We start from the raw sequence: 49,030 nt of genomic DNA, 5'->3' as shown, positions 1-49,030 counted from the left end.
GGCCGCGGCGACCGTCACGGCGGTCGCCTGCGCGACACCCGCGGTGCGGGCCGCGGTCGCGCACCGGGTCGTCCGCGTACACGGCGGCCGGGCGGACGTGGCGTCGGTACGGCCGTCCCGGCGCCGTACGGTCGCGGAGCTGACGCTGGCCGCCGTCGCCCTGGGCGCGGTGGAGACGCTGCGCCGGCAGGGCGCGCAGGACAACCAACTGACGTCCCTCGCACCGGTGCTGACCGGAGTCGTGGCGGCCCTGCTGCTGGTCCGGCTGCACCCGCTGCCGCTGCGCGCCCTGGCCCGCCCGGCCGCCCGGCTGCGCGGCACGGTCGCCCACCTGTCCCTGGCCCGGGCGGCCCGCACCTCCGCGTCGGCCGTCCTGCCGCTGCTCGCCCTCCTCACCGCCCTCACCACCGCGGCCTTCGGCGGCTCCGTCCTGGCGGGCGTGCGCGAGGCCCGCGACCAGGCGGCCCTCCTCGCGGTCGGGGCAGACGCCCGCGTCGAGACGTCGGCGCCGCTGCCGGCGGGACTGCCCGAGCGGGTCCGCGGGATGCCGGGCGTGCGCGGGGTGGCCGCGGTGAGCATCGCCTACCAGGCCCAGCCGGGCGACGGCACGCGGTCGGTGCCGCTGGCGGGCGTGGACCCGTGGGAGTACGCGCGGCTGGCGGACCGGACGGGCCTCGGCCCGTTCACCGAGGGCGACCTGACGGCCCGCAAGTCCTCGGGTACGGTCCCCGCCCTCGCCTCCCCGGCCGTCACCGAGCGCTACGGCTCCCGCCCCTTCCCCGTCCGCCTGGAGGACGGCAGCACCATCACCGTCCGCGTCACCGTCGTCCGCCCCCGCACCCCCGCCGTCACCGGCGACGACTTCCTGGTCGTCGACCGCGCCGCCCTGAGCCGCACGGCCGCCCGCCCGAACGCCCTGCTCCTGACCGGCGCCCACCTCGACGGCCCCGCCCTGCGCCGCGCCGCGGGCGACACGGCGAGCGTCCGGCTCCGCGCGACGGAACGAGCCCGGTACGTCGACTCGCCCCTCCAGTCCGGCGCGGAGGACGTCTACACGGCCGCCGTCGCCGCGGGCGCCGGTTACGCCGTCCTCGCCCTGCTCCTGTCCCTGCTCCGCGCCTCCCCCGAACGCGCGGCCCTGCTGGCGAGACTGCGCACGATGGGCCTCACCCGCGCCCAGGGGCGCCGCCTGCTGGTCCTGGAGTCCCTGCCGCAGGCGGCCCTGGCGGCGGCGGGCGGCGCCCTGACGGGCTGGGCGACGATCCGCCTCCTCTCCCCCGCCGTCGACCTGACGACCATCGCCCTGGCCGCCCACGACGCCCCCACCGCCCCGGCGGCCCTGCGCACGGACACGACCTCACTGCTGCTCCCGGCACTCGCGGTGGTGGCGGTGACGGTGGGAGTCGCCGGCCTCCAGGCCTGGTGGACGGGCAGACGGGGGTCAGTGGCGGAACTCAGGGCGGGAGACACCCGATGACCCACCTGGCCCCGGCTGCGGGCAGTCGTGCCCACCCAGCTGCGGGCAGTCGTGCCCACCCAGCTGCGGGCAGTCGTGCCCACCCAGCTGCGGGCAGTCGTGCCGCTGGGGCGGCACGGGTGGGCGCAGCGGCACCCCGCCCGCGCGGGCGAGCGAAACCCCGTGACGGCGCCCCCGCCCCCGGGCCCCTCACCGACGCGACGCCCAGGAGATGACCCCGATGACCGCGACCAACCCCACGCTCGCCGACCTGACGACCCGCGCCAAATCCACCCGCACCCGCCCGGCCTACGGCCACGACGCCCTCATCACCTGCGACCGCCTCGTCCGCATCTTCACCACGGACGGCATCGAGGTCCAGGCCCTCCAGGGCCTCGACCTCCTGGTCCGCGAAGGCGAACTCATGGCCCTGGTGGGCGCGTCGGGCAGCGGCAAGTCCACCCTCATGAACATCCTCGCCGGCCTCGACACCCCCACCGCCGGCGCGGCCCGCGTCGCGGGCCAGGACCTGCTCACGATGACCGCGAAGGACCGCCTCGCCTACCGCCGCTCCACCGTCGGCTTCATCTGGCAGCAGACGTCCCGCAACCTCCTGCCCTACCTCACCGCCGCCCAGAACATCGCCCTGCCGATGCAGCTGGCCGGCACCCGCTCCCGCGCCTCCCGCACATCCCGCCGCGCGCACGCCGAACGCGCCCTGGAACTGCTGGAGTTGCTGGAGATCCCGGACTGCCGCGACCGCCGCCCGCACCAGATGTCCGGCGGTCAGCAACAGCGCGTGGCCATCGCCGTCGCCCTCGCCAACGACCCCGCGGTCCTGCTCGCCGACGAACCCACCGGCGAACTCGACTCGCACACCGCGGAACACGTCTTCGCCGCCTTCCGCACCGCCAACGAACGCCTGGGCACCACCATCGTGATCGTCACCCACGACCAGGCGGTCGCCGGCGAGGTCCGCCGCACGGTCGCCATCCGCGACGGCCGCACCTCCACGGAGGTCCTGCGCCGCAGCGAGGTCGACAAGACCACCGGCCACGAGACGGTCGTCGCCCGCGAGTACGCCATGCTCGACCGCGCCGGCCGTCTGCAGCTCCCCGCCGAGTACACCGAGGCGCTGGGCATGCGCGACCGCGTCGCGCTGGAACTGGAGCCCGACCACATCGCCGTACGCCCGGACGACAGCGAGGACCGGACGTGATCAGCGGCGGACGCTGACGCCCAGGGCCGCGGCCCCGACCCCCGCCCGCCGTACGGCGACGGACCCGTAGGGCGTACGCAGCCGCAGCCACGCTCCCGAGGAGAACAGGTCGACCGGCGCCCCGGGCCGCAGGAACCCCAGGGACTGGGCGGCGTGCACGGCCCGGACCGGCAGGGCCGTGTCCCCGACCGTGCGCGACCAGATGTCCCGCCCGATCGCGTCGAGTTCGGCCCTGGTACGCCGCTCGGGCGTCAACTCCTGGGTACGGGACCGGAATTCGCCCACCGCCGCGCCGACCGTCGCGCGCAGTTCGTCGGGCGCGGACAGCCCGGACTCCGGCCGCCAGCCGCCGCGCGGCGGCAGCACGCCGGCCCACGGCGGCCCGGTCACGGCGCCAGGAACAGCGGCCGTGGCGCCCGACTCGTCGACCGTCTCCAGGAGTTCACCGGCGGAGACGGTCACGTCGAGCGTGACGTCGAGACCGTTCTCGTAGGGCTTGGCGAGCCGCACCGCGCGGATCGCCAGCACCTCGAAGGAGGCGGGCCGCCCGAAGACGGCGAGCGCGGTACCGGCGGCCTGCAGCCGCACGGCCGCCGAACGGTCGTAGTGGATCAGCCGGGAGAGGAAGGCCGCGAGGTCCGCCGCCTCCCCCTCGTCGGCGAGGTGGAGCACCGTCATGCGGCGACGGCCTCCTCCTCGGCCTCGTCCCGGTACTCCTCCAGGAACTCCCGCTCCTCGGCGGTGATCCGGCGCGGCCGCTGCGCCTCGAAGTCGAACGGCACGACGACCGTCGAGGCGCGCACGTAGACCACGTCGTCGTCCTTCACCTCGTAGGTGATGGTGAAGGACGCCGCGCGTATCTGACTGACCCACAGCTCGATGTCCACCGGGTGGTGCCGGTGGACGAGCTGCCGCTTGTAGTCGATCTCATGCCGGGCCACCACGGACCCCTGCTTGAAGTCCTTCTCCGGACGGAAGAGGAAGTCGATGCGGGCCTCCTCCAGGTAGCGGACGAAGACCGCGTTGTTGACATGGCCGTAGGCGTCCATGTCCGACCAGCGCAGGGGACAGCGGTAGAGATGGCGCAAGATCAGCCCCGGGTCAGCTTCTTGTAGGTGGCACGGTGCGGACGCGCGGCGTCGGCGCCGAGCCGCTCGATCTTGTTCTTCTCGTACGACTCGAAGTTGCCCTCGAACCAGAACCACTTGGAGTCACCCTCGTAGGCGAGGATGTGCGTGGCGACCCGGTCGAGGAACCACCGGTCGTGGGAGACGACCACGGCGCAGCCGGGGAACTCCAGCAGCGCGTTCTCCAGGCTGGAGAGCGTCTCGACGTCGAGGTCGTTGGTCGGCTCGTCGAGGAGCAGCAGGTTGCCGCCCTGCTTGAGGGTGAGCGCGAGGTTCAGCCGGTTGCGCTCACCGCCGGACAGCACGCCGGCCGGCTTCTGCTGGTCCGGGCCCTTGAAGCCGAAGGCGGACACGTACGCCCGCGACGGCATCTCGACCTGTCCGACGTTGATGTAGTCGAGCTCGTCGCTGACGACCGCCCACAGCGTCTTCTTCGGGTCGATGTTCTCGCGGCTCTGGTCGACGTAGGAGATCTTGACGGTCTCGCCGACCTTGATGGAGCCGGAGTCCGGGGTCTCCAGACCCTGGATCATCTTGAACAGGGTGGTCTTGCCGGCGCCGTTCGGGCCGATGACGCCGACGATGCCGTTGCGCGGCAGCGTGAAGCTCAGGTCGTCGATGAGGACCTTGTCACCGAAGGCCTTGTTGAGGTTGTTGACCTCGACGACGATGCTGCCGAGCCGCGGGCCCGGCGGGATCTGGATCTCCTCGAAGTCCAGCTTCCGCATCTTCTCGGCCTCGGCGGCCATCTCCTCGTAGCGGGCCAGACGCGCCTTGGACTTGGCCTGCCGTCCCTTGGCGTTCGACCGCACCCACTCGAGCTCTTCCTTCAGGCGCTTCGCCCGCTTGGCGTCCTTCTGCCCCTCGACCTTCAGACGGGTCTGCTTGGTCTCCAGGTAGGTGGAGTAGTTGCCCTCGTACGGGTACGCGCGGCCGCGGTCGAGCTCGAGGATCCACTCGGCGACGTTGTCGAGGAAGTACCGGTCGTGGGTGATGGCCACGACGGTGCCCGCGTACTTGGCGAGGTGCTGCTCCAGCCAGTTCACGGACTCGGCGTCGAGGTGGTTGGTGGGCTCGTCGAGGAGCAGCAGGTCGGGCGCCTCCAGCAGCAGCTTGCACAGCGCCACGCGTCGCCGCTCACCACCGGAGAGGGTGGTGACGGGCCAGTCGCCGGGCGGGCAGCCGAGCGCGTCCATGGCCTGCTCGAGCTGGGCGTCGAGGTCCCAGGCGTTGGCGTGGTCGAGCTCCTCCTGCAGCTTGCCCATCTCGTCGAGCAGCGCGTCGGAGTAGTCGGTCGCCATGAGCTCGGCGATCTCGTTGAACCGGTCGAGCTTGCCCTTGATCTCGGCGACACCCTCCTGGACGTTCTCCAGGACGGTCTTCTCCTCGTTCAGCGGGGGCTCCTGCAGCAGGATGCCGACGCTGTAGCCGGGCGACAGGAAGGCGTCGCCGTTCGACGGCTGCTCCAGCCCCGCCATGATCTTCAGCACGGTCGACTTACCGGCACCGTTCGGACCGACGACGCCGATCTTCGCCCCCGGCAGGAAGTTCAGGGTGACGTCGTCGAGGATCACCTTGTCGCCGTGCGCTTTGCGCGCCTTGCGCATGGTGTAAATGAACTCAGCCAAGAGAAACCGTCCGGCAGCTTGAAATCTGGCAGTGGGCAGATACACCCCATCTTGCCGTACGTCCATCCCCGGACGGAAACGCGTATGGCGGTGCCGCTCTGACCTGCGGCTTCACCGAGGGCAGGCGTCCCGGCCCGTAACTCACGGTCACTGTCGGTCGACCCGGGGCAACCCCGCGCCCGCCGGTGGCCTCGCACGGCCCGCGGACGCCCGCCAGGCGCCGGGTGACTTCCCGGCCGGCCCCGGCGCACTATCGTCGCGCGTATGAAGGTCCGTCACACGGTTCGCGCGGTCCTGCTGGATGAAGGTCACCTGGTGTTCCTGCGCCGGGGATGGCCGGGTGGCTCGCCCTACTACGCGACGGTCGGCGGAGGCGTCGAACCCTATGACGCCGACCTCGAAGCGGCCCTGCGCCGCGAGGTCATGGAAGAGATCGGCGCCACGATCGGCGCTGCCACCGAGTTCCTGACCCTGACCGAGCCGGGCGAAAAGGTCACCGTCGTACAGCACTACTTCCGCGCCGAGGTGCTGGACATCGATCCGACCCGTCGTGGCGGTCCCGAGCTGAACGATCCCGACACCGGAGACTTCTCTCCGGTCCGGATCGCGCTGGACGCGTCCGCCCTGGCGGCACTCGAACTCCAACCTCCCGAACTCGCCGACTACCTGCGCGAGCATGCCGAAGCGTGGGGCGGGGTCGGGCCGCCACCGCGATGACCGCCCGGACAGCCGTCAGGTGCCCTCTTTCGAGCGTCCGGCGCCCGTCCTGATCCATCGCCAGGCGGCGGCGCAGACCACGAAGGGCGCCACGAGCATCGCCAGCATCCACAGGCCGACGCTGGCCGGTGAGTAGATGTAGTACTGCCAGCGTTCCGGCAGGAGTGAGGGGGCGAGGAGGAGCACGATCAGGGTGACCCATGTGGCCAGCACCGCCCCCGCCATGCGTACCGCCGTCATCCCCGTCGCCCCGGCGAGAGGGCGGTGAGGGCCGCCGCGGCCACGGCCACGGCGCCCACGGCTCCGGCCGCGCGGAAGGCTCGGGTGGAGCGGAAGGAGAGGACGGACCACCTGGACTGTGCGGACAGCAGCGATCCCGTGCTCAGCCACGACCCGGCCGAGATCAGCGACAGTGCCGACCCGATGGAGCCCACGGACAGCGTGCTGCCGACCGAGGCGACGGAGAGGGCCGAGCCGATAGAGCCGATCGACAGGACCGATCCCACGGAGCCGATCGACAGGACGGAGTCCTGCGACCACAGGGACAGCACGGAGCCCGAGGAAGGGCGGTGTTCCGGTGACGCCGACGGCTTGGTCATGGGGTCATCCTGCCCGCCGACCCGACCGCTTCGCACGGAAAACCCCGCGCAGCCGCCACGTCAGCCCCGCGACCGCGCCTCCTCCTTCTTACGGATCACGATCAGCGCCGCCCCGCCGATCACCACGAAGCCGATCGCGACGCCCGCGATGAGCGGGGTCGTACTGCTGCCACCGGTCGCGGCGAGGTTGGTGTCGTCGGCGATGCCGCCCACCGTCGCCGGGCTCGGCTCGCTGAGCGTCTGGACGGCGTCGCCGCTCTCGCTGCCCTGCGTCTTGCAGTCGAGGATCCCGCTGAAACGCTGTTCGAGACCGCCCGCCCCCTTGATGGCGAAGTCGTACGGCTGGTCCTCCTGCAGCGGGATCGTCATCGTGCGCGACGCGCCCGCCGGAATGCTGTACTCGGTCCCCATCAGGGAGAACGTGAAGGCCTCGTCGCCCTTGTTGGCCGCGGTGAGGTCGACACCGCCCTTGGCGCAGTCCCGCGCCGCCGACAGTGCCGGCACGGCCCCCTTCTTCGCCCAGTTCGCGCTCGCGGTCGCGGAGACCGTGGACTCGCTGGAACCGGCCAGGATCTGCGTCTGGCTGCGGCTCTCGGAGGTGAAGGCACGGCCCACCGGCACGGTGGTCGAGCCCTGCACGGTCAGCTCGGCCGAGCCGTCCGCCGCGTCCTCGGGCACGTCGAAGAAGATCTGGCTGCCGTCGGCCGCGGTGGTGAGCGGCTTGCCGTCCTTGTCGACGATCTCCACGCCCGTGATGGCCGCGTCGGCGGGTGGGGTCACCGTCACCCCGGCCGCGTCGGTGTGCACGGTCACCGGGCCGAGGAGCTCGCCGGGGTGCCCGGAGACCGCGGGCGGGTCGAGCGTCAGCGACGCCTTGGGCTCCGCCACGTCGACGGCGCTCTTCTGCAGGTATTCCGCGAGCCGCTCGGCCTGCGGGTCGACGGCGTCGACGTCCGCGCCGTCCGAGTAGCGCCAGATGGCCACCTGCGTGCCGGCCGCCGCGTCCTGCTCGCTCAGGCCGCCCCGGACACCCGCCTTGGCGGCGAGCGCCGCGAGGTCGTTGACCTGCGGGTAGGAGTTCTGCAGGATCCAGCGGATCTTGCCGGCGTCGCGGTTGGCGCCGAGCGAGGTCCCCCGCCAGGAGGTCTCGTGGTACCGGGCGTCGCGCTGGGTGGGGTTGTGCAGGTCGACGCAGTACGTCTGCAGCGTGCCGCCGCCGTCGACGGACATCTCGAACAGGCCCGCCGAGACCTGCTGGTCGCCCGCGACCTTGTCGTGGATCACCGCGGAGCCGTATGTCTTGAGCCCGCCTATGGTGGCGGTCGCCCCGCCCTGGGACTGCGGGGTCTCCGCGGCCACGGCGGCGCCCGCACCGGTCAGCGCGCCGGCCGCCACGAGTCCGGACACCACCAGCGCGGAGGCGAGCCGGGCCGTGGCCCCTCGCCTGCGCGCGCACAGCGCAGAGAACGCAGAAAACACGAATTCCCCTTCGAGCAGGACCCGTCGGTGTGGGGGGACGGTCCCACCAGCAGAATCAGTGACCCCGAGCGCCCCGGGAGCCATGCCCGGCATCCTAGGGATCCGACGCACCACCCTTCACAAGTCCGATGATCGGACGGCCGATCCGACTCGGAATCGTTATCGCCGTGAGGGTTCACGGGCGGGGCTTATCGACAAATCCACCGTGTTGTTCGGGAGCATTCGCCGATAAGCCGCAGTCCGGTCAGCTCGGGACGGTGTCTGACATCACGTCACCGCGGCTGCTTCCGGCTCCTGTTGGGCCGGCTCCTCACCGTCGGGCGGTGTCTCCCAGTTGGGCTCGGGCTGCCGTGCCGCTGCCGCCGGGTCCGTCCTGACCGCCCGCCGGAAGGCCGACGTACCGCGTGCGAGATCGTGGCCGATCGCGATCGCGTCGAGGTCCGCCGAGGTCCAGTTCTGCCCCTCGCGCACGTCGCTGCGCACCTTCAGCCTGCCCTGCACGACGACGGGGTCGCCCACGTTGAGGGAGGCCGCCGCGTTCGTGGCGAGCTGCCGGTTGGCCCACACCGTGAAGAAGTTGGTGTGGCCGTCGGTCCAGGTGTTGTTCTCACGGTCCAGGTACCGCGCGGTCACCGCGAGCCGGAACCGGGCCGACGGCCCGGAGGCCAGTTCCCGGTACACCGGCCGGGTCGCCACGTTGCCCACGGCGCAGATGATCGTCTCGTTCATCGCGTATCCCTCCCTGACACGCGTACGGGCCCGTCCCGTACGGCTGCGTCTGCCGCGGCGGCCACGCCTCTCGCGATCGCCGCACCGCCAGACTGCCTCCGTCGGGCCGAGCCCGCAGAGCCCTGTGGACGGCCACCCGCCTGTGGAAATCTCCGTCACCCGGACGAGCGAACCTCCGTCGCGACCCGATTCACCTGCCCGCCGTCGCGCCCACCCCCGCGACCTTCCCGTACTGCTCGCGCACCTCGCGGTAGCGCAGCAGTTCGGCCGCCACCGGGTCCAGGACCCGGGCCCGTCCGCATCCGGCGGCGGCCTCGCGAAGTCGCCGTTCCGCCTCGGTGCCGTACCGCCGTGCGGGCCCTCTGGCCGCCATCCGGCAGCTCCACTCGATCAGCGGGCCGCCGACGATGCCGGCCACCATCAGCAGCACCGGCACCCCCAGGTTGGGCGCCATGAACCCGATGATCTGCCCCAACAGCCACAGGCCGCCCACCACTTGAAGGAGGGTCATGGCGGCCTGGGCGAGCACGGCCGCCGGCCACCAGCCCGGCCGGGGCGGCCGCCCGGGGGGCAGTCCCGCGCGCGCGGCCAGTTCGTCCAGCGCCTCCGGCAGCCCCTGCGATCCCCGTACGGCCGCCTCGCGCACCGCCTGCGCCCACGGTGCGGGCAGCCCGGAGGAGGCCCGGTCGGCCAGCGTGCGCACCGCATGCTCCACCCGCTGGCGCGCCGTGGCCTCCTCGTCGGCCTGGGCGCGCAACGGCAGCCGTCCGGTGGCCGGTTCGGTCCGGTCCTGGTACCACCGCCACAGCCGCAGCCAGGGCGTCCCGCAGGCGCGGTTGGCGTTGCGCGCCCAGGCGCGTTCGGCGGCCTCGCCCGCCGCGGTGGCGCCGACGGCGTCCGCGAGCCGGGCGGCGAACTCGTCGCGCGCCTCCTCGCTCAGGCCGGTCCGCCGCCGGGTGGCGTACACGGGCCACAGCCCGACCGCGACGGCGTCCACGTCGGCGAAGATCCGGCGCGCCGGGGCGCCGCGCTCCGTCACGAACTGGCCGAGCAACTCGCGTAGTTCGGGTACGCCGTCTCCGGTGAGCGCCGACAGGGAGAGCACGGTGGCGCCCGGTTCGCCGTACTCGCCGAGCGCGATCCCGTCCTCGTCGAGCAGTCGCCGCAGGTCGTCGAGGACCTGCTCGGTGGCCTCGCCGGGCAGCCGGTCGGTCTGGTTGAGGACGACGAACATGACCTCCGCGTGTCCCGCCATGGGCCGCAGATAGCGCTCGTGCAGCATGGCGTCGGCGTACTTCTCGGGGTCGACCACCCAGATGACCGCGTCGACGAGGGCCAGGATGCGGTCCACGTGCTCGCGGTGCTGGACGGCGGCGGAGTCGTGGTCGGGCAGGTCCACCAGGACGAGTCCGGACAGCTGTGCGTCGAGGTCGCCGTTCTGCAGCGGGCGCCGCCGCAGCCGGGGCGGGATGCCGAGCCGTTCGATGAGGCTTGCCGCCCCGTCGCTCCAACTGCACGCGATCGGCGCGGCGGTGGTGGGCCGTCGTACGCCCGTCTCGGAGATGGGCACGCCGGCGAGGGCGTTGAAGAGCTGCGACTTGCCGCTGCCGGTGGCGCCCGCGATGGCGACGACGGTGTGCTGTCCGGACAGTCTGCGCCGCGCGGACGCCTCGTCCAGGACGCGGCCGGCCTCGGCGAGGGTGCGGTTGTCGAGCCGGGTGCGCGAGAGGCCGACCAGCTCCCTGAGCGCGTCCAGCCGCGGGCGCAGCACGCCGTCGAACGCGAGCGGGGCCGGGGGCTGTGCGCTGTGCGAGCGGGTCTCCGGGGAGGCGGCCTGTTCGGCTGCCGCGTCTTCGGTGACGCGCCGCGCGATGAGCCCGTCGTCCCAGTTGTCGGCGGCCTCCGCGGAGTCCGTACGGCCGGAGGCGTCGTCGCTCTCCACGCGCGCGTGTGCCGCGTTACCCGCACCGGCGCGCTGCTGCGCGCGGCGCTCGCCCGAAGCGTCGGTGTCGTGCTGGTCCTTCTCGGTCACCGTGTCCCCCGCGTGGTCGGCGTGCTCGGTGTGGTCCTGGTCAGTGACGGCGGTCACCGGTCACCTCTCCTTCTGCAGTACGGACAGCGCGGCGATGAGCTCGGCCTGCGGTTCGGCGTGCACGTCGAGCGCGTCCAGCGGCGCGAGGCGGCGTTCGCGCTCGGTGAGCAGCACCCGGTCGAGATGCTCGGCGAGCAGCCGTCCGCCCCGGTCGCGCAGGCGCAGCGCCCCGTGCGCCCCGATCCGCTCGGCGAGCCCCTCGCCCGCCGTACGGGCCCGGCGTCCGCCGAGGAGCGTGGTGGCGACGAGCGCCGCGACCGTCTCCGCGTCCGGCGCGATGCCGCGGTCGAGGTCGCGCACCTCCTCCTCGGCGAACTCCTCCAGCTCCCGCCGCCACCGCCGTACGGCCATCCCGATGCGGTGTTCGGCGCTCTCCAGGGACGGGTCGTCCGCCGTGAGCTCCGGGGCGCGCGCCGCGGGTTCGCGCCGCCAGGCGTCGGTGACGCGCTCGTCGGCGGCGGTGACGGCGCACAGCAGCAGCGCGCCCAGGCTCTCCACGAGCGCGTCCAGCAGCTCACCCGCCGAACAGTCGAGCGGAAAGGCCCGCCACCGCTTCAGGGCGCCCCCGGCGAGGACGGCCCCGGCCTGCAACCGCCCGCGCACGCGCGTGTGCTCGCTGTCGTACGCCGACTCGACGGCCGAGGTGAGCCGGAGCGCCGCCGCGTACTGCGCGGCGGCGGCGCCGGCGAGTTCGGGCATCCGGGCCTTCAGCGAGTCGAGCACGCCGTGGGCGGTACGGGCCATGACGTGCCGACGGGCGGCCGGGTCCTGCGCCACATGGACGAGCCAGGTCCGCAGCGGCGCCACGGCGCTGGCCGGCAGCAGCCCACCGCCCCAGGCGGACTCGGGCAGTTCGGGCACGGTGAAGCGCGGCACGTCGCCCAGGCCGGCCTTGGTCAGCAGCGCCCCGTACTGCCGGGAGACCTCGGAGACCACCTGGTGCGGCACCCGGTCGAGCACCGTCACCAGGGTGGCGTCGTACTCCTTGGCGGTGCGCAGCAGATGCCAGGGGACGGCGTCGGCGTACCGGGCGGCTGTGGTGACCATCACCCAGATGTCGGCCGCGCAGATGAGTTCGGCGGCGAGGACGCGGTTGTCGGCCACCAGGGAGTCGACATCGGGTGCGTCGAGCAGGGCGAGGCCCGGCGGCACGGTCTCGGCGGTCTCCACGCGCAGCACGCGCGCGGGGTCCTCCCCCGGCAGCAACAGGTCGTCCGTGGGCTCCCGATGGGGTGCCCACACGCGGGTGAGGTCGGGCAGCACGCGCATGCCGCTGAACCAGTGATGGTCCTCCGGATGGCACACCAGGACCGGCGTCCGTGTGGTGGGCCGCAGCACGCCGGCCTCGCTCACCCGCCGCCCGACAAGGGAATTGACGAGGGTCGACTTGCCCGCGCCGGTCGATCCGCCCACCACCGCCAGCAAGGGCGCTTCAGGCTCTCTCAGGCGGGGCACCAAGTAGTCGTCGAGCTGCGCGAGAAGCTCGTCGCGGTTGGCACGCGCGCGTGGCGCCCCCGCCAGGGGCAGCGGGAAGCGTGCGGCGGCGACACGGTCGCGCAGGGCGGAAAGTGCGTCGAGCAGCTGAGGCCGTACGTCCAAGGTCACCACATGTGAAGAATGCCCAATTTTAGGGGAATTCTGAAGCATATGAGTATGTCTGCGCGCCGACAGGACACAAGGGACGGAAGGGATGACTGGGACGCGGGCATAGTCCAGGCATAACGAGTGCACAACACCCGGTGCCTGAGGGCTCAAAAGCGATGCACGATTCGTACCTGCCTGCGATTATCAGGACCGCTTCACCGAACCTCCACATCGAGCCACGGAGGCGAAGCAACAGGGACAAGGATGCGGGAGCCCTATCCTTGTCCCCGGCAACGTCACGGATCGGCCCACACCCGGGCACCCACGACAGAGGCCACACACCCGGCCCCCGTAGCTCAGTGGATAGAGCAGGCGCCTTCTAAGCGCTTGGCCGCAGGTTCGAGTCCTGCCGGGGGCGCGCACACCCTCTGACCTCTCCTTTCAGGCGGAGGGCCCTCTCCTCTCCCCTCGCCGGGCCGTATGAGGCCAAGCGCCTTTCGCCGCGCTCCGGCCACGTCTCGGGAGCCGTCCGGAGCACTTGCCCTCCCGAAAGCCTTCAGAGCTGAAGGCTGCCGCCCGGGGTGACCGCGGGCCGAGACGGTGTCCGTCGGGACGATGCGCGAGCATGGCGAGCGGTATCTCACTCCGACGAGAGGACCGGCCGTGCGGTTGCGCTGTGCTGTGCTCGACGACTTTCAGCAGGTGGCGGCGGAGGTCGCCGACTGGTCGCCCGTGGCCGATCGGGTGGAGGTAACGTCCTTTGCCGAGCACTTCGGCTCCGAGGACGAACTGGCCGCCGCGCTCGCGGAGTTCGACATCGTGGTCACGCTGCGCGAGCGCGTGCCCTTCCCGGCTTCCCTGCTCGCCCGCCTGCCCCGGCTGAAACTGCTCGTCGCCTCCGGCATGCGCAACAGTGTCATCGACTACGACGCCGCCGCGGCGCACGGCGTCACCGTGTGCGGCACGGCGAGTTCCTCGACGCCGCCCGTCGAGCTGACCTGGGCGCTGCTGCTCGGACTCGCCCGCGGGATCGTCCGGGAGAACGACGCCCTGCGCGGGAACGGCCCCTGGCAGCAGACGGTCGGCGCCGACCTGCACGGCAGCCGGCTCGGCCTGCTGGGCCTGGGCAAGATCGGCAGCCGGGTCGCGCGGGTCGGCCTCGCCTTCGGCATGCACGTCAGCGCCTGGAGCCAGAACCTCACCAAGGAGTACACCGACGAGGTCGGCGTCGAACTGGCGCCCTCCAAGGAGGACCTGCTGTCGGGCAGCGACTTCGTCTCCGTCCACCTCGCCCTGAGCGAGCGCACCCGCGGCCTGCTCGGCCCCGCCGAACTCGCCCTCCTCAAGCCCACCGCCTACCTGATCAACACCTCGCGCGCCGCGATCGTCGACCAGGACGCCCTGCTGGCGGCCCTGCGGCAGGGCCGTATCGCCGGCGCGGGCGTCGACGTGTTCGACGTGGAGCCGCTGCCCGCCGGCCATCCGATGCGGACCGCGCCCCGGCTGCTCGCCACCCCCCACCTGGGCTATGTCTCACGGGCGAACTACGCGACGTACTACGGGCAGGCCGTGGAGGACATCCGTGCCTATCTCGACGGCGAACCCCTGCGACGGCTGGGCTGAGGCAAACGGGTGCGAGCGGATGTTCAAAAGGAGTGATGCACCGATGATCGCCGTGACTCCCCGTCAGCCACGGCGTTGAAGGGTAAGTGCGACGGCGAGTCCTGCCGCCGCGCTCACCGAATCAGAAGGAGTACGTGATGTCTCGCATCGCGAAGGCAGCCGGCGTCGTCCTCGGCACGGGGGCCGTGGTGCTCAGCGGCGCCGGCCTGGCCATGGCGGACGCGGGCGCCCACGGCGCGGCCGTCGGTTCGCCCGGCGTCCTGTCGGGCAACCTCGTCCAGGTCCCCGTCCACATCCCGGTCAACCTGTGCGGGAACACGGTCAACGTGATCGGCCTGCTGAACCCGGCGTTCGGCAACACCTGCGCCAACGTGAGCGACCACGACAACGGCGGCTACGGCTACGGCGGCTGACCACCGGCACGCCACACCAGAGCCCCGGCACCCAGGGCGCCGGGGCTCTTCCCCTGTCCGGAATCCCTCCGCGCCCGCTCAGGCGTACCGGTAGATCCCGCTGACGTCCTCCAGCTCCGCCGGGGTGACGTCCCACGGCGGCATCTTCTCGTGCCGCGCGACGACCCGGCGGTACTGCTCGCTGCCCGGCCCCGGCGGGGTCGCGGGCAGGTAGCGGGCCTGGCGGTGCCGCTGCTGCCAGCGCCACCACTGCAGGTCGATGAAGGCGTGGTGCAGCCAGAACACCGGATCGTTGACGGAGGCGCCCCCGACCATCACCCCGCCGACCCACCGGTGCACCCGGTTGTGGTTGCGCCAGGCGGCGCTGCCCCGTCCGCTCCCCCAGCCCTCCAGCCGGTTGCGGAACCCCTTCGCCGACCTGGAGTCCCAGGGCGAGGTGTCGTAGACGGGCTCGGCCAGGGCCGACTCCAGCTCGCTCCCCGTCGGCAGGTCGATGGGATCGCGTGCGCGGCCGAGGTCCCGGGTGAGGGCCTTCTCGTCGGTGACGTTCTCCTTGAGGGTCCAGTTGCCCTCGGCGTAGGCGAACGGCCCGGTGGTCACCCGGCGGTCCGGCCGCCGTCCGTTGCCGCCGAGGAGGTCCGCCGTCCAGGGCGCCGACGTCGTCCCGCGGTCCTTCGTCCAGTCCCAGTACGGCACGGTCACCGACGGGTCGACGCGGCGCAGCGCGCGCTCCAGGTCGAGCAGGAACCGGCGGTGCCAGGGCAGGAAGGACGGCGCCATGTGGGCCGTACGGAGTCCGAGGTCGCCGTCCGGGACGTAGTACTCGATGTGCGTCCGCACGAACTCGTCGTACTCCCCGAGCCGTTTCACCTCGAGCAGTGCCCCGACGAACCGTCGCCGCTCGGTGCGGGTGAGGGTGGTGACGTCCTTACGCGTGTACGCCATGGTGTCCCCCCGCGTGCGAACGGGCCGCCATGTGGCCCGCCATGACGTCCGTAGCGCGCAGCCGCTCCCCCGGACCCAGTTCGTCGACGGCTGCGCGGGCCGCTTCGAGCGGAGTCGGGTACGAGCAGTAGTGGTCGACCATGCTCAGCCAGCCGCCGTCGGCGCGGCGCATCAGGTGCAGGGGCCGGGCATCCACGGTGACCTGCCAGGCGTGGGCGTCGACGGTGTGGTCCGGGGTGACGGTCCGCCGGCCGCGGATGCGCCGGCCGCGGTAGACCTCGTCGAAGTCGAAGGGGAGGTCCACCGGGCGCCCGGCCCGGTGGCCGGAGCGGGAGGCGGCGACGACGGGGACCAGGGTGACGGCCGCGGCGGCCGTGGCGAGCAGCCCGCGCAGCGCGGCCCGCCGCGCGGGCGGTGCCGGCCGGGGTCTCGTCGCCCCCTGTTCGGCCCGCACCGCTTCCCTGCCGACACTGACGACCATCGTGTGCTCCTCGTCCGGTTGCGATGTACACAAGCGGTAACCGCCCGAGGGGCCGCCTGGTCACCCTTGCGGTCGTGGCGGCCGGGCGAGGCCGGGGCACCGGTTCACGGACCCGGGCCCCGCGCGGGGAGCGAGGCGTCGGCGCGGTCCTACAGTCCCGGGCCCAGGCCCAGGTCGGCGCCGGGCACGGTCTGCAGGACCGGGGCGAGGACGCCCGCCTGCGGCAGCTTGGTGTCCGGCAGGCCGAAGTTGTCGGGGTTCGGCCGGGTCAGCGGGGCGTCCACGGTCAGGCCGGGCGCCATGGTGCGCAGGTCGGAGGCGGGTGCCTCGACGCCCACGTGGTCGAAGGTGTCGCCGAGGACGTGCGGCACGGGCGCGCGCAGGCCGGCGCCGGGCAGACCGCCGGTGACCGGGAGCTGCGGCAGGGTCCGCGCAGGCAGGAGGCGGCCCTCGACGAACTGCGGGCCGTCCGGCTTGCCCGGCTTCGGCAGCGGGATCTCGCCGCCGACGCTCGGCAGTTCCATGTTGAGGGCCTTCTCGGCGCCCTTGAGCGGCACGGGGACGGGGACCGTGCCGACCGCCACGGCGGGGGCGGCCGCTCCTACGGCGGCCGCGACGCCGGCGACGACGGCGGCAAGGGTTCCTCGGGTGGTCGACTTCATGACAGGTGCGGTCCCTTCCAGGGTTCGGAGGCTCAACGTCCGTACCCCGTAACGATCCTGGGGCGTCCACCAGCGCAAGAATCCCCCGGGTGCCGCAGTAGTACGACGAACGGACGGCCGTCGGTGCGGGGCGGGAGGCCGGTGCCGCCCCGCGGCGACGGCGTCAGGCGCGCAGGCTGCGGGCCGGCAGCACGAGGTGCGCGGCGGCGTCCAGGGTCTCGTCGGCGTTGACGAACTCGGCCAGCTGCTCGGGCTCGACGGACTTGCCGAGCTCGGCCTCCGGCCAGGGGCGCGCGGTGAAGATCAGGTAGGCGAAGCCGCGTGCCCCGACGGCCTCCAGCCACTCCGGCGGCACGGTGCACTGGGCCCGCAGGCCCGGCATGGTGACGACGGCCTGGCCCGCGACGACGAGCATGCTGACCGGGAGGCTGGGGCGGGCGATGCCGTCGACCAGCTCCCGGCCGACCGGCAGACCGTTGTCCGTCAGCAGCCGCTCGACGGCGGCGGACGTCGCCTCCGGGCCGCCCTCGGCGTTCCCCAGGGAACAGACCAGGAGGTGGGGGATGTCGACGCCGTCGGCGTTCTCGCCGCTCCAGGGAAGGACGACGAGCGTGCCGAGGTCGGCGGCGCGGAAGGGCCGGGTCTCGCTTGAGGTTGAGGTCACCGGGCGACCATAGCGACGGCTCCGGCGGGCGCCTGACGCGTTCTCACCCGACTGGGGGAGGGCCGGGCGGGTGTCCACACGAACGGGGGACGGGCTCGAACAGCGCGAAGGCCGATCCCGTGGCCCTTGGGCGGCCACCCGGAATCGGCCTTTCCCGGGGTGTCCCGGTGACCGGTGAAGCGGACTCAGCCGCCCACGGCGGGCAGCGCGCCGACGATGCCGCCGTTGTTGTTCAGCGCCTTCGTCGCGCCGCTGACGGTGCTGAGCGCGGAGTCCTTGTTCTCCGTGTCGAGCGAGTCCGACTGGTGCTGCAGCGGCATCACGTCGATGGGACCCTTGGTGAGCGCGTTCACGGCCCCGTTGAGGCTGGTGGGCGTGAGGTCGGCGCTGTTGTAGGCGAACGCGGGCGCTGCGGCACCGGCGAGGACCAGCGAACCGGCGATGACGGCGGCGGCCTTGAGGGTCTTCATCGTGTTCCTTTCTTCGGCGACTCGACGTCACCCGGGGAAGTCTGACGCCATGCCCAACGAGGTGCGTCCGGCGCGGAAACTCCCCTGCAGAGTCCTCATATGAGATCCCGATGTCAGTTCGGCGGCAGGCCGGCCTTGGGCTGGCTGGGCAGGCTCGGCAGGCTCGGCAGACCGGTCAGCGTCGGCGCGGGCAACGTCGGTGCGGGCAGCTTGCCGTCGATCAGTGTCGCGGCGATGGCGTCGACGAGCCCCGACACGGAGGCGTCGAGGGCGGACGCGGCTTCGTCGGCGTCGCCGGTGGCCGCGGCCCCGACCAGGTCGTCGATGGCCTTCTGCAGTGACGCCAGCGCGTCCTTCAGGACGTCCGCGGAGGGCACCTCGGTGACCGCGCCGCTCTTGACGAGCGCCGGCAGCGTGGTGACGGGCTCGGAGGCGGGCAGCGCGGGTGTGGGGGGCAGCGCGGGCAGAGTCGAGGCGTTGCTCGACGTACTCCCCGTACTCGGCGTACTTCCCGTGCTCGGCGTACTTCCCGTACTCGGCGTGCTCCCCGTACTCGACGTACTTCCCGTACTCGGCGTGCTCCCCGTGCTCAATGAAGACGGCGTCGCCGCCGTGACCTTCGCGAGGGCGTCCTTCACCGCGCTGGAGAGCTTGGCCGCCTCGGCGTCGGAGAGCCGGCCGTTGTCGGCCTTGAGGACGGAGGACAGCAGGTCGGTGACCGGGGTGAGCACGCGGCCCAGGTCGGACAGGCTGCGCACCTGGCCGAGGCGCGTGTCCGCGCCGGGGACGGGCGTACGGGACGCCGTGTCGGTGCGCTCCCCGGCCGGGTCGGCGGCGACGGCGGCCGGGGCGGCGACGCCGACCAGGAGGGCGGCGCAGAGCGCGGTGGACGCGATGCGCCGTGCGGGCAGAGCACGCATGGGTGTTCCTTTCGATGAGCGTCGGATCTACGCCCACCGTGGGTTCACCCATTGCACCCTGCAACCGCTGCATCGTCCGTTCGGGGCAAAGCAGACCAGGGCAAAGGGGACCGGGGCAAAGCGGACCGGCCGCGCCCCCGTGGAGGAAGTACGGGAGGGCGGCCGGCCGGGGAAGTGACGCGCGAACGTCAGTCGTTCTCGCACTGGTTGCCGAACGCCGGGTTCAGCAGGCCGATGACGTCGACGGTGTTGCCGCAGACGTTGACCGGAACGTGGACCGGAACCTGAACGACGTTGCCCGACAGCACGCCCGGGGAGTGAGCGGCGGCGCCGTGCGCGTCACTGTCGGCGGCGGCGATGCCCGCACCACCGGCGACGGCCGCGGCGGCAACGGAGGTCAGGGCCAGGCCCTTCGCGATACGCGACATGGAGAGGTGCTCCTTGGGGTTGTTGCAAACACCCGGGCGGATGCCCGGCGCTGTGTCAACGCGTGACGTCCACGCGGGTTGTGCCGCCGATGGGGTGAACTGTCCGGGGGCCGCCTTCACGGACCCGACACAACTGACCGTTTTCGCCTGATTAGTCGCGAAAGCGGCTAGAGTTGCGGCCTCCCGGCGCCCCACGGGCGGTACTTCGCCCGCACCTGCGCCGTCGTCTCCCGAAAGGGCACCGCCGGTCATGCGTATCTCCCCGGTCCCCCTGCTGCGCCGTGCGACGGCGGGAGTCGCCGCCGTCGCCGCCCTGTGCGGACCGGCCCACGCCGAGGCGGCCGCACCCGGACCGCCGGCCGCCCAGGTCCAGCGCCTGCCGTTCACCGAGCGCTACCGCGCGCTCCAGCACGGCGGGATCGTGCGCGCGGCCAACACCTCCGTCAGCTGCCGCACGACGGGTACCGCCGCCGCGCCCGCGTGTCCGGTGGTCCGGGCGGGCGGCAGCGGCGCCAACGGGGACTTCGACATGTTCTACGTCGACGTGGACGACAACCCCGACACCTACAACTCCTCCCGCGCGGAGGTCCGGATGCCCGCGGGCTCCCGGGTGACGTACGCCCGTCTGTACTGGGGCGGGAACCTGCGGGTGGGCGAGCAGAAGCCGGCGCGGGACAACGGGCGGGTGCTGATCGCCGAGCCGGGCGGCGCGTACAAGGCCCTCCTCGCCGACACGGTGGTGGGCCACCGGGTGGCGCGGGGAGCGGACGCCTTCCAGGCGTCGGCGGACGTCACGCGGCTGGTCCGGGACAGCGGTTCGGGGCTCTACACCGTGGCGCAGGTCAACGCCGCGATGGGGAGGTCGGCGGCCGGGGCGTGGGGCGGCTGGACGCTGGTGGTGGCCTACGAGAACCCCCGGCAGCCGCTGCGCCGGCTCGCCCTGTGGGACGGCTTCGACGCCCTCGGCCCGCGTAGCCCCCTGGAGGTCCGGCTGCGCGGGCTGCGCCTGCCTGCGCACGGCACCGGCCGGGTGGGGCTCGTCGCGTACGACGGCGACCGCGGCCGTACGGGTGATTCGGTCACGGTGTCGACCGGCCCCGGACGGACGACGTCTCTCACCGGACCGGACGACCCGCGCGACGACGTCCTGAACTCGACGATCTCCGAGGCAGGGGCGTCCGCGCCGGAGCGCGAGCCGTCGTACGCGAACACGCTCGGCTACGACTCGGACGTGTTCGAACTCGGCACCGCTCTGCGGCGTGGCGGTGACCAGCTGGCCTTCCGGCTCGTTTCCCAGCGGGACGCGGCGTGGGCCGGCGCACTCTTCGTGGCCGTCGACGCCCGGCAGTAGACGCGTCCCGCCGTCCCGAGCACGTCCGTGAGCGAGGAAGCCCCGCAATGCACCAGTCAGCAACCGGCCCCGGGCCGCGGGTCCTGCACCTCACGCAGCCCGTGGACGGCGGGGTCGCCCGGGTGGTGACGGACCTGGCGCGGGCCCAGCTCGCCGCCGGCCTGCACGTCACGGTCGCCTCTCCGGCCGGGCCCCTCGAGGACGGCCTGCGGGCCCTGGGCGCGGACGTACGGCGCTGGGAGGCGACCCGCTCCCCGGGCCCGGCACTCGTGGGCGAGGTACGCCGGCTCGCCCGGGTCATCGAGGACGTGCGGCCCGATCTGGTGCACGCGCACAGCGCTAAGGCCGGGCTGGCCGGGCGGCTCGCCGTACGGGGGCGGATTCCGACCGTGTTCCAGCCGCACGCCTGGTCGTTCGAGGCGGTCGGCGGGGCCATGGCGGCCCTCGCGCTCCAGTGGGAACGGCGCGCGGCGCGCTGGGCCTCGCGGACGGTGTGCGTCAGCGAGGCGGAGCGCCGGACGGGGTTGCGGGCCGGTGTCCGGGGGCGGTGGAGCGTGATCCCCAACGGCGTCGACACCGAGCGCTTCCGTCCCGCGCCCGTGCACGCCGTGCGGGCCGGACTCCTTCCCGACGTCGATCCGGCCGCGCCGCTCGTGGTGTGCGTCGGGCGGCTGTGCCGGCAGAAGGGGCAGGACGTCCTGCTGCGGGCCTGGGAGGCGGTGCTGCGGCGGGTGCCGGACGCCCGGCTGGTGCTGGTCGGCGACGGGCCGGAGCACGACCGGCTGCGCGCCGCCGCCCCCGAACCGGTGCTGTTCGCCGGGTCGTTCGCCGACGTGGTGCCCTGGTACCAGGCCGCCGACCTGGTCGTCCTGCCGTCCCGCTGGGAGGGCATGGCGCTCGCGCCGCTGGAGGCGATGGCCTGCGGCCGCCCCGTGGTGGTCAGCGACGTGGACGGCGCACGGGAGAGCCTGCCGTCCGCACTCGCCGACCGCTGCCTGGTCCCCCCGGAGGACCCGTCGGCGCTGGCCGCCGCCGTCGCCGCACTGCTGCTCGACCCGTCGCGGCGCGAGTCGCTCGGCCGGCTCGGGCGCCGTTACGTCCTGTCCACGCACGACGTGCGGCGCACGACCGAGGCGGTGGCGGGTCTGTACCGCGACCTGCTCGGAGCCGAAGCCGCCGCGCGCCTCGTGTCCACCGAGTGCAGGGAGCCCATCCACTCGTGACCGCGGAAAGCACCGTTCCCTCCCCCGGCGGGCAGGCACGGGACCTCGGATTCTCGTCCGTCTCGGTTCTGCCGCCGCGCGGCCCGGCGGCCGGTTTCCGGTTCCCGGCCCGCCGCCCCCCGGCCCGTCCCTCCTCACCGCTCCCCCTGCTCACCGCGGATCTCGTCGCGGCCCTCGCGGGGGCGCTCGCCCTCGGCGAGGCCCAGCGCCGGCCGCTGGTGGTGGCGCTGCTGGTCGCCGCGTCGATACTGCTGCGCCCGCAGACGTCCGCGGCGGTGAGCGGGATCCTCGACGAACTGCCCGCCGTCTGCGCCCGGATCGGCGTCGCCTGGCTGGTCCTCGCCGCCGCGCTGGCCGCGTACGACACGGACCGGGCGCTCGGCCCGGCCACCCTCGTGCTGGGATTCCTGCTGCAGTCGGCGGCCGGCTGCGTGGGCCGCGGCGCGGTGCGCCGGCAGCAGCGCGTGGCCCTGCTCGCCCGCCCGCGCGCCGCTCTCGTCGTCGGCCCCGCCGCGACCGCCCAGCGGGTGGCCGCCGCCGTGCTGCGCCACCCGCGGTGCGGGGTGCGGCCGGTGGGCATCGTCGCCGAGCAGCCGGACGGCGGCGAGGGCCTGCCGGTGCTGACCACCGGCGAGGCGGTGGAGCGGGCCCTCGTCCAGAACGGCGTGAGCGACATCCTGACCGTGCACCCCTCGGTACGGTCCCGGCAGGGACCGCTGCTGCGGGCGCTCGCCGAGTCGGGCTGCGCGGTGTGGGAGATCGACGCGGACTCACCCTCGTACGAGGCGGGTGAGCGGCTCGCCGGGTTCTCCTGCCGGCGACTGGTGATGGGATCGCGGCGGCGGGGCACCGCCGGCAAGCGGGCGCTGGACGTGGCCGTGTCCGGGACGCTGCTGTTCCTGGCCGGCCCGCTGCTGCTGATGTGCGCGGTGGCGGTGCGGCTGAGCGGCGGGCCGGGCGTCGTCTTCCGGCAGGAGCGGATCGGCAAGGACGGCAAGCCGTTCACGCTGCTGAAGTTCCGCACGCACCGGCCGGTGAACGCGCACGAGGCGGCGACCCGCTGGAGCGTGGCGAACGAGCAGGACATGCCGTGGCTGTGCCGGCTGATGCGGCGCACCTCGCTGGACGAGCTTCCCCAGCTGTGGAACGTCCTGCGGGGCGACATGAGCCTGGTCGGGCCCCGGCCCGAACGCCCGTACTTCGTCGGCAAGTTCAGCCAGACCTACCCCGGCTACGCGGCCCGCCACCGGATGCGGACCGGTATCACCGGGCTCGCGCAGGTGCACGGGCTGCGCGGGGACACCTCGATCGAGGACCGCTGCCGTTTCGACAACGCCTACATCGACAACTGGTCGCTGTGGCAGGACATCTGCATCCTGCTGCGCACCGCGGCCACGCTCGTGCGTCCGACGGGGAGCTGAGCGCGGATGAGTCACGCGCTGACCCTGCCCCGGGCGGGGCGGCTCTCCCCGGTGCTGCCGGTCCTGGCCGTCGTGGCCCTGCTGGCGCTGCCGGTGTCACCGACCGCCGAGGGCGGTGCCGGACCGGCCGACGCGGTGTCGGGCCTGGTGGTGCTGTACTGCGTGGTCCGGCTGCTGCGGGAGCGGCGGCGGCCCCTGTCGCGTCGGGCGGCGGTGATCCTCGGGCTGCCCGTGGTGGGGCTGGCCGTCGCGGCGACGGGGGCGTCCACGGCGTCGGCCGGGCTCGCCGGCCTCGGCCGCTATCTGCAGGTCTTCGTGCTCGTCCCGGCGGCCGTGCTGCTGCTCGTCAGGGACCGGCGCGACTTCCGGCTGCTGGCCTGGGCGCTGGTGGCCCTCGCCGGCTGGGAGGGCGCGATCGGGGTGCACCAGTACCTGACCGGCACCGGCGCCTCCTACCAGGGCCGCGACATCCGGGCCGTCGGCACCTTCGGGGTGACCGACGTGATGGGGATGGCGACGGTGGTCTCCTTCGGCCTGGTGTGCGCGCTGGGCCTGGCTCTCGGGCGCACGCCCTTACGCCAGAGGATGATCGCCGCCGGCTGCGCGCTCGCGCTTCTCGTGCCACTCGCGCTGTCGTTCAGCCGGGGCGCGTGGATCGCCACGGCCGTGACCTGCTCGGCGCAGCTGGTGCTGGCCGGGCTGCGGCGGGCGCTGGCCGTGGGGGCCGCCGCGGTCGCCGTCGGCGTGATCCTGGTGGGCGGCTTCGGCGTCGGGTCGACGCAGCTGCAGGAGCGGGTCGACAGCATCACGCAGGTCACCGACGCGCCCGACCAGTCCGTGACCGACCGGTACACCATGTGGGCGGCGGCCGCCGACATGTGGCGTGAACGGCCGCTTACGGGCGTCGGGTTGAAGGGCTTCCCCGAGCATCGTGACGCGCACGCCTCGCTGGCGCTGTCCGCGGGCAGCGACACCGAGGGCGCGGGCGCCGCCTTCCGCAAGCAGCCCCTGCTGTCCCCGCACAACATGTACTTCCTCGTCCTGGCCGAGCAGGGCCTGATCGGGCTTCTCGCCCTGGTGGGCAGCTGGCTGGCGCTGCTGGTGTGCGGGCTGCGGGGGCTGGCGCGGGTGCGCCGGCACGGGCCGGGGCTCGACTGCGCGCTCGTCGGCTGCGGGCTGCTGGTGTGGCAGCTGACCGACTTCGCGTACGCGGACATCGGCGGGCCCTCGACGGTGCTGACGGCCGTGTGCTTCGGGGTGATGGCGTGGTGGGCGCTGAACGGTTCCCGAGAGGTGCCCGCCGCATGACGGTGACGCCTTCCCCGGGCGCGGGGACCTCCGGCGCCGAGGACGCGGTGACCGTACCCGCGGCGCGGACCCGGCCCGCGGAACAGGCCGAACTGGCGCCCGTCTCACGGCGTTTCCTCGCCAAGGCCACCGCCGTGACCGCCGCCCTGTCCATCGCCGGGGCGCTGCTCGGGCTGGTGCGGGACCAGTCGCTGGCCCGGCTGTTCGGGGCGGGCAGCGCGACGGACGCCTTCCTGGTGGCGTGGACCGTGCCGGAGTTCGCGGCCACGCTGCTCATCGAGGACGGGCTGGCCTTCGCGCTGATCCCCGCGTTCAGCCTGGCCCTGTCCAGGCGGGCGCGGGGTGCGCCGGGGGACCCGGTGCGCGAGCTGGTCGCCGCCACCCTGCCCCGGCTCGCCCTCTGCTTCGCCGCCGCGTCGGCGCTGCTCGTCGCGGCCGCCCCCTACCTCGTGGAGGCCCTGGCGCCGGGCCTGCCGCATCCCGCTCTCGCCGTGGACTGCACCCGGCTGACCGCGACCTGCGTGCTGAGCTTCGGGCTCGCCGGGTACTGCAGCGCGATGCTGCGGGCGCACCGGCGCTTCCTGATGCCGGGCGCGATCTACGTGGCGTACAACACCGGCATCATCGCGGCGATGTTCGCGCTGGGCGGCCGCTTCGGGGTGCGTTCGGCCGCCGCGGGTGTCGCGGTGGGCGGGGCGCTGATGGTGGCCGTCCAACTGCCCGCTTTGTGGCGGCAGTTGCGGCGTGGGCCGGTCGGGCCGCGGGAGCGCGTCGAGGATCCGGAGCGGGCGGTGCCGCTGGCGCTGGTGGCCAGCGTCCTGCTCTTCGCGCTGTGCCGACAGTCCCAGGTCCTCGTCGAGCGCTTCCTCGCCTCCACCCTCCCGGCGGGGGCCATCTCGCACCTGAACTACGCGCAGAAGGTGGCCCAGATCCCGATGACGCTGTCGCTGATGCTGTGCACGGTCACCTTCCCGGTGGTCGCGCGGGCGCTGGCCGACGGCGACACCGAACGGGCCCGCGGCCGCGTGGAGCGGGATCTGGCGCTCGCCGCGTGCATGGTGCTGCTCGGCGCGGCCACGGTGATCGCCTGCGCCCCGCAGATCATCGAAGTCCTCTTCCAGCGCGGGGCGTTCACCGCGCGCGACACGGCGGCGACCGCCGGCGTGATGCGCGTGTACACCCTCGGGTTGCTCGGCCAGACGCTGGTCGGCGTGCTGATCCGCTCCTACTTCTCGGCGGGCCGCGCCACCTGGTACCCGGTCTGCGCGATGACCGGCGGCATCGTCGTCACCTCGTGGTGCGGCGCCTGGGCGGTGGGCCCCTGGGGGGTGTCCGGGATCGCCGCCGCCAACGCCGCCGGCATCACGGTGACCGCCGCCCTGCTCCTCGCCGGCATGGGCTCGACACACCGGGGCGGCCGCCGCGGCGTCCCGGTGCGCGTCCGCACGGTGCTCGCCGAGATCGGCCGCCCGCTGGCCGCGGCCGCCGTCGCGGCACCGGCGGGCCGGCTCGTCGCGAGCCTGGTCCCGGCGCCGCTGCCGGCACTCGTGGCCGGGGCGGCGACGGTGGGCGCCGTGTTCCTGCTGCTCGGCCTGGCCCTGGGCGACCAGGGCTGCGCATCCGCACTCCGTTCCGTACGGGCCGCCACCCGTGCCGTCACCCGAAGGCTCCCCCATGGCCGCTGACTCCGACCGCACCCGTACGGCACCGAGGGCCCCGCACCCGGCCGCCGGCTCCACTCGCACGGCACGCCGTCAAGAACCCGTCCCCTGGGTGGCGATGTACCACTCGGTGGGCGACCGCTCGGACGACCCGTACCGCGTCACGGTCACTCCCGAACGGTTCGAGCGGCAGCTGCGGTGGATGGCCGGGCGCGGACTGCGGGGCGTGTCCGTGGCCGACCTGCTGGCCGCCCGCGCCCGCGGCCGGGGCGGCGGCCTGGTCGGGCTCACCTTCGACGACGGCTACGCCGACTTCCTCACCGACGCCCTGCCGGCGCTGCTCCGCCTGGGGTTCGGCGCCACCCTGTTCGTGCTGCCGGGCCGGCTCGGCGGCGACAACGCCTGGGACCCGCTCGGCCCGCGCAAGCCGCTGCTGACGGCGGACGGCATCCGTCAGGCGGCCGCGGCGGGCATCGAGATCGGCTCGCACGGACTGACGCACACCGACCTGACCAGGGCGGACGACGTCCGGGTGAAGGCGGAGGCCGTCGAGAGCCGGGCCCTGCTGGAGGACCTGCTCGGCGCCCCCGTCGACGGCTTCTGCTACCCCTACGGCTCGGTGGACCAGCGGGCCGTCGACGCCGTCGGGGACGCCGGGTACCGCTACGCCTGCGCCATCGACCCGGGCCCGCTCACCGGTCCGCTCGCCCTGCCCCGCCTGCACATCGGGCAGGAGGACAACGCCGTACGCCTCCTCCTCAAACACCGGCTGCACCGGCTGCGCCGCCGTCCCGCAGAGGGCCTGTGACATGCGGAGCCTGCATGTCATCACCGGCCTCGGCGTCGGCGGAGCCGAGCAGCAACTGCGCCTTCTGCTGCGCCACCTGCCCGTCGACAGCGACGTCGTGACCCTGACCAACCCGGGCGCCGTCGCCGACGGGCTCACCGCGGACGGGGTACGCGTCACCCACCTCGGCATGGCCGGCAACCGCGACCTCGGCGCCCTGCCCCGCCTGGTCCGGCTGATCCGCCGGGGCCGCTACGACCTCGTGCACACCCACCTCTACCGGGCCTGCGTCTACGGCCGTCTCGCCGCGCGTCTCGCGGGCGTCCGGGCGATCGTCGCCACCGAGCACTCCCTCGGCGACACGCAGATGGAGGGGCGCAGGCTCACCGCGGGCGTCCGCGCGCTGTACCTGGCCAGCGAGCGGCTGGGCCGGTCCACGGTCGCCGTCTCCCCCACGGTCGCCGAGCGGCTCAGGCGCTGGGGGGTGCCCGCGCCGCGCATCGAGGTCGTCCCCAACGGCATCGACCTGACCCGCTTCCGCTTCGACGAAGCCCAGCGGCTGCGCACCCGGCAGCGGCTGGGCCTGCCGGAGGACGCCTACGTCGTCGGCGGCATCGGCCGGCTCACCGGGGCCAAGCGGTTCGACGTGCTCATCCACGCCCTCGCGCACCTGCCGGACAGCTGCTGGCTGCTACTGGTCGGCGGCGGGCCCGAGGAGCACGTCCTGCGGCGCACCGCGCACGAGGCCGGGGTGGCGGACCGCGTCCTGTTCACCGGCGAACGGCCCTACGTCGCCGACGGCTCCCCCGGCCCGGACCTGCCGTCGCTCACCTTCGCGATGGACCTGCTCGCCTCGCCCTCCCCGGAGGAGGCCTTCGGTCTGGCGGTCGTGGAGGCGCTGGCCTCCGGGCTGCCCGTCCGCTACGCCTCCTGCCCGGCGATCGAGGACCTCCCCTCGCACACCGCCCCGGCCGCCCACCGGGTGACCGGCGACGCCGAGGCCTTCGCCCGGGCCCTGGCCGCGGCCCGCGCCGAGGGCCCGCGCCCGCGCACCGCGCCCGAGGCCGCCCACCACTACAGCATCACCCGCAGCGCAGCACGGCTCATGGACGTCTACGCGGCGGCCCACTCCTCACCCCCGTCACCTCACGGAGTCAGTTCCTCATGACCGAGAACCCCAGCGGCCCCCGCCGCACGTCCCCCGCCCACACCCGGGCCGGCTCGCTGCCGGCCTGGTCCCTGCTCGCGGCCGGCGTCGTCGCCGGCGGCCTGCTCGGCGGCACGTACGGCCTGGTCAGGACGCCGACGTACACGGCCACGAGCTATGTCGTCGCCGTACCGACGCAGAAGTCCGACTCCGCGACCGCGCTCGGCTTCGCGCAGGCCTACGGACGGGTCGCCACGCAGCTCGCGGTGCTCGGGGACGCCCAGGTATGGGCGGGCGTGCCGGTGCAGACGCTGAAGTCGAGCGTGCAGGCGGAGACTTCGCCGGACGCGCCGATGGTGGCGATCACGGCGACCTCCTCGCGCCCCGAACTCGCCGCCGACATGGCCGACGCCGTCTCGCGGGCGCTGACCCGGCACGCCAACGACTCCAAGGCCGACACCGACGTGGAGCTGCGCCAGTTCGCCCGCGCCGTCAAACCCACCGAGCCGTCCTCGGCCTCCCCCGGCGTGACGGGTCTCGTGGGAGCCAGCGCGGGCGGCCTGCTGGGCGGCCTGGCGCTGCTGGTCCGGCCCCGGCGGACCACGGACGCACCCGGGCGGCCGGCCTCCGTACCGAGCCCGGCCCCCGCCGCCGATGTCCACGGACAGCTGTGAAGTACTCCGTGGAGGTCGTCACCGACGAACCCGCGTTCGCCGAACTGGGCCCGCAGTGGGGCCGGTTGTACCGCGGGTGCGCGGCGGCCACCCCGTTCCAGAGCCACGCCTGGCTGCACTCGTGGTGGCTGTCCTACGGCCGCCCCGGCCGGCTGCGCCTGCTGCTGGTCCGCGACGGCCGCGACCTCGTCGCCGTCGCCCCGCTGATGCGGGTACGGCGGCCGGTGCCGGCGCTCGTGCCGCTCGGCGGCGCGATCTCCGACTACGGGGACGTGCTGGTGGACGACGCACGCGGCGAGGAGGCGGTGGGCGCGCTGACCGAAGCGCTCTGGTCGGCCGCCCGCACCGCGCTGATCGACCTGCGCGAGGTGCGGCCCGGAGCCGCCGCCGAGCAGGTGTACGCCCGCTGGGGCGGCCCGCGCCGCCGGGTGGACGACTCGCTGTGCCTGGAGCTGCCCGCCGTACCGATGGACGAACTGGTCGCCCGGCTGCCCTCGGCGAAGGCCCAGCGGGTGCGGGCCAAGCTGCGCAAGCTCGCCGCGCTCGGCGTCGAACGGCACGTCGTACCGCCCGGCGAGGTGGACAAGGCGCTGCGCCGGCTCGTCGAACTGCACCGGCTGCAGTGGCAGGGCCGCAAGGTGACGGGTGAGCACCTGCGCCCCCGCTTCCGCGAGCACCTGGTGCGGTCGGTGGGGGCGATGGTCGAGTCCGGGGACGCGGTGGTCACCGAGTTCCGGCTGGAGGACGACGTGGTGGCCGTCGATCTGACCCTGCTGTCCGGGCGGCTCGCGGGCGGCTATCTCTACGGCGCCCATCCGTGCCTGCGCGAACGCAAGGCGGACGTGGCGGTGATGCTGCTCGACGCGTGCGCCGAGCAGGCGTGCGACGGCGGACGGGACACGCTGAGCCTGCTGCGCGGCGACGAGCCGTACAAACGCCACTGGCGCCCCGAACAGGTCGGCAACCAGCGGCTGTTGCTCGCCCGGCGGCGTACCGCCCCGCTGCTGTCGGCGGCCCTGTGCGACGTGGCGGCCCGGCGGCGGGGCAAGGACGTGGTGCGACGGTGGAGGGAGCGCGGTGGCGACGGGCCGTGACCGACCCGCCGCCCGCCGGGGTTCACCGGGTGCGCGACCACCAGTCCAGGCGCAGGCACAGCTTCCCGCCGAGCCAGTACTCGACCCAGTCGCCCAGGTTGAGCGGCGAACAGCTGGGGTTGGGGGTGGGTTTCGGGGTCGGTGTGGGTGTGGGGGCCGGCGTGGTGGGCCCGGTCGGCTGCGGGGTCGGCTCGCCGGTGCGGCCGGAGAGCACGGACCGGTAGACCTCCGAGGACATGGGGTTGTCGGCGCACTGCCAGACGCCGTGCGGGCAGTAGTCGGTGACCGTGTTGTACAGCGGCTTGTGCGTGTCCATCCAGGCGAGCATGTCCCGCATGTACGCGGCATTGTCGCCGTTGCGGAAAAGCCCCCACTCCGGATAGGAGATGGGTTTCTTGTGGGCCTTGGCGAAGTCCACCTGTGCCTGCAGGCCGTACGGCTCTTTCACCTGCTGCTCGAAAGGCATTCCGCGCGGCTGGTCGTACGAGTCCATTCCGATGATGTCGACGGTGTCGTCCCCGGGATAGCACTCGGTCCAGGGAACGGCGTCCCGGCCGCGGCTGGGCGCGAAGTCGAAACGGAATTTCTGCCCCGGCACCGCGCGCATGGTGGCGACGATCCGGTTCCAGTAGGCCTTCCACGCCTGCGGGTCGGGCCCGCAGCGGTGGGTGTAGGTGGTGCCGTTCATCTCCCAGCCGAGCACGATGACCGTGTCCGGCGCCTTCAGCGCGACCAGCCGCTCGGCGAGCGCGCGGAAGTGGTGGTCGTACTGGCCCGTCGAGGCCCGGCGCAGCAGCAGCCGCACCTCCTCGTCGGAGACGTCGTTCTCGTTGCGCTCCATCATCGGCACGTTGAGCACGAGCATCCGGTCGGCCTTCTGCGCGCGCCAGTCCGCCCAGGCGTCGAGGAAGCCGTGGGCGCCCTCGATGTTGGACCAGCGGTCACCGGGCAGGTAGGTGTGCCCGACGCGCAGGTCGGCCCCGCCCAGCCAGCGGCTGAGATCGGCGATCCGGGCCACGCCCTGCGGACCGGAGTCGAGAAAGGCGCCGAAGGAAGGGGCATACGTCGGGGCCGGTGTGGTGGGAGTGGCCTTGGCCGGTGTGCCCGGGGTCGCCGGGGCCGGTGTGACCGGGGCGGCCGGGGTGGCCGGGACCGGAGGGGCGAGCGGGCCGGTCGTGGGCGCCGGAGCGGGCGGGCCGGTGACCCGTGCCGTCCCCGCCGCGCATCCCGGCCCCGCCGCCAGGGCGGCCGACGCGGCGGCCGTCACCGTGATGACCGCCAACCGTCGCAGACGGGCCCGTCGCTGCTGTGAGGACATGCCTGCTCCTTTCTCTCCGATACCTGACACTCAGTCACGAAAATATGAAGTTCGCCACCTCATTACGGCTTTCGAGTGCACCGATCGCCCGCCCGAGTGAAACGACCGAAGGAAATGCCCGTGTCGCTGCTCGACACCCGAGTCCCCGCGGTTCTGCTGCGGATCGACCGGAATCCCTTTCATCACGGAACGCTGGGGGCCGTTCGCTCGCTCGGCAGGGCGGGAGTCGAGGTCCATCTCGTCGCGGATTCCACCGGAAGTCCGGTGCGCACCTCCCGTTTCGTACGGCGGATGCATCCGCCGCCACCGCCCGGCGCGTCCCTCGGTGACATCGCCGTCGTGCTGCGCCGGATCGCCGCCGGAATCGCGCGTCCCGCCGTGCTGATCGCGATGGACGACGCGAGCGCCGTCGCGGTGAGCCGGCTGCGCGAGGAGCTGGCCCCCGCCTATCTGCTGCCGCAGCAGCCGGCCACGCTTCCCGAACGCGTCGCCGACAAGGCGGAACTGGCCGCGCTGTGCGCGTCCGTGGGCGTCCCGCACCCGGAGACGGTCGTCCCGGAGAGCGCCGCCCACGCGGTGCGCGCCGCCTGGGGACTGGGACTGCCGGTGGTCGCCAAGTGGAGCCGGCCCTGGCTCGTGCCCACCGGCGCCGGGCTGCGCAGCACGGTCGTGCTCCGCTCGGCACAGGAGGCCGGGGAGCTGTACCTGCGCAGCGCGGAGGCCGGCAGCCGGCTGCTGCTGCAGGCGTTCCTGCCTCCGGGGCCCGACCGGGACTGGTTCTTCCACGGCTACGCCGACCGGTCCGGGACCGTGCGCGGCGGAGGCCCCGGCGTGAAGTCGCTGGCCTGGCCGCGCGGGGCCGGGCTGACGGCGGTCGGCAGCTGGACGCCGAACCCGCAGGTGCAGCTGCTCGCCGAACGGCTGGGCGCCGAACTGGGCTACCGGGGCATCCTCGACCTCGACTTCCGCCGCTGCGGCGCCACGGGGCGTTACCACCTCCTCGACTTCAACCCGCGCCCCGGCGCGCAGTTCCGGCTGTTCACCGACTCGGCCGGACTGGACGTGGTCCGCGCCCTGCACCTGGATCTGACCCACCGTCCGCTGCCGGACGGACTGCCGCTGCCGGGAAGGGAGTTCGTGGTGGAGAACTACGCCCCCCTGAACGCCCTGCGGCCCGCTCCGGCCGGACGCGAACTGGCCTGGCACGCGTACGACGACCCGGGGCCCGGCAGGGCGCTGTGGGGCCTGTGGGGCCGGCATGTGGCGGGCCGGCTGCTGGCTCGCGTCCGCGGCCCCGAGGCACCCGCGCCCCTGCCCGCACCCGCACCCGCACCCGCCGACGTCCGCGATGACCTCCGCGACGACGTCTCCGACGACGAGAAAGCGAGCAGTTGCTGATGTACGACCTGCTGGTGGTGGGCGCCGGGCCCTACGGCCTGTCCATCGCGTCCCACGCCGCGGCCGCCGGACTGCGGCTGCGTGTCCTCGGCCGACCCATGGCCTCCTGGCGTGACCACATGCCCCGCGGCATGTTCCTCAAGTCGGAGCCGTGGGCGTCCAATCTCTCGGACCCGTCCGGCCGTTGGCGCCTGGACGGATACTGCGCGAGCCAGGGGGTCACGGCCCGGCACGGGGAGCCGATCCCGGTGGAGATGTTCGCCGCGTACGGCCTGTGGTTCGCGCAGCGGGCCGTGCCGGAGGTCGACGAGCGCACGGTGACCCGCGTTTCCGCCTGCCCCGGCGGCTTCGAGGCGGTGACGCAGGACGGACAGGTGCTGCCGGCCCGCACGGTCGCCCTGGCGGTCGGCGTGACACCCTTCACGGAGATCCCGCCGGCCCTGCGCGGCCTGCCCGCGTCCCTGGTCTCGCACAGCGTCGACCACGACGACCTCGCCCGGTTCCGCGACCGGGACGTCACGGTCGTCGGCGGTGGCCAGGCGGCCCTGGAGACGGCGGCCCTGCTCGCGGAACAGGGCACCCGGGTACGGGTGCTGGCGCGCGCCGACCGCCTTGCCTGGAACGACGTGCCACCGCCCTGGCAGCGCCCGTGGTGGCAGTCGGCCCGTGCCCCGCACAGCGGCCTGGGCTGCGGCTGGCGGAACTGGTTCTACGCCGAACGCCCCGGCCTGCTGCACCGCCTGCCCGAACGGACCCGGATCCGCATCACCGAGACCGCCCTCGGCCCGGCGGGCGCGTGGTGGGTACGGGAGCGGGTGGAAGGGGCGGTGGAGGTCCTGCCGGGCCACGAGATCACGGCGGCGCGGTCGGTGAACGACGGGGCGGGGGTGCGCCTGGAGGTGGTCCACCGGGGCGGTGCCGAGGGTTCGGCAGTGGTGCGGTCCCTGGAGACCGACCACGTCATCGCGGCCACGGGCTTCACCGCCACGTGCGACCGCCTGGCCCTTCTCTCCCCCGACCTGCGCACCACTCTCACCAGGACGGCTTGCGGCTCGCCGCGGGTGACCTCCGGCTTCGAGTCCTCCCACCCCGGCCTCTTCCTGGCCGGCCTGATCACCGCACCGGACTTCGGCCCGGCGATGCGCTTCGTCCAGGGAGCGACGTACACGGCGGAGACCCTCGTACGGGGTGTACGGCGCCGGTTGCGGGCCGGGAGCGCGGGCGCGGCGATCCCCGCTCCCGGCAGGGGTGGCCGCAGCGAGGCGCCGGCGGGCGCGCGCCGCTGACCACCCCCGACGGGCCGCTGTGCGGCCGGAGCGCGGGTGCCGGACGTTGCCTGTCCGGCACCCGGCGCACTACCGGCGCGAGGCGGCCCGGCCCCGGCGGTACAGGATGACGCCGCCCGCGATCATCGCCGCGCTGGCGCCCGAGGCGGCCAGCATGGCCTGGGCACCGGTGTGCGGCAGCTGAGGCGGAGGCGTGTGGCCACCGCCGCCGGGCGGCGGCGTGTGGTGGTCACCGGGCGGAGTGCCCCCACCACCACCGGACGGCGGCGTGTGATCCCCACCGGGCGGAGGCGTGCTCCCACCACCGCCGGGAGGCGGCGTGTGGTCACCGCCGGGAGGCGGCGTGTGGTGGTCGCCGGGGGGCGGGGTGTGGTCGCCACCGGGGGGCGTGCCACCGCCACCACCGGGAGGCGGCGTGTGATCCCCACCGGGCGGCGGGGTGTGGTGGTCCCCGGGAGGCGGGGTGTGGTGGTCGCCGGGGGGCGGGGTGTGGTCGCCACCGGGGGGCGTGCCACCGCCACCACCGGGAGGCGGCGTGTGATCCCCACCGGGCGGCGGGGTGTGGTGGTCCCCGGGAGGGGGCGTGTGGTGGTCCCCGGGAGGTGGCGTGTGGTGGTCGCCGGGCGGCGGGGTGTGGTGGTCCCCGGGCGGCGGCGTGTCGTGGTCGCAGGGCGGTGAAGACTGGTGGTCGCCGGGAGGCGTCTGGTCGCCGTACCCGCCGCCCCCGCCCCCGCCCCCGCCGTACCCGGAGTCGTCGCCGTAACCGGAGTCGCCGGCGCCGTGGTGGCCGCCGTGGCCGTGCGCGCGGTGCTTGCCCGAACCGGTGGCGCCGGCACAGGAGTTGCCGAAGGCCGGGTTGAGGGCGGCGGCCACGTCGACGGAGTCGCCGCAGGCGTTCAGCGGTACCTCGACGGGGGCCGCGACGCCGTTGCCGGACGCGACGCCGGCGGAATCCTTGGCACCGCCGGTCGTGTGCGTGTCGGCGAAGACAGGGCTGCTGCACAGGGACAGAATGCTTGTCGCGGCGGCGGCCGCGACCATTCCCCTACTCAGGGTCTGTCGCAATCTCGTTGTCTTCCTGCTTGGAGAAGTGGGAAAAGCCGGCCTCGGAACGTGGAAGCGGTCCGGGGCCGGCCATGACACAGCCGGTACGGCTGCGGCGTTACGTGATCAGTCGTTCATGCAGTGGTTGCCGAACGCCGGGTTCAGCGCGGCGATGACGTTCACGGTGTTGCCGCACACGTTGATCGGCACGTGGATCGGAACCTGGATCACGTTGCCGGAGAGGACGCCCGGGGAACCGATGGCGGCGCCCTCGGCTCCGGCGTCCGCGAAGGCCGGAGCGGCCACGCCGAGGGCCATGATCATGCCCGCGACGACAGCGGCGGTCTTCTTCATGAGATTTCCCTTCTCTGCGGTCATGCCCCTTTGTCGGCCTGTGGCCGAGCGAGCACAGCCGGAACGGCTCGCGCCATGACCTGCAGGCTGTAGAACGAGGAATAGCCGAAGGAGAAACTACGGAACGCGTGGCGCGGGGGAATTCACTCGATTGCCCCGGACCATCACACGTTTCCCTTTCGATCACCTGGTGAACAAGGTGGAAAAAAGCCCGGACGGCCCGCGGAGGAAACCGCGGGCCGTCCGGTTGGCCGGAAGAGGCTTACGACTCGCCCTGGGCCGAAAGAACCGACAGGTCCTCCAGGACGTGCGACAGCGCGCCGTCCCGCTTGGACTGGGTGGAGTTGTCGGAGCACTGCTGGGTGAGCTGGTCCGACAGGATCGGCACGTCCTGGACGTTGACGATCTGCAGGACGCCGACGTTGGTGTCGCTCAGGCCGAGGCACGGCTTGTTGAGCGTGCCCTCGACCAGCGACAGCTGCGGGCTCATGTCACCCTTGGTCGCCGAGTTGCCGAACGACGACGTGGCGCCGTTACCGTTCGCGACGGTCGGTCCGTTGTCGTTGCCGATGGCAAGCGCCGTCGGAGCTGCCGCCACCGACATCCCGACGACAGAAGCGGCGGCCGCGGCGGCGGCCATTGCCTTCTTGAGCACTTCGCGTTCCTTTCCTCGTAGCGACGCAATGCCCTACGGCCACATCAACCGGGCCTGTGAGGAATGGTTGCGGGCATTCACTCAATTGGCCCTGTCGCACTCGCCGGTGCCCCGTGGACACCGGGGTTCCGCGGGGGCTCGCGTGTCGGCCGTAGGAGTGAATGGGAGAAACCCTCACGCACGCGGGCAGTTGACCAGAACGCTCCGGTCCACGGGGCTTCCTCAGAAAGGACTGGCCAGTGATCAAGAAGATTGTTGCCACCGCGGCCATCGCCGCGTCCGCCGTGGGTGCCTCCGCCGCCGCGGCTCCGCAGGCACTCGCGATCGGCAACGACAAGGGCCCGACCGCGGCGAACGGCAACGGTTCCTGGCAGAGCTTCGGCAACTCCAGCACCTACGGGAACATGAGCCCGCAGATGGCTCTGATCCAGGGGTCGTTCAACAAGCCCTGCATCGCGGTCAGCGACCTGCCCATCGGTGTGCTGCAGGTCGTCAACGTCCAGGACGTGCCGATCCTGTCGGACCAGCAGACCCAGCAGTGCGCGGAGAACTCGACGCAGGCCAAGCGCGACGGTGCGCTGGCCCACCTGCTGGAGGACGTGTCGATCCTGTCCAGCGCCCAGGAGGGCGGCCGCTGATCAGCGGTTCCGGTCGAGGTCCTGGGGGCCGCCGAGCTTCTCGGCGGCCCCTTCGGCGTGTCAGCGCCGGTACAGCTCCTCGATGGCGTCCCCGTAGGCCGCCTGCACGGCGTGCCGCTTGACCTTCAGGGACGGGGTGAGCATCCCGTTCTCCTCGGTGAACTCGCCGTCGACCAGGGTGAACGCCCGGATCGACTCGGCGCGGGAGACGGCCTCGTTGGCGTAGTCGACGGCCCTTTGCACGGCGGCGCGGACCCGCGGGTCGCGGACCACCTCGGACATCGGGGTGTCGGCGGGCAGCCTGCGGACGGACAGCCAGTGGGCGACCGCCTCGGGGTCCAGGGTGACGAGGGCGGCGACGAAGGGCCGGTTGTCGCCGACGACGATGCACTGGCCGACCGGCGGGCGGCTGCGCATCCGGTCCTCCAGCACGGCCGGTGAGACGTTCTTGCCGCCGGAGGTGACGAGGATGTCCTTCTTGCGGCCGGTGATGGTGAGGTAGCCGTCCTCGTCGAGGGAGCCGAGGTCGCCGGTGGCGAACCACTCGTCGCGCAGCACGGCGTCGGTCGCCGCCCGGTTGTTCCAGTACGAGCCGAAGACGATGCCGCCCTTGATGAGCACCTCGCCGTCGTCGGCGATACGGACCGCCGTGCCGGGGACGGGCTGGCCGACGGTGCCGGGGCGGGGTCTGAGCGGGGGCACGATGGTGGCGGCCGCGCTGGTCTCCGTCAGGCCGTAGCCCTCGTAGACGATGATCCCGGCGGCGTAGAAGAACAGGTTGAGGTTGCGGTCGAGCGGGGAGCCGCCGCTGATGGCGTAGCGCATCCGGCCGCCGAGCTCCTTGCGGACGCGGCGGTAGACCAGGAGGTCGTACAGCGCCCAGGCGGCGTAGAGGGCGGGGCCCGGGCCCTTGCCGCGGCCGAGGAACCTGTCCAGGTACGCCTCCCCGAAGCGGACGCCGACGCGGTCCGCGCGGTCGAAGGAGGCACCCCGGCCGAGCTTCTCGGCGGTGGCCCGGCCGGTGTCGTGGATCTTCTCGAAGAGGTACGGGACGCCGACGAGGAAGGTGGGTCGGAACTCCTTGAGGGCGGGGCGCAGTTCGTCGGGCTTGATGCTCGAGCAGTGGCCGATCTCGATGCGGGCCATCAGGCAGGCGATCTGCAGGGTGCGGCCGAGGATGTGCGCGAGGGGCAGGAAGAGCAGGGTGGAGGCCGTCTGGTGGGTGACCTCCTTGAAGATCGGGTGGAGCAGTTCGACCGTGTTGGCGGCCTCGGCGTGCAGGTTGGCGTGGGTGAGGACGCAGCCCTTGGGCCGGCCGGTGGTGCCGGAGGTGTAGCAGATGGTCGCGACGGCGTCGGGAGTGAGGGCCGTTCGGCGCTTGGTGACCTCCTCGTCCGGGACGTCCCGGCCGAGTGCGGTGAGGTCGGCGAGGGCACCGGCGTCCAGCTCCCACACGCGGGGCGGGGTTTCGTGCCCGGCGGTGCCGGTCGTCACCGTGGCCGTGTTCTGCGCGGTCTCCGTGACCGCGAACCGGGCGCCGGAGTCGCGGACGATCCAGTCGACCTGGTCGGCCGAGGAGGTGGCGTAGACCGGGACGGTCTGGCCGCCGGCCGCCCAGATCGCGAAGTCCAGGACCGTCCACTCGTAGCGGGTGCGGGACATCACGGCGACCCGGCCGCCCGGTTCCAGGCCGGCGGCGATCAACCCCTTGGCGGCGGCGGTGACTTCGCGGGCGAAGGCCGCCGCGGTGACCGGCTGCCAGGTGTCCGGGCCGCGGCGGCGCAGGACGACGGCGTCGGGGGCCTCGGCCGCGTTGGTGAAGGGCAGGTCGGCGATGCTGCCGGTGGTGGTGGGTGCGGCCAGCGGCGCGGTGCGGGCCTCGCGCACCACGCCGCTGTCGTCCCTGACGACCTCGACCCTGATGCGGGCGGCCAGGTCGGTGCGCTGTCTGGCCCGCTTCAGATCCTTGCGTACGCCCATGGCGGCTCCCCGTCGAGTCGGACTGGGAGGTCAACTTACTCGCGAGTAAGGAAAGGTCAAGGGGGCCCGCTCCCTTTCCCCCGGCGTCACTTCAGGCGGCCGGCCTCGTCGATGGCCCGCGCAAGGTGGCGGACGTCCTGGTCCTCGGTGGCGTCCGCCAGTGCGTGGGCGCGTTCGCCGAGCCGGTCGAGGCCGGGGTTGCCGGGCAGGTCGTCGGTCGTGTCGCGGGTGCGCAGGGCGTCGGCGAAGTAGGCGGCGACCGCGGTGACCTGGAGGCGGGGCGGGGCGGTCCACAGGTCGTCGTGCAGGGCGCCGGTCTCCAGCTGTCCGGACTCCTCGTGCGGGGCGCGGGTGCGCGGGTCGAGCCAGCGGACGCTCGCGGTGGCGAGGTGGCCGTCGGCGCCGGGCCGGGTACGGACGGCGTAGAGGGCGGTGACCGTGTGGCCGGGGCCGACCTCGCCGCCGTCGACGTTGTCGTCGCGGAAGTCCTCGTCGGCGACCTTGCGGTCCTCGTAGCCGACGAGGTGGAACTCGGCGACGTTCTCGGGGTCGAAGGCCACCTGGGCCTTGGCGTCGCGGGCGGTGAGGTCGACGTTCTGCGGGAGCTGTTCGACGAAGACCTTGCGGGCGTCCTCGTCGCCGGAGACGTAGGCGGTGTGGCCGTCGCCCTTGTCGGCGAGGCGTTCCATCAGGGCGTCGCCGTAGTCGCTGCCGACGCCGACGCCGAAGAGGGTGATGCCGTGGTCGCGGCGTTCGCGGGAGATGCGTTCGAGGATGGAGTCCGGGTCGGTGTCGCCGGTGTTGGCCAGGCCGTCGGAGACGAGGACGACCCGGTTGGTGGCGCCCTCGCGCAGGCCCTCGGTGGCGGTGGCGTAGCCCTTCTCGACGCCGGCGCCGAGGTTGGTGGAGTCCTGTGTCTCCAGTTCGTCGATGGCGTCGTGGACCTTGCCGCGGTGGCCGGCGAGGCGGGTCATGGGCAGGACCGTCCGTGCCTCGTCGCTGAAGGTGACCAGGGCGACCGAGTCGCCGTCGCGCAGCCGGTCGGTCATCTCGGCCAGGGAGCGCTTGGCGAGGTCGAGGCGGCCCGGTTCGCCCATGGAGCCGGAGACGTCGACGACGAAGGTCAGGGCGGCGGGCGGACGGTCGTCGGTGTGGGCGGCGCGGGTGGCGAGGCCGACGCGGACGAGGGACCAGTCGGTCCTGTCGGTGTGCGCGCCGTCGACGGAGACCGTGAAGCCGTTGCCGTCCGGGCGCTCGTAGTCCTGGCGGAAGCTGTTGACGAACTCCTCGGGGCGGACCTGCGAGGGGTCGGGCAGCCCGCCCTCGTCGAGGACCCGGCGGGCGTAGCCGTAGGAGGCGGTGTCGACGTCCAGGGCGAAGGTGGACAGGTGGCCGGCCGACGGGGAGCGGCTCTCGTCCGAGGTCACGCTCCGGCTGCCGTCGGCGCCGGTGCCGTACGGGGCGGGGAGACCTCCGGAGTGGTACGAGCCGTCCGCGCTCGACCGGTGGTTCTCGCTCGCGCTGCACGCCGTCAGCAGCAGGCCGCCCGTCGCCGTGAGGGCGAGGAGGGCGGCCCGCAGCCGCCGGGTGCGGCCGGGTGCCGTGCCCTGCCGTGGTGTCCGGTGCCGGTGCTCCATCTTCCGTGCCCCCCTTTGGCGTTAGCCGTCTCCGAGGCCCGGGCGAAGCCCCGGACTCTCTGTGACTGTGACGGCGCGGGGGGCCGGAACGTGCGTGACCGTTCGTTGCGGATGGATCTCGAAGCGGCCACGATCATGGTCCGCCGAGACCGGTGGGAGATCCTCCGTTGACCTAGGAGACCACGTCCTTGCGGGCGAAACCCCGGAAGGCCAGGGCGAACAGCACCAGGGCGTACGTTATGGAAATCGCCGTGCCCTGGATCATGCCGGACCACTCGGGGTGCGGCTGGACGGCGTCCGCCCAGGCGAACTGCCAGTGCGCGGGCAGGAAGTCGCGCCAGTGACCGAGTGCGGTCACGGCGTCCAGGACGTTGCCCACGATGGTCAGGCCCACCGCGCCGCCGACCGCGCCCAGCGGGGCGTCGGTCTTCGTGGACAGCCAGAACGCCAGCCCCGCGGTGACCAGTTGGGACAGGAAGATGTACGCCACGACCACCAGCAGGCGCTGCGCGGCCGTGCCGGAGTCCAGCGAGCCGCCGGTCGGGATCTGCAGCGGGCCCCAGCCGTAGGCGGCGGTGCCGACGGCCAGCGCGATCACGGGCAGCAGGACCATCGCGGCCAGACTGAGCCCGAGTCCCACGACGAGCTTGGACCACAGCAGACGGGCCCGTGGCACGGGGGCGGCGAGCAGGTAGCGCAGGGAGGACCAGCCGGCCTCCGAGGCGACCGTGTCCCCGCAGAACAGGGCGACCGGGATGACCAGCAGGAAGCCGGCCGACACGAAGAGGTTGACGGCGGCGAAGTTGGCGCCGGACGCGGTGGCCGTGTCCATCAGCGTCACCTGGCCGTTGCGCTCGCCCGGGGTGCCGCCGATCGCGAACGCGATCACCAGCACGAACGGCAGCGCGGCCAGGATGCCGAACATGACCAGGGTCCGGCGCCGCTTCAGCTGGCGTACCAGCTCCACCCGGAGGGGCAGGGTGCGGGCGGCGCGGTAACCGGAGGCGGTTTCGGCTTCCGCCGTGGGCTCGGTGAGCGTGCTCATGCGTTGCCTCCGATCAGGGTGAGGAAGGCGTCTTCCAGGCGGCGGTGGGGGCCGAGGGAGGCGACGGGGACTTCCAGGCGAACCAGTTCGACGAGGAGGTCGGCGGAGGTGGAGGGGGGTGTTCGTTGTTCGTCGGGTGCGGCGCCGTGGGGGCTGGTCGCGCAGTTCCCCGCGCCCCTTGGCGGCGTTGGTGCCAGCCTTACCAGCAAGCCGCCGTCGGTTCGGGTTGCCGACTCCACGCCCGGCAGGGCCGTGACCTTTTCCAGGACAGGGTCCGTGATGTCGGATGCCAGGCCTACCAGCAGGGTGTCGCCCGTGCCGACGATCTCGCTCACCGGGCCCGCCTGGATCAGGCGGCCGCGGTCCATGACCACCAGGTGGGTGCACGACTGCTCGACCTCCGCCAGGAGGTGGCTGGAGACGATCACCGTGCGGCCGGCGGCCGCGTAGCGGATCATCACCTCGCGCATCTCGCGGATCTGCGGCGGGTCGAGGCCGTTGGTGGGCTCGTCGAGGATCAGCAGGTCCGGCAGGCCCAGCATGGCCTGGGCGATGGCCAGGCGCTGGCGCATGCCCTGGGAGTAGGTGCGCACGGCGCGGGCGAGCGCGTCGCCCAGGCCCGCGATCTCCAGGGCCTCCTCCATGTGGGCGTCCTCGGCCGGGCGGCCGGTCGCCCGCCAGTACAGCTCCAGGTTCTCGCGGCCGGAGAGGTGCGGCAGGAAGCCCGCGCCCTCGACGAACGCGCCGACCCTGGACAGCACCGGGGCACCGGGGCGGATCGCGTGCCCGAAGACGCGGATCTCGCCGCCGTCCGGCCTGATCAGGCCCATCAGCATGCGCAGGGTCGTCGTCTTGCCCGCGCCGTTCGGGCCGAGGAGTCCGAGGACCTGGCCCTTCTCCACGCGGAAGGACAGGTCGCGGACGGCGTAGCGGTCCGCGGACCTGGCGTACCGCTTGCTCAGGTCCGTGATCTGGAGCGGGACGTCGGCCAGCTCCGGGTCGGGGGGCGGGGCCGCGGTCGTGCGGCGGCGGCTGGTGATCAGGAGGGTCAGGGCGATCAGGGCGCCGGTCAGCGGCAGCCACCACACCCAGGACGGCAGGGGGGCGGCCGCGGTCGTCACGCCGGGGGCGGTCGGCACCTGCAGGTCGCCGGCGAGGGAGACGGTGTACTTCGCCGGGGCGGCCGGGGAGGCGTAGCCGAGGTCCGTGGAGGCGAGGACCAGGCGCAGCCGGTGCCCCTGCTCGAACTCGTGGTCGATGGCCGGGAGGGTGATCGTGACGTCCTTGCCGGACTTCGCGCCCTGGACCCGGACGGGAGTGACGAGTTGGGAGGGCAGCACGGGGGTGCCGCCGCCCGGTCCTACGTCGTACACCTTGGCGAACAGGACGGCGTCGTCGCTGGTCGACTTCACGTGGACGGTGACCGTCGGCGATCCGGTGACGCGCAGGCCGCTGCGGACCGGCGCCGACTCGAACCGCGCGAACTGGCCGGGGAAGTCGAGGGAGACGCCGACACCGAGGGAGGACAGCTGGGCGAGGCCGCCCGCGCCGCCGAGGCCCGGCAGGGCGGAGACGCCGGGCGGGCTGGAGCCGGCCGGGTTGTCGAAGCTCTGCTCGGTGCCGCGCAGGGCGACGGAGCGCCGGCCGCTCTCCAGGCCGGGGTAGGTGTCGTCGGTCGCGCCACGCAGCTGGGCCGCGCCGTCGGTGGAGTCGACGCCTCCGGTGCGGGTGACGCGGAAGGCCGGGCCGGTGTCGGTGCCCCGCTCGTCCTTGAGGTAGCGGTCGAACCAGGTCCGCACGCGGGACTGGACGCGGGCGGTCTCCAGGTCGCCGCCGTCGTGTCCGCCCGCGATCCAGTCGACGTCGACGGGGGCGCCGTTGGCCTTGATCGCCTTCGCGGCGGCGTCGGCCTGGCCGAGCGGGAAGAGGGAGTCGGTCTGGCCCTGCAGCAGCAGGGTGGGCACCTTGATGCGGTCGCCGACGGCGGACGGGGAGCGGGACTGCAGCAGGGCGCGGGCCTGGGCGTCGGGCCTGCCCGACTCGGCGACGCGCTGGTACATCCGGCACAGGTCGGCCTGGAACTTGTCGCAGCCGCCGCCCGAGTTGACGAAGATGCCGGCCCACAGCTTCTTGAACACGCCGTTCGGGAACAGGGCGTCCGCGAGGTTCCAGTACGTGATGGACGGGGCGATGGCGTCCACGCGGTGGTCGTGGGCGGCGGCGAGCAGGGCGATCGCGCCGCCGTAGGAGGCGCCGGCGACGCCCACGCGCGGGTCGCCCGCCTTGTCGAGCCGCACCTGGGGCTGCTTCGCCAGCCAGTCGATCAGCCGGGAGACGTCGGCGACCTCGCCCCGGGGGTCGTTCAGGCCGATCTTGCCGGTGGAGCGGCCGAAGCCGCGGGCGGACCAGGTGAGGACCGCGTATCCGTCTTTGGCCAGGTCCTCGGCCTGCTTGCGTACATCGTCCTTGCTGCCGCCGAAGCCGTGCGCCAGCAGCACGGCCGGCCTGCGGCCGCTCGGGCCGGAGGTGAAGTACGAGGTGTCGATGCGGACGCCGTCCATCGACATGACCCGGTCCGAGCGGTGCACCGGGGACGTGTCGTCCGAGGCGGCGGCCGTCCATGTCCCCGCGCCCGCGAGGACGACGACGGCCGCCCCGGCGGCGAGGGCCCGCCGGGGGGTTCGCAGCAGGCCTCGCAGGCGGGGCGGTCGAAGATCCATGCGTCAACGGTACGAGGTGTCTCTGACAGTTGGAGCAGACCTCGGTGGGAACCGTGGGCCATCCCGTAGGAGTACGGGGCGATCAGCTGTACCGCAGGTGCTGTACGGCTACCGGCTCAGGATGCCCGGTGGTTCGCCGGGTGCGGGTGTGTGGGGGCTGGTCGCGCAGTTCCCCGCGCCCCTGACCGGCCCCTGCGGGGCGGTCAGATCCGGGCGTCCTCCGGGATGGAGACCAGCCAGCGGGTGTCCTTGCGGGGGCGGAGGTAGAAGGCCCAGTACAGGGTGGCCGCCGCCGTGATGCCGCCGGTCCACAGCAGGTAGCTCGTCTCCTGCTGGGTCAGGATGTACGCCAGGACCACGATCAGCAGGACCGGCATCGCAGGCCACAGGGGCATCCGCCAGGCCGGGGTGTGCTGGTGGGAGCCGCGGCGGGAGAGCAGGGTGGCGACGGCGACCAGGAGGTACATGCCGGTCACCGAGACGCCCGTGACGCCGTACAGGGTGTCGAGGTTGACGAAGCAGAGCAGGGCGCCGGGGACGCCGACGGCGAGGGTGGCGACCCAGGGGGAGCCGAAGCGGCCGAGCCGGGAGAAGGCGGTGTTGACCGGGGTGGGCCAGGCCTTGTCGCGGGCCGAGGCGAACAGGACACGGGAGTTCTGGATGACCATGACGATGCCCGCGTTGATGATCGCGAGGGCCACGCAGAGGCTGACGAAGGTGCCGACCGCGGAGTTGGACCAGGCGGTGACCATGGAGCTGATGTCGCCGCCGCTCAGCTCGGCGATGTTCGAGGCGCCCATGGTGATCGCCGCGACCGGGACCAGGATGATCACCGTCGAGATGGCGAGGGTGGCGAGGACCGTACGGGCGACGTTGCGGCGCGGGTGCTCCAGCTCCTCGGAGAGGTAGACCGCGGTCGAGAAGCCCTGGGTGACGAAGAGGGCGATCGCGAGGCCCGAGACGACCAGCATCGCCGTGACGGTGTCGGTGTGCCCGTGCGCGTCGGCCACCTGCATCGACACCAGGCTGCCCGCGCCGCGCTCGCTGTGGGCGAAGCCCAGGACCGCCACGACGGCCGCCGCGATGACCTCCAGGACCAGGAAGATGCCGGTGATCCAGGCGTTGGCGCGCAGGTCGAGCAGACCGGCGAGGGTGGCCAGCAGCATCACGCCGGCGCCTGCGATCGAGGGGTCGAGGTGGACGACCGGGGCGAGGTAGTCCGCGGTGCCCATGGCGATCACCGGCGGGACGATCATCACCACCAGCAGCGACAGGACGAAGACCAGCCAGCCCGCGAGCCGCCCGGCCATCGTCGAGACCATCGCGTACTCGCCGCCCGCGCTGGGGATGAGGGTGCCCAGCTCGGAGTAGCAGAACGCCACGGCGATACAGAGGAGGGAGCCGATGGCGATCGTCAGGGCGGTGGCGGTGCCGAGGGTGCCGAACAGGTCCGGGACGACGACGAAGAGGGTGGAGGCCGGGGTGACGCAGGAGAGGGTGAGGAGGGTTCCGCCGACGACCCCGATGGAGCGCTTGAGCGCCTTGGGATTGCCGTCCGTTGCCTCGGGGACGGCGGTGTCGACAGGGCGGAGCGTGTCGGTCATGAAGCGGTTCCGATCGACTGGCGCGGATTCCTCCGGCGGCTGGGGTTGGTGCATGGAACCCCGACGAAAACCAGCGCGTCAATAGGTGTTTACCTACGGAATCCGTTGATCGATCACTACCAGGGGCCCGAATACATCAGTCCGCTCCGGCTGGTCACCGAATTTGGCCCGTACGGGAACCGCAGCGCGCGCGGACAAAAAAACGGGGCCGTCCGCAGTGCGGACGGCCCCGGGCGCCTCGGTCAGTGGTTGCGCGGGAAGCCGAGGTCGACGCCGGCGGGGGCGTCGGCCGGGTCGGGCCAGCGGGTGGTGACGACCTTGCCGCGGGTGTAGAAGTGCGTGCCGTCGTTGCCGTAGATGTGGTGGTCTCCGAAGAGGGAGTCCTTCCAGCCGCCGAAGGAGTGGTAGCCGACGGGGACCGGGATCGGGACGTTCACGCCGACCATGCCGGCCTCGATCTCCAGCTGGAAGCGGCGGGCGGCGCCGCCGTCCCGGGTGAAGATCGCGGTGCCGTTGCCGAACGGCGAGTCGTTGATGAGGGCCACGCCCTCGTCGTAGGTGTCCACGCGCAGGACGCACAGCACCGGGCCGAAGATCTCGTCCTGGTACGCCTTCGCCGAGGTGGGCACCTTGTCCAGCAGGGAGATGCCGATCCAGTGGCCGTCCTCGAAGCCCTCGACCGTGTGGCCGGTGCCGTCCAGGACGACCTCGCAGCCCTCGGCGGCGGCGCCGGAGACGTAGGAGGCCACCTTGTCGCGGTGGACCTTGGTGATCAGCGGGCCCATCTCGGAGGCCGGGTCGTTGCCGGGACCGATCTTGATCTTCTCGGCGCGCTCGCGGATCTTCTCCACGAGCTCGTCGCCGATCGCGCCGACCGCGACGACCGCGGAGATGGCCATGCAGCGCTCGCCCGCGGAGCCGTAGGCGGCGGAGACGGCCGCGTCGGCGGCGGCGTCGAGGTCGGCGTCCGGGAGGACCAGCATGTGGTTCTTGGCGCCGCCCAGGGCCTGCACGCGCTTGCCGTTGGCGGAGGCGGTGGTGTGGATGTAGCGGGCGATGGGGGTCGAGCCGACGAAGGAGACGGCCTTGACGTCCGGGTGCTCCAGGAGGCGGTCGACGGCCACCTTGTCGCCGTGGACGACGTTGAAGACGCCGTCGGGCAGACCGGCCTCGGCCAGCAGCTCGGCGATCTTGATCGAGGCCGAGGGGTCCTTCTCGCTCGGCTTGAGCACGAAGGTGTTGCCGCAGGCGATGGCGAGGGGGAACATCCACATCGGCACCATCGCCGGGAAGTTGAACGGCGTGATGCCGGCGACCACGCCCAGCGGCTGGCGGATCGAGGAGACGTCCACGCGGCTGGCGACCTGCGTCGACAGCTCACCCTTGAGCTGGACGTTGATGCCGCACGCGAGGTCGACGATCTCCAGGCCGCGGGCCACCTCGCCGAGCGCGTCGGAGTGGACCTTGCCGTGCTCGGCGGTGATCAGCTCCGCGATCGCGTCCCGGTTGGCGTCCAGCAGGGCGCGGAAGCGGAAGAGGATCTCGGTGCGCCTGGCCAGCGAGGACTGGCCCCAGGACAGGTAGGCGTCCTTGGCGGCGGCGACCGCCGCGTCCACCTCGTCGACCGAGGCGAAGGCGACCTTCGTCGTCACCGCGCCGGTCGCGGGGTCGGTGACCGGGCCGTAGTTCCCCGACGTGCCCTCGGCGGTCTTGCCGCCGATCCAGTGGTTGACGATCTTCGTCATGCCCAGTTACTCCTTCACAGATGGCGGCGTCGGGTGGAGACGTGCCGTTCGTACAGCTCACGTGCCTTGACCGCCGACGGCCTGGTCGCGGTCTCGGCCACAGGAACATCCCACCAGGCCTGCGCCGGAGGCGCGCCCGACACTGTGTCTGCCGTTTGGGTCTCGACGTAGACACATGTGGGAGTGTCGGCGGCCCGGGCCTCGGCGAGCGCGTCCCTGAGGTCGCTCACCGTCTTGGCGCGCAGCACGCGCATGCCCAGGCTGGCCGCGTTGGCGGCGAGGTCGACGGGCAGCGGGGCGCCCGTGAAGGAACCGTCGGCAGGCGAACGGTGGCGGTACGCCGTGCCGAACCGCTCGCCGCCCACCGACTCGGACAGGCCGCCGATGGAGGCGTACCCGTGGTTCTGGATCAGCACGACCTTGATCGCGATGCCCTCCTGCACGGCCGTCACGATCTCCGTCGGCATCATCAGGTAGGTGCCGTCGCCGACCAGCGCCCACACGGGGCGGTCGGGCGCCGCCAGTTTCACCCCGATCGCGGCCGGGATCTCGTAGCCCATGCAGGAGTAGCCGTACTCCACGTGGTACTGGTCCCGTGAGCGGGCCCGCCACAGCTTGTGCAGGTCGCCGGGGAGGGAGCCGGCCGCGTTGATCACGATGTCCGACTCGTCGACGATCGCGTCCAGCGCGCCCAGCACCTGGGGCTGGGTCGGCCGTACGTCCGGCTCCTCGGCCTCGTAGCAGGCGTCGACGCGCTGCTCCCAGCGCTCCTTGTCCTCGGTGTACTCGGCGAGGTAGGAGGCGGCGACCCGGTGGCCGTGCATCCCCAGCGCCTGGGTCAGCTCCTGCAGGCCCGAGCGGGCGTCCGCGATCAGCGGCAGGCCGGCGAGCTTGTGGCCGTCGAAGGGCGCGATGTTGACGTTCAGGAAGCGCACTCCCGCACCGGTGAAGAGGGTGCCGGAGGCGGTGGTGAAGTCGGTGTAGCGGGTGCCGACGCCGATCACCAGGTCGGCGGTGCGGGCGAGTTCGTCCGCGGTGGCGGTGCCGGTGTGGCCGACCCCGCCGACGTCCTGCGGGTGGTCGTGGCGCAGGGAGCCCTTGCCGGCCTGGGTGGAGGCGACCGGTATGCCGGTGCTCTGCGCGAACTCGGCGAGCGCCGCCTCGGCGCGGCTGTGGTGGACGCCGCCGCCGGCGATCACCAGCGGCCTGCGCGCGTTCCTGATCGCGGTCACGGCCTCGGCGAGCTCGGTCGGATCGGCGCCCGGACGCCGTACGACCCAGGTGCGCTCGGCGAAGAACTCCTCGGGCCAGTCGTACGCCTCGGCCTGCACGTCCTGCGGCAGGGCCAGGGTGACGGCGCCGGTCTCGACGGGGTCGGTCAGCACGCGCATGGCGTTCAGGGCGGACGGGATCAGCGCCTCGGGGCGGGTGATTCTGTCGAAGTACCTCGACACCGGGCGCAGGCAGTCGTTGACCGACACATCGCCCGCGAAGGGGACTTCGAGCTGTTGCAGGACCGGGTCGGCGGGGCGGCCGGCGAAGGTGTCGCCGGGCAGCAGCAGGACCGGAAGGTGGTTGATGGTGGCAAGGGCGGCGCCGGTGACCAGGTTGGTGGCGCCCGGGCCGATGGAGGTCGTCACCGCGTGGGTGGACAGCCGGCCCGACTGGCGGGCGTAGCCGACGGCCGCGTGCACCATGGCCTGT

43 protein-coding genes, 1 tRNA gene and 1 pseudogene are annotated in these 49,030 nt (G+C 73.1%); 18 read left to right on the top strand and 27 right to left on the bottom strand.

Translation table 11 applies throughout. The annotated features are described in order from the left end of the window. Both M8J74_RS23915 and M8J74_RS23910 read left to right on the top strand, forming a co-directional pair. Window positions 1-1,477, top strand: a pseudogene (locus M8J74_RS23915) (FtsX-like permease family protein); the annotation flags it as partial. Between the two features lie 220 nt (window positions 1,478-1,697). Beyond that, the gene (locus tag M8J74_RS23910) at window positions 1,698-2,675 is read left to right on the top strand and encodes an ATP-binding cassette domain-containing protein (RefSeq protein WP_249838412.1); all 978 of its coding nucleotides are present in this window, start codon (window positions 1,698-1,700) and stop codon (window positions 2,673-2,675) included. Here the strand turns inward: M8J74_RS23910 and M8J74_RS23905 are convergent, their stop codons facing one another. From M8J74_RS23905 to ettA, 3 genes are read right to left on the bottom strand one after another with little or no spacing between them, the layout of a single operon-like run. After that, the gene (locus tag M8J74_RS23905; RefSeq protein ID WP_249838411.1) at window positions 2,676-3,353 is read right to left on the bottom strand and encodes a DUF8185 domain-containing protein; all 678 of its coding nucleotides are present in this window, start codon (window positions 3,351-3,353) and stop codon (window positions 2,676-2,678) included. It abuts the gene before it with no gap. Next, the gene (locus M8J74_RS23900; protein ID WP_249838410.1) at window positions 3,350-3,763 is read right to left on the bottom strand and encodes an acyl-CoA thioesterase; all 414 of its coding nucleotides are present in this window, start codon (window positions 3,761-3,763) and stop codon (window positions 3,350-3,352) included. Before M8J74_RS23900 ends, M8J74_RS23905 begins: the two co-directional genes overlap by 4 nt. A gap of 2 nt (window positions 3,764-3,765) precedes the next feature. After that, entirely contained in the window at window positions 3,766-5,430 is a 1,665-nt protein-coding gene (gene ettA / locus M8J74_RS23895) for an energy-dependent translational throttle protein EttA (protein ID WP_058925228.1), read from the bottom strand. A 264-nt stretch (window positions 5,431-5,694) separates the two neighbouring features. Here ettA and M8J74_RS23890 point away from each other — a divergent pair, with 264 nt between their 5' ends. Beyond that, complete coding sequence (locus M8J74_RS23890) at window positions 5,695-6,147, top strand: NUDIX domain-containing protein (RefSeq protein WP_249838409.1); 453 nt, start codon at window positions 5,695-5,697, stop codon at window positions 6,145-6,147. 15 nt (window positions 6,148-6,162) lie between these two features. On the opposite strand, the gene M8J74_RS23885 is transcribed toward M8J74_RS23890, so the two are convergent. The 6 genes from M8J74_RS23885 to M8J74_RS23860 form a co-directional block, all read right to left on the bottom strand. Then, window positions 6,163-6,387: a hypothetical protein gene (locus tag M8J74_RS23885; protein ID WP_249838408.1), complete on the bottom strand. Its 225-nt coding sequence runs from the start codon at window positions 6,385-6,387 to the stop codon at window positions 6,163-6,165. After that, complete coding sequence (locus M8J74_RS23880; RefSeq protein ID WP_249838407.1) at window positions 6,384-6,746, bottom strand: hypothetical protein; 363 nt, start codon at window positions 6,744-6,746, stop codon at window positions 6,384-6,386. The genes M8J74_RS23885 and M8J74_RS23880 overlap by 4 nt, the downstream gene beginning before the upstream one ends. 60 nt (window positions 6,747-6,806) lie before the next feature. Continuing rightward, the gene (locus M8J74_RS23875) at window positions 6,807-8,225 is read right to left on the bottom strand and encodes a Cys-Gln thioester bond-forming surface protein (protein WP_249838406.1); all 1,419 of its coding nucleotides are present in this window, start codon (window positions 8,223-8,225) and stop codon (window positions 6,807-6,809) included. 267 nt (window positions 8,226-8,492) lie between these two features. Continuing rightward, window positions 8,493-8,954, bottom strand: a complete 462-nt coding sequence (locus M8J74_RS23870) for a single-stranded DNA-binding protein (protein ID WP_249838405.1) — start codon at window positions 8,952-8,954, stop codon at window positions 8,493-8,495. A 190-nt stretch (window positions 8,955-9,144) separates the two neighbouring features. Then, complete coding sequence (locus M8J74_RS23865) at window positions 9,145-11,043, bottom strand: GTPase (RefSeq protein ID WP_249838404.1); 1,899 nt, start codon at window positions 11,041-11,043, stop codon at window positions 9,145-9,147. A 3-nt stretch (window positions 11,044-11,046) separates the two neighbouring features. Further along, a complete protein-coding gene (locus tag M8J74_RS23860; protein ID WP_249838403.1) occupies window positions 11,047-12,654 on the bottom strand; it encodes a dynamin family protein in 1,608 nt (535 codons plus the stop codon). Between the two features lie 321 nt (window positions 12,655-12,975). Here M8J74_RS23860 and M8J74_RS23855 point away from each other — a divergent pair. From M8J74_RS23855 to M8J74_RS23845, 3 genes are all read left to right on the top strand, one after another. Beyond that, window positions 12,976-13,048: transfer RNA gene (locus M8J74_RS23855), tRNA-Arg, on the top strand. A 245-nt stretch (window positions 13,049-13,293) separates the two neighbouring features. Continuing rightward, window positions 13,294-14,253: a D-2-hydroxyacid dehydrogenase family protein gene (locus tag M8J74_RS23850; protein ID WP_249838402.1), complete on the top strand. Its 960-nt coding sequence runs from the start codon at window positions 13,294-13,296 to the stop codon at window positions 14,251-14,253. Window positions 14,254-14,390: 137 nt separating this feature from the next. Beyond that, complete coding sequence (locus tag M8J74_RS23845) at window positions 14,391-14,666, top strand: chaplin (RefSeq protein WP_058925221.1); 276 nt, start codon at window positions 14,391-14,393, stop codon at window positions 14,664-14,666. A 78-nt stretch (window positions 14,667-14,744) separates the two neighbouring features. Here M8J74_RS23845 and M8J74_RS23840 read toward each other — a convergent pair whose 3' ends face one another. The 7 genes from M8J74_RS23840 to chpG form a co-directional block, all read right to left on the bottom strand. After that, a complete protein-coding gene (locus M8J74_RS23840; protein WP_249838401.1) occupies window positions 14,745-15,611 on the bottom strand; it encodes a tyrosinase family protein in 867 nt (288 codons plus the stop codon). Then, window positions 15,595-16,092 (bottom strand): tyrosinase family oxidase copper chaperone, encoded by a 498-nt coding sequence (locus M8J74_RS23835; protein WP_249838400.1) that lies wholly within the window; start codon window positions 16,090-16,092, stop codon window positions 15,595-15,597. Before M8J74_RS23835 ends, M8J74_RS23840 begins: the two co-directional genes overlap by 17 nt. A gap of 149 nt (window positions 16,093-16,241) precedes the next feature. Then, window positions 16,242-16,754, bottom strand: coding sequence for a hypothetical protein (locus tag M8J74_RS23830; RefSeq protein WP_249838399.1), 513 nt, complete (start codon window positions 16,752-16,754; stop codon window positions 16,242-16,244). 163 nt (window positions 16,755-16,917) lie between these two features. Beyond that, a complete protein-coding gene (locus M8J74_RS23825) occupies window positions 16,918-17,418 on the bottom strand; it encodes a DUF5949 family protein (protein WP_249838398.1) in 501 nt (166 codons plus the stop codon). Window positions 17,419-17,603: 185 nt separating this feature from the next. Next, window positions 17,604-17,888, bottom strand: a complete 285-nt coding sequence (locus M8J74_RS23820) for a hypothetical protein (protein WP_058925216.1) — start codon at window positions 17,886-17,888, stop codon at window positions 17,604-17,606. A gap of 113 nt (window positions 17,889-18,001) precedes the next feature. Continuing rightward, window positions 18,002-18,808 (bottom strand): hypothetical protein, encoded by an 807-nt coding sequence (locus M8J74_RS23815; RefSeq protein ID WP_249838397.1) that lies wholly within the window; start codon window positions 18,806-18,808, stop codon window positions 18,002-18,004. Window positions 18,809-18,996: 188 nt separating this feature from the next. Beyond that, on the bottom strand, window positions 18,997-19,236 hold the full coding sequence (gene chpG / locus M8J74_RS23810; RefSeq protein ID WP_058925214.1) for a chaplin ChpG: 240 nt from the start codon (window positions 19,234-19,236) through the stop codon (window positions 18,997-18,999). 250 nt (window positions 19,237-19,486) lie between these two features. Between chpG and M8J74_RS23805 the strand changes: the two genes are divergently transcribed. From M8J74_RS23805 to M8J74_RS23765, 9 genes are read left to right on the top strand one after another with little or no spacing between them, the layout of a single operon-like run. Then, on the top strand, window positions 19,487-20,587 hold the full coding sequence (locus tag M8J74_RS23805) for a DUF3344 domain-containing protein (protein WP_249838396.1): 1,101 nt from the start codon (window positions 19,487-19,489) through the stop codon (window positions 20,585-20,587). 47 nt (window positions 20,588-20,634) lie between these two features. Next, window positions 20,635-21,810 (top strand): glycosyltransferase, encoded by a 1,176-nt coding sequence (locus tag M8J74_RS23800; protein ID WP_249838395.1) that lies wholly within the window; start codon window positions 20,635-20,637, stop codon window positions 21,808-21,810. After that, window positions 21,807-23,231, top strand: coding sequence for an exopolysaccharide biosynthesis polyprenyl glycosylphosphotransferase (locus tag M8J74_RS23795; protein WP_249838394.1), 1,425 nt, complete (start codon window positions 21,807-21,809; stop codon window positions 23,229-23,231). Before M8J74_RS23800 ends, M8J74_RS23795 begins: the two co-directional genes overlap by 4 nt. A gap of 6 nt (window positions 23,232-23,237) precedes the next feature. After that, on the top strand, window positions 23,238-24,539 hold the full coding sequence (locus M8J74_RS23790) for an O-antigen ligase family protein (RefSeq protein WP_249838393.1): 1,302 nt from the start codon (window positions 23,238-23,240) through the stop codon (window positions 24,537-24,539). Beyond that, a complete protein-coding gene (murJ, locus tag M8J74_RS23785) occupies window positions 24,536-26,224 on the top strand; it encodes a murein biosynthesis integral membrane protein MurJ (RefSeq protein WP_249838392.1) in 1,689 nt (562 codons plus the stop codon). The genes M8J74_RS23790 and murJ overlap by 4 nt, the downstream gene beginning before the upstream one ends. Then, window positions 26,214-27,008, top strand: coding sequence for a polysaccharide deacetylase family protein (locus M8J74_RS23780; RefSeq protein WP_249838391.1), 795 nt, complete (start codon window positions 26,214-26,216; stop codon window positions 27,006-27,008). The genes murJ and M8J74_RS23780 overlap by 11 nt, the downstream gene beginning before the upstream one ends. Window position 27,009: 1 nt before the next feature. Further along, window positions 27,010-28,155 (top strand): glycosyltransferase, encoded by a 1,146-nt coding sequence (locus M8J74_RS23775; protein WP_249838390.1) that lies wholly within the window; start codon window positions 27,010-27,012, stop codon window positions 28,153-28,155. Next, on the top strand, window positions 28,152-28,808 hold the full coding sequence (locus M8J74_RS23770; protein ID WP_249838389.1) for a YveK family protein: 657 nt from the start codon (window positions 28,152-28,154) through the stop codon (window positions 28,806-28,808). Before M8J74_RS23775 ends, M8J74_RS23770 begins: the two co-directional genes overlap by 4 nt. Beyond that, complete coding sequence (locus M8J74_RS23765) at window positions 28,805-29,902, top strand: GNAT family N-acetyltransferase (RefSeq protein ID WP_249838388.1); 1,098 nt, start codon at window positions 28,805-28,807, stop codon at window positions 29,900-29,902. Before M8J74_RS23770 ends, M8J74_RS23765 begins: the two co-directional genes overlap by 4 nt. A 22-nt stretch (window positions 29,903-29,924) precedes the next feature. Here the strand turns inward: M8J74_RS23765 and M8J74_RS23760 are convergent, their stop codons facing one another. Continuing rightward, complete coding sequence (locus M8J74_RS23760; protein WP_249838387.1) at window positions 29,925-31,220, bottom strand: glycoside hydrolase family 26 protein; 1,296 nt, start codon at window positions 31,218-31,220, stop codon at window positions 29,925-29,927. Window positions 31,221-31,340: 120 nt separating this feature from the next. Here M8J74_RS23760 and M8J74_RS23755 point away from each other — a divergent pair, with 120 nt between their 5' ends. Beyond that, on the top strand, window positions 31,341-32,618 hold the full coding sequence (locus tag M8J74_RS23755) for a carboxylate--amine ligase (RefSeq protein ID WP_249838386.1): 1,278 nt from the start codon (window positions 31,341-31,343) through the stop codon (window positions 32,616-32,618). Then, window positions 32,618-33,904 carry an FAD-dependent oxidoreductase gene (locus tag M8J74_RS23750; protein WP_249838385.1) on the top strand — a complete coding sequence of 429 codons (1,287 nt, stop codon included), beginning with the start codon at window positions 32,618-32,620 and terminating at the stop codon, window positions 33,902-33,904. Before M8J74_RS23755 ends, M8J74_RS23750 begins: the two co-directional genes overlap by 1 nt. 69 nt (window positions 33,905-33,973) lie before the next feature. Here the strand turns inward: M8J74_RS23750 and M8J74_RS23745 are convergent, their stop codons facing one another. From M8J74_RS23745 to M8J74_RS23735, 3 genes are all read right to left on the bottom strand, one after another. Further along, on the bottom strand, window positions 33,974-34,969 hold the full coding sequence (locus tag M8J74_RS23745) for a chaplin (protein WP_249838384.1): 996 nt from the start codon (window positions 34,967-34,969) through the stop codon (window positions 33,974-33,976). Between the two features lie 105 nt (window positions 34,970-35,074). Further along, window positions 35,075-35,302, bottom strand: a complete 228-nt coding sequence (locus M8J74_RS23740) for a chaplin (protein WP_249838383.1) — start codon at window positions 35,300-35,302, stop codon at window positions 35,075-35,077. Between the two features lie 262 nt (window positions 35,303-35,564). Continuing rightward, window positions 35,565-35,957 carry a rodlin gene (locus M8J74_RS23735; RefSeq protein WP_058925200.1) on the bottom strand — a complete coding sequence of 131 codons (393 nt, stop codon included), beginning with the start codon at window positions 35,955-35,957 and terminating at the stop codon, window positions 35,565-35,567. 239 nt (window positions 35,958-36,196) lie between these two features. On the opposite strand from M8J74_RS23735, the gene M8J74_RS23730 reads away from it, so the two are divergent. Next, a complete protein-coding gene (locus M8J74_RS23730) occupies window positions 36,197-36,595 on the top strand; it encodes a rodlin (RefSeq protein ID WP_058925199.1) in 399 nt (132 codons plus the stop codon). A gap of 60 nt (window positions 36,596-36,655) precedes the next feature. Here the strand turns inward: M8J74_RS23730 and M8J74_RS23725 are convergent, their stop codons facing one another. The 7 genes from M8J74_RS23725 to iolD all read right to left on the bottom strand — a co-directional run. After that, window positions 36,656-38,575: an AMP-dependent synthetase/ligase gene (locus tag M8J74_RS23725; protein ID WP_249838382.1), complete on the bottom strand. Its 1,920-nt coding sequence runs from the start codon at window positions 38,573-38,575 to the stop codon at window positions 36,656-36,658. An 86-nt stretch (window positions 38,576-38,661) separates the two neighbouring features. Continuing rightward, window positions 38,662-40,212: a vWA domain-containing protein gene (locus M8J74_RS23720; RefSeq protein ID WP_249838381.1), complete on the bottom strand. Its 1,551-nt coding sequence runs from the start codon at window positions 40,210-40,212 to the stop codon at window positions 38,662-38,664. A gap of 172 nt (window positions 40,213-40,384) precedes the next feature. Further along, entirely contained in the window at window positions 40,385-41,257 is an 873-nt protein-coding gene (locus M8J74_RS23715) for an ABC transporter permease (protein ID WP_249838380.1), read from the bottom strand. After that, the gene (locus tag M8J74_RS23710) at window positions 41,254-43,977 is read right to left on the bottom strand and encodes a CocE/NonD family hydrolase (RefSeq protein WP_249838379.1); all 2,724 of its coding nucleotides are present in this window, start codon (window positions 43,975-43,977) and stop codon (window positions 41,254-41,256) included. Before M8J74_RS23710 ends, M8J74_RS23715 begins: the two co-directional genes overlap by 4 nt. A gap of 203 nt (window positions 43,978-44,180) precedes the next feature. Continuing rightward, on the bottom strand, window positions 44,181-45,581 hold the full coding sequence (locus M8J74_RS23705) for an APC family permease (RefSeq protein WP_249838378.1): 1,401 nt from the start codon (window positions 45,579-45,581) through the stop codon (window positions 44,181-44,183). Between the two features lie 242 nt (window positions 45,582-45,823). After that, entirely contained in the window at window positions 45,824-47,326 is a 1,503-nt protein-coding gene (gene mmsA, locus M8J74_RS23700; protein ID WP_249838377.1) for a CoA-acylating methylmalonate-semialdehyde dehydrogenase, read from the bottom strand. Between the two features lie 14 nt (window positions 47,327-47,340). Continuing rightward, window positions 47,341-49,030: 3D-(3,5/4)-trihydroxycyclohexane-1,2-dione acylhydrolase (decyclizing) (gene iolD, locus M8J74_RS23695; protein WP_249838376.1), on the bottom strand; the 1,690-nt coding region annotated here is incomplete at its 5' end.

This window comes from Streptomyces panaciradicis (assembly GCF_023516615.1).
In the GTDB taxonomy this organism is placed as follows: Bacteria; Actinomycetota; Actinomycetes; order Streptomycetales; family Streptomycetaceae; genus Streptomyces; species Streptomyces panaciradicis.
This window is presented reverse-complemented; position numbering and strand designations above follow the sequence as displayed.

What these genes read in the sequence shown, in the direction of transcription:
- M8J74_RS23775 (WP_249838390.1), top strand. Translation starts at nt 27,010, where the DNA reads ATGCGGAGCCTGCATGTCATCACCGGCCTCGGCGTCGGCGGAGCCGAG.
- chpG (WP_058925214.1), bottom strand. Translation starts at nt 19,236, where the DNA reads ATGTCGCGTATCGCGAAGGGCCTGGCCCTGACCTCCGTTGCCGCCGCG.
- M8J74_RS23800 (WP_249838395.1), top strand. Translation starts at nt 20,635, where the DNA reads ATGCACCAGTCAGCAACCGGCCCCGGGCCGCGGGTCCTGCACCTCACG.
- M8J74_RS23725 (WP_249838382.1), bottom strand. Translation starts at nt 38,575, where the DNA reads ATGGGCGTACGCAAGGATCTGAAGCGGGCCAGACAGCGCACCGACCTG.
- M8J74_RS23910 (WP_249838412.1), top strand. Translation starts at nt 1,698, where the DNA reads ATGACCGCGACCAACCCCACGCTCGCCGACCTGACGACCCGCGCCAAA.
- M8J74_RS23905 (WP_249838411.1), bottom strand. Translation starts at nt 3,353, where the DNA reads ATGACGGTGCTCCACCTCGCCGACGAGGGGGAGGCGGCGGACCTCGCG.
- M8J74_RS23820 (WP_058925216.1), bottom strand. Translation starts at nt 17,888, where the DNA reads ATGAAGACCCTCAAGGCCGCCGCCGTCATCGCCGGTTCGCTGGTCCTC.
- M8J74_RS23870 (WP_249838405.1), bottom strand. Translation starts at nt 8,954, where the DNA reads ATGAACGAGACGATCATCTGCGCCGTGGGCAACGTGGCGACCCGGCCG.
- M8J74_RS23750 (WP_249838385.1), top strand. Translation starts at nt 32,618, where the DNA reads ATGTACGACCTGCTGGTGGTGGGCGCCGGGCCCTACGGCCTGTCCATC.
- M8J74_RS23815 (WP_249838397.1), bottom strand. Translation starts at nt 18,808, where the DNA reads ATGCGTGCTCTGCCCGCACGGCGCATCGCGTCCACCGCGCTCTGCGCC.
- M8J74_RS23840 (WP_249838401.1), bottom strand. Translation starts at nt 15,611, where the DNA reads ATGGCGTACACGCGTAAGGACGTCACCACCCTCACCCGCACCGAGCGG.
- M8J74_RS23830 (WP_249838399.1), bottom strand. Translation starts at nt 16,754, where the DNA reads ATGAAGTCGACCACCCGAGGAACCCTTGCCGCCGTCGTCGCCGGCGTC.
- M8J74_RS23720 (WP_249838381.1), bottom strand. Translation starts at nt 40,212, where the DNA reads ATGGAGCACCGGCACCGGACACCACGGCAGGGCACGGCACCCGGCCGC.
- mmsA (WP_249838377.1), bottom strand. Translation starts at nt 47,326, where the DNA reads ATGACGAAGATCGTCAACCACTGGATCGGCGGCAAGACCGCCGAGGGC.
- M8J74_RS23710 (WP_249838379.1), bottom strand. Translation starts at nt 43,977, where the DNA reads ATGGATCTTCGACCGCCCCGCCTGCGAGGCCTGCTGCGAACCCCCCGG.
- M8J74_RS23845 (WP_058925221.1), top strand. Translation starts at nt 14,391, where the DNA reads ATGTCTCGCATCGCGAAGGCAGCCGGCGTCGTCCTCGGCACGGGGGCC.
- M8J74_RS23885 (WP_249838408.1), bottom strand. Translation starts at nt 6,387, where the DNA reads ATGACGGCGGTACGCATGGCGGGGGCGGTGCTGGCCACATGGGTCACC.
- M8J74_RS23770 (WP_249838389.1), top strand. Translation starts at nt 28,152, where the DNA reads ATGACCGAGAACCCCAGCGGCCCCCGCCGCACGTCCCCCGCCCACACC.
- M8J74_RS23715 (WP_249838380.1), bottom strand. Translation starts at nt 41,257, where the DNA reads ATGAGCACGCTCACCGAGCCCACGGCGGAAGCCGAAACCGCCTCCGGT.
- M8J74_RS23805 (WP_249838396.1), top strand. Translation starts at nt 19,487, where the DNA reads ATGCGTATCTCCCCGGTCCCCCTGCTGCGCCGTGCGACGGCGGGAGTC.
- M8J74_RS23835 (WP_249838400.1), bottom strand. Translation starts at nt 16,092, where the DNA reads ATGGTCGTCAGTGTCGGCAGGGAAGCGGTGCGGGCCGAACAGGGGGCG.
- M8J74_RS23740 (WP_249838383.1), bottom strand. Translation starts at nt 35,302, where the DNA reads ATGAAGAAGACCGCCGCTGTCGTCGCGGGCATGATCATGGCCCTCGGC.
- M8J74_RS23790 (WP_249838393.1), top strand. Translation starts at nt 23,238, where the DNA reads ATGAGTCACGCGCTGACCCTGCCCCGGGCGGGGCGGCTCTCCCCGGTG.
- M8J74_RS23760 (WP_249838387.1), bottom strand. Translation starts at nt 31,220, where the DNA reads ATGTCCTCACAGCAGCGACGGGCCCGTCTGCGACGGTTGGCGGTCATC.
- M8J74_RS23880 (WP_249838407.1), bottom strand. Translation starts at nt 6,746, where the DNA reads ATGACCAAGCCGTCGGCGTCACCGGAACACCGCCCTTCCTCGGGCTCC.
- murJ (WP_249838392.1), top strand. Translation starts at nt 24,536, where the DNA reads ATGACGGTGACGCCTTCCCCGGGCGCGGGGACCTCCGGCGCCGAGGAC.
- M8J74_RS23705 (WP_249838378.1), bottom strand. Translation starts at nt 45,581, where the DNA reads ATGACCGACACGCTCCGCCCTGTCGACACCGCCGTCCCCGAGGCAACG.
- M8J74_RS23890 (WP_249838409.1), top strand. Translation starts at nt 5,695, where the DNA reads ATGAAGGTCCGTCACACGGTTCGCGCGGTCCTGCTGGATGAAGGTCAC.
- M8J74_RS23780 (WP_249838391.1), top strand. Translation starts at nt 26,214, where the DNA reads ATGGCCGCTGACTCCGACCGCACCCGTACGGCACCGAGGGCCCCGCAC.